Source organism: Streptomyces sp. NPDC043870, from assembly GCF_056435785.1.
Genome location: NZ_JBWKDT010000019.1, coordinates 101,863 through 144,726, shown reverse-complemented (window position 1 = coordinate 144,726; position 42,864 = coordinate 101,863). Strand labels below are relative to the sequence as shown.

General features: G+C 71.9%; 25 protein-coding genes and 2 pseudogenes (1 of these 27 only partly in view). 23 read left to right on the top strand and 4 right to left on the bottom strand.

Annotated features, from left to right (window positions below):
• The 18 genes from AC0699_RS23300 to AC0699_RS23215 all read left to right on the top strand — a co-directional run.
• Window positions 1-159 (top strand): acyl-CoA carboxylase biotin carboxyl carrier protein subunit (locus tag AC0699_RS23300; protein ID WP_478663354.1); only part of this gene is annotated, 159 nt, incomplete at its 5' end.
• A 99-nt stretch (window positions 160-258) separates the two neighbouring features.
• The gene (locus AC0699_RS23295; RefSeq protein ID WP_469772291.1) at window positions 259-588 is read left to right on the top strand and encodes a TcmI family type II polyketide cyclase; all 330 of its coding nucleotides are present in this window, start codon (window positions 259-261) and stop codon (window positions 586-588) included.
• Window positions 585-1,856, top strand: a complete 1,272-nt coding sequence (locus AC0699_RS23290; RefSeq protein WP_478663345.1) for a beta-ketoacyl-[acyl-carrier-protein] synthase family protein — start codon at window positions 585-587, stop codon at window positions 1,854-1,856. The genes AC0699_RS23295 and AC0699_RS23290 overlap by 4 nt, the downstream gene beginning before the upstream one ends.
• On the top strand, window positions 1,853-3,085 hold the full coding sequence (locus AC0699_RS23285; RefSeq protein ID WP_478663343.1) for a ketosynthase chain-length factor: 1,233 nt from the start codon (window positions 1,853-1,855) through the stop codon (window positions 3,083-3,085). The genes AC0699_RS23290 and AC0699_RS23285 overlap by 4 nt, the downstream gene beginning before the upstream one ends.
• A gap of 69 nt (window positions 3,086-3,154) precedes the next feature.
• Window positions 3,155-3,430 (top strand): acyl carrier protein, encoded by a 276-nt coding sequence (locus tag AC0699_RS23280; RefSeq protein WP_453662738.1) that lies wholly within the window; start codon window positions 3,155-3,157, stop codon window positions 3,428-3,430.
• A gap of 79 nt (window positions 3,431-3,509) precedes the next feature.
• Window positions 3,510-4,295 carry a 3-oxoacyl-ACP reductase FabG gene (fabG, locus tag AC0699_RS23275; protein WP_478663339.1) on the top strand — a complete coding sequence of 262 codons (786 nt, stop codon included), beginning with the start codon at window positions 3,510-3,512 and terminating at the stop codon, window positions 4,293-4,295.
• Window positions 4,296-4,346: 51 nt separating this feature from the next.
• Window positions 4,347-5,291, top strand: coding sequence for an aromatase/cyclase (locus tag AC0699_RS23270; RefSeq protein ID WP_478663337.1), 945 nt, complete (start codon window positions 4,347-4,349; stop codon window positions 5,289-5,291).
• 2 nt (window positions 5,292-5,293) lie between these two features.
• Window positions 5,294-6,901, top strand: coding sequence for an FAD-dependent monooxygenase (locus tag AC0699_RS23265; RefSeq protein WP_478663335.1), 1,608 nt, complete (start codon window positions 5,294-5,296; stop codon window positions 6,899-6,901).
• A 70-nt stretch (window positions 6,902-6,971) separates the two neighbouring features.
• Window positions 6,972-8,471, top strand: coding sequence for an FAD-dependent monooxygenase (locus tag AC0699_RS23260; RefSeq protein WP_478663333.1), 1,500 nt, complete (start codon window positions 6,972-6,974; stop codon window positions 8,469-8,471).
• Window positions 8,472-8,476: 5 nt separating this feature from the next.
• Complete coding sequence (locus tag AC0699_RS23255) at window positions 8,477-9,355, top strand: alpha/beta fold hydrolase (protein WP_478663331.1); 879 nt, start codon at window positions 8,477-8,479, stop codon at window positions 9,353-9,355.
• The gene (locus tag AC0699_RS23250) at window positions 9,352-10,671 is read left to right on the top strand and encodes an MFS transporter (RefSeq protein WP_478663329.1); all 1,320 of its coding nucleotides are present in this window, start codon (window positions 9,352-9,354) and stop codon (window positions 10,669-10,671) included. The genes AC0699_RS23255 and AC0699_RS23250 overlap by 4 nt, the downstream gene beginning before the upstream one ends.
• Entirely contained in the window at window positions 10,668-11,471 is an 804-nt protein-coding gene (locus tag AC0699_RS23245; RefSeq protein ID WP_478663327.1) for a 4'-phosphopantetheinyl transferase family protein, read from the top strand. Before AC0699_RS23250 ends, AC0699_RS23245 begins: the two co-directional genes overlap by 4 nt.
• A 41-nt stretch (window positions 11,472-11,512) precedes the next feature.
• Entirely contained in the window at window positions 11,513-13,084 is a 1,572-nt protein-coding gene (locus tag AC0699_RS23240) for an acyl-CoA carboxylase subunit beta (RefSeq protein ID WP_478663324.1), read from the top strand.
• A gap of 466 nt (window positions 13,085-13,550) precedes the next feature.
• A complete protein-coding gene (locus tag AC0699_RS23235; RefSeq protein ID WP_478663321.1) occupies window positions 13,551-15,284 on the top strand; it encodes a fatty acyl-AMP ligase in 1,734 nt (577 codons plus the stop codon).
• A gap of 205 nt (window positions 15,285-15,489) precedes the next feature.
• Window positions 15,490-30,054, top strand: a complete 14,565-nt coding sequence (locus tag AC0699_RS23230) for an SDR family NAD(P)-dependent oxidoreductase (RefSeq protein ID WP_478663318.1) — start codon at window positions 15,490-15,492, stop codon at window positions 30,052-30,054.
• A 63-nt stretch (window positions 30,055-30,117) separates the two neighbouring features.
• Window positions 30,118-32,580, top strand: coding sequence for a thioester reductase domain-containing protein (locus AC0699_RS23225; RefSeq protein WP_478663316.1), 2,463 nt, complete (start codon window positions 30,118-30,120; stop codon window positions 32,578-32,580).
• Window positions 32,577-33,713 (top strand): alpha/beta hydrolase, encoded by a 1,137-nt coding sequence (locus AC0699_RS23220; RefSeq protein ID WP_478663313.1) that lies wholly within the window; start codon window positions 32,577-32,579, stop codon window positions 33,711-33,713. Before AC0699_RS23225 ends, AC0699_RS23220 begins: the two co-directional genes overlap by 4 nt.
• Before the next feature lie 67 nt (window positions 33,714-33,780).
• A complete protein-coding gene (locus tag AC0699_RS23215; RefSeq protein WP_478663310.1) occupies window positions 33,781-34,560 on the top strand; it encodes an alpha/beta fold hydrolase in 780 nt (259 codons plus the stop codon).
• Window positions 34,561-34,585: 25 nt separating this feature from the next.
• Here the strand turns inward: AC0699_RS23215 and AC0699_RS23210 are convergent, their stop codons facing one another.
• On the bottom strand, window positions 34,586-35,788 hold the full coding sequence (locus tag AC0699_RS23210) for a DUF418 domain-containing protein (protein ID WP_478663307.1): 1,203 nt from the start codon (window positions 35,786-35,788) through the stop codon (window positions 34,586-34,588).
• Between the two features lie 297 nt (window positions 35,789-36,085).
• On the opposite strand from AC0699_RS23210, the gene AC0699_RS23205 reads away from it, so the two are divergent.
• The 4 genes from AC0699_RS23205 (at window position 36,086) to AC0699_RS23190 (ending at window position 39,789) form a co-directional block, all read left to right on the top strand.
• Entirely contained in the window at window positions 36,086-37,255 is a 1,170-nt protein-coding gene (locus AC0699_RS23205) for a sugar ABC transporter substrate-binding protein (protein WP_478663304.1), read from the top strand.
• 79 nt (window positions 37,256-37,334) lie between these two features.
• On the top strand, window positions 37,335-38,120 hold the full coding sequence (locus tag AC0699_RS23200) for an ATP-binding cassette domain-containing protein (protein WP_478663301.1): 786 nt from the start codon (window positions 37,335-37,337) through the stop codon (window positions 38,118-38,120).
• On the top strand, window positions 38,117-39,406 hold the full coding sequence (locus AC0699_RS23195; protein ID WP_478663298.1) for a sugar ABC transporter permease: 1,290 nt from the start codon (window positions 38,117-38,119) through the stop codon (window positions 39,404-39,406). Before AC0699_RS23200 ends, AC0699_RS23195 begins: the two co-directional genes overlap by 4 nt.
• Before the next feature lie 101 nt (window positions 39,407-39,507).
• Complete coding sequence (locus tag AC0699_RS23190; protein ID WP_478663295.1) at window positions 39,508-39,789, top strand: hypothetical protein; 282 nt, start codon at window positions 39,508-39,510, stop codon at window positions 39,787-39,789.
• Between the two features lie 270 nt (window positions 39,790-40,059).
• Here the strand turns inward: AC0699_RS23190 and AC0699_RS23185 are convergent.
• The 3 genes and pseudogenes from AC0699_RS23185 to AC0699_RS23175 all read right to left on the bottom strand — a co-directional run.
• A pseudogene (locus tag AC0699_RS23185) lies at window positions 40,060-40,170 on the bottom strand (SAM-dependent methyltransferase); the annotation flags it as partial.
• A 226-nt stretch (window positions 40,171-40,396) separates the two neighbouring features.
• Complete coding sequence (locus AC0699_RS23180) at window positions 40,397-40,600, bottom strand: cold-shock protein (protein WP_469772313.1); 204 nt, start codon at window positions 40,598-40,600, stop codon at window positions 40,397-40,399.
• 242 nt (window positions 40,601-40,842) lie between these two features.
• Window positions 40,843-41,003 (bottom strand): annotated as a pseudogene (locus tag AC0699_RS23175) (amino acid permease); the annotation flags it as partial.
• Between the two features lie 554 nt (window positions 41,004-41,557).
• Here AC0699_RS23175 and AC0699_RS23170 point away from each other — a divergent pair.
• A protein-coding gene (locus tag AC0699_RS23170) for an APC family permease (protein WP_478663292.1) crosses the window boundary here: on the top strand, window positions 41,558-42,864 show its 5' portion. It continues 643 nt past the right edge of the window; 1,307 of the gene's 1,950 nt are visible here — the first part of the coding sequence; its start codon is at window positions 41,558-41,560; the stop codon falls past the right edge of the window.

Below are 42,864 nucleotides of genomic sequence, written 5' to 3'. Positions count from 1 at the left end.
GGCCAGCAGGTCAACGAGGGCGACCTCGTCGTCGTCCTCGAAGCGATGAAGATGGAGCAACCGCTCAACGCGCACCGCTCCGGCACCGTCAAGGGCCTGTCAGCCGAAGCCGGCGCCTCCCTCACCTCCGGCGCCGTGATCTGCGAAATCAAGAACTGACACAACGTCATGCACAGGCGTCGTGCGATGCGTCGCGTGCCGAACAGAACGAACTGTCCGAGCCCCGGTGGCCATTCCACTCCGAAGGAGAGAAACCTCATGCACAGCACCTTGATCGTGGCGCGGATGAACCCCGGATCGCATGCCGATGTCGCCAAACTCTTCGCCGACTTCGACGACACCCGGATGCCTCACCTCATGGGCACGCGACGCCGCCAGCTCTTCCACTACCAGGGGCTCTACTTCCATCTGCAGGACTTCGACGTGGACAACGGCGGCGAGCTCATCGAACGGGCCAAGACGGACGAACGCTTCATCAGGATCAGCGAAGACCTGAAGCCGTTCATCCAGGCGTACGACCCCGCGACATGGCGCTCGCCGGCCGACGCGATGGCGACCCGCTTCTACACCTGGGAGGCCTCCATATGAGCGGCCGTCGAGTCGTCATCACGGGCATCGAGGTTCTCGCACCCGGTGGCGCCGACAGGGAGGAGTTCTGGAACCTGATCAGCGAAGGCCGTACCGCTACGCGCAGGATCACCTTCTTCGACCCCAGCCCCTTCCGCTCCCAGGTGGCCGCCGAGATCGACTTCGACCCCGAGGCATACGGCCTGACACCGCAGGAAGTCAGGCGGATGGACCGGGCCGCCCAGTTCGCCGTGGTCGCCGCGCGCGGCGCCGTCGCCGACAGCGGCATCGACCTGAGCACGTTCGACCCGCACCGCGTGGGCGTCACCGTCGGCAGCGCGGTCGGCGCGACGATGGGGCTCGACCAGGAGTACCGGATCGTCAGCGACGGGGGCCGCCTCCACCTGGTGGACCACGAGTACGCCGTGCCGCACCTGTACAACTACCTGGTTCCCAGTTCCTTCGCGGCCGAGGTGGCCTGGGCGGTCGGCGCGGAAGGCCCGAGCACCGTGGTGTCGACCGGCTGCACCTCCGGCATCGACTCCGTCGGCTACGCGGTCGATCTGATCCGGGAGGGCTCGGCCGACATCATGATCGCCGGTTCCTCCGACGCCCCGATCTCCCCCATCACCATGGCGTGCTTCGACGCGATCAAGGCGACCACACCCCGGCACGACGACCCGGAGCACGCCTCACGGCCGTTCGACGGAACCCGCAACGGGTTCGTCCTCGGCGAGGGCGCCGCGGTGTTCGTCCTGGAAGAGCTGGAGAGCGCCCAGCAGCGAGGCGCCCACATCTACGCCGAGATCGCCGGCTACGCCACGCGCAGCAACGCGTACCACATGACCGGGCTGCGGCCCGACGGTGCGGAGATGGCCGAGGCGATCCGGGTGGCGCTCGACGAAGCACGGATGAACGTCGAGGTCATCGACTACATCAACGCCCACGGCTCCGGCACCAAGCAGAACGACCGGCACGAGACCGCGGCCTTCAAGAAGAGCCTGGGCGACCACGCCTACCGGACACCGGTGAGCTCCATCAAGTCGATGGTCGGTCACTCGCTGGGGGCCATCGGTTCCATCGAGATCGCCGCATCCGCCCTGGCCATGGAGAACAACGTGGTACCGCCCACGGCGAACCTGCACACACCGGACCCGGACTGCGACCTCGACTACGTACCCCTCACCGCCCGCGACCAGCTCACCGACGCGGTCCTGTCGGTGGGCAGCGGTTTCGGCGGATTCCAGAGCGCGATGGTGCTGGCCCGGCCGGAGAGGAGCATGGCATGACCACCTCGGTGGTGGTGACGGGACTGGGCGTGACCGCGCCCAACGGCCTGGGAACCCAGGACTACTGGACGGCGACGCTCGGCGGCAAGAGCGGCATCGGCCGCATCACCCGCTTCGCACCCGAGCAGTACCCGGCCAGGCTCGCGGGCGAGATCCCCGGATTCACGGCCGAGGAGCACCTGCCGAGCCGGCTGCTCCCCCAGACCGACCGGATGACCCGCCTCGCGCTGGTGGCCGCGGACTGGGCTCTGCGGGATGCGGGCGTACGCCCCGCGGAGCTCCCGGAGTTCGAGATGGGCGTGGTCACCGCGAGCTCCTCGGGCGGCTTCGAGTTCGGCCAGGGAGAACTGGAGAACCTGTGGAGCCGGGGCAGCCAGTACGTCAGCGCGTACCAGTCCTTCGCCTGGTTCTACGCGGTCAACAGCGGCCAGATCTCCATCCGGAACGGCATGAAGGGTCCCAGCAGCGTGGTCGTCACCGACCAGGCGGGCGGGCTCGACGCCGTGGCCCAGGCCCGCCGGCAGATCCGCAAGGGGACCGGCCTGATCGTCTCCGGTGCCGTCGACGCCTCGATCTGCCCCTGGGGCTGGGTCGCCCAGCTGGCAGGCGACCGGCTCAGCACCAGCGACGAGCCGACCCGCGCCTATCTGCCCTTCGACAGCGCGGCACGGGGACATGTGCCGGGCGAGGGCGGCGCGCTGCTCGTACTGGAGTCCGCCGAGTCGGCACTGACCCGTGGGGCGCGGATCTACGGAGAAATCGCAGGGTACGGCGCGACCTTCGACCCGAAGCCGGGCAGCGCACGCGGACCGGGCCTGCGCAGAGCGATTCAACTGGCCCTGGACGATGCGCGCGTGCGACCGGACGGGATCGACGTGGTGTTCGCGGACGCGGCGGCCGTCCCCGAACTCGACCGTGTCGAGGCTCAGGCGATCACCGATGTGTTCGGCGCCGGGGGCGTTCCCGTCACCGCCCCCAAGACCATGACCGGCCGTCTCTATTCGGGCGCCGCCCCCCTCGATCTGGCCGCCGCCTTCCTGGCCATGGGCGAGGGCGTGATACCGCCGACCGTGAACGTCGAACCGGCTCCCGAGTACGGCCTGGACCTGGTCGTCGACCGGCCCCGCGAGGCCGACGTACGAACGGCCCTCGTCCTGGCCCGGGGCCAGGGCGGGTTCAACTCGGCCGTCGTGGTCCGGGCCGACGACCGGTCCCAGCGCCGCGCCTGAGGGGCGGCGTGCTCACCGAGCACCCGGTGAACCAGTGCACACAAGGCACGACGAAGGAAAGGACCCCACGTGGAACCCCAGCAGTTCACCCTCGACGATCTCAAGCGCATCCTGCTCGAGGGCGCCGGCGCGGAAGAGGGCGTGGACCTCGACGGCGACATTCTCGACACGGGCTTCGAGGAACTCGGTTACGAGTCGCTCGCCCTGCTCGAGACGGGTGGCCGCATCGAGCGCGAGTACGGCATCACGCTCGACGACGACGCGCTCGCCGACACCCCCACGCCCCGGTCCCTGATCGAGGCCGTCAACGCCCAGCTGGCAGCGACCGCCGACGCCGTTGCCTGACCTCATGCTGCCGGCTGCCGGGATCCCCCACCCGGCAGTCGGCATCCGCCCGGCACCGTCCACCTGACAGGAGAGAGAAATGCCGCAGCAGGAGCAGCGGGTCGCCCTGGTCACCGGGGCCACCAGCGGGATCGGCCTGGCGACAGCACGGCGCCTGGCCGCACAGGGCCACCAGGTCTTCATCGGCGCCCGCGACGCCGACAACGTCGCCTCGACCGTCAAGCAGTTGCAGGAGGAAGGGCTGGGGGTCGACGGAACCGCCGTCGACGTCCGCTCCATCGAGGCGGTTCACGCGTTCGTCGTGGCCGCCGTGGACCGGTTCGGAACCATCGATGTCCTGGTCAACAATGCCGGCCGCAGTGGTGGCGGCGTCACCGCCGACATCGCCGACGAGCTGTGGCACGACGTCATCGACACCAACCTCAACAGTGTCTTCCGCACGACCCGTGAGGTACTCAACACCGGCGGCATGCGGGACAAGAGCTGGGGCCGGATCATCAGCATCGCCTCCACGGCCGGCAAGCAGGGCGTCGTCCTCGGTGCTCCGTACTCCGCGTCGAAGCACGGCGTCGTCGGTTTCACCAAGGCGCTCGGCAACGAGCTCGCCCCGACCGGGATCACCGTCAACGCCGTGTGCCCCGGGTACGTCGAGACCCCGATGGCGCAGCGGGTCCGCCAGGGGTACGCGGCCGCCTACGACACGAGCGAGGACGCGATCCTCGAGAAGTTCCGGGCGAAGATCCCGCTCGGACGTTACTCCACCCCCGACGAGGTCGCCGGAATGGTCGGTTATCTGGCCTCCGACACCGCCGCCTCCGTCACCGCCCAGGCGATCAACGTCTGCGGTGGCCTCGGCAATTTCTGAGCCTCGGCACGTTCTGATCCCGAACCCCCATCCCGGACGAGGAGTCCGATCATGTCGCAACCGGGCCTGCGCCAGGTCGAGCACGAGATCACCGTCTCGGCCCCCGCCGATTCCGTCTACCTGCTGATCGCCGACGTACAGAACTGGCCGCAGATCTTCCCGCCGACCATCTACGCCGACCACATCGAGAAGGGGGAGCGCGAGGAGCGCATACGCATCTGGGCCACCGCCAACGGCGAGGCCAAGAGCTGGTCCTCCCGTCGTCTGCTGGAGCCTTCGAAGCTCCGGATCAACTTCCAGCAGGAGGTCTCCGCCCCGCCGGTCGCCTCGATGGGCGGCGCGTGGGTCGTCGAGGCGCTGTCGGACAGCGAGTCCCGGGTGCGCCTGCTGCACGAGTTCCGGGCCGTCGACGACAGCGCGGAGGGGCTGGACTGGATCGACAAGGCAGTGGACCGCAACTCGCGCTCCGAGCTGGGCGCTCTGAAGCACAACGTCGAACTGGCCCATGCTTCACGCGAGTTGACCTTCTCGTTCGAGGACACGGTGCACATCGACGGCTCGGCCAAGGATGTTTACGACTTCATCAACGAGGCGCATCTGTGGTCCGAACGGCTGCCGCACGTGGTCAGGGTCCGTCTCGACGAGGACACCCCGGGCCTGCAGACCCTGGAGATGGACACCCGCGCCAAGGACGGCTCCACCCACACCACCAAGTCGTACCGGGTGACCTTCCCGCACCGGGGGATCGCCTACAAGCAGGTGACTCTCCCGGCCCTGATGACCCTGCACACCGGTTACTGGACCTTCGAGGAGAGCGACAGCGGCGTGGCTGCCCGCTCGCAGCACACGGTGGTACTGAACCCCGGGCACATCTCCCGGATCCTCGGTGCCGATGCCACCGTCGCTGATGCCCGGCAGTACGTCCACGGTGCGCTCAGCACCAACAGCAAAGCCACCTTGGCGCACGCCAAGGCCTACGCCGAGAAGTCCCGCTGACCATGTCCGTGGACAGCGAGGGCAGCGAGGGCAGCGAGGGCAGCGAGGGCAGCAAGGCCGGCGGGTACGGGCCGGGCAGCCCTGACCTGCCGCTCTCCCGCACGGCCCCGACGGCCCCGACGGCCCCGACGGCCCCGACAACCCTGGACACGCAGGTCGTCGTCGTCGGAGCAGGCCCGGTCGGTCTTTTCCTCGCCGGCGAACTGCGCCTCGGCGGGGCCGAGGTGACCGTACTCGAACGCCGGGAGACGCCCACCACGGAGTCGAGGGCCTCCACCCTGCACGCGCGCACCATGGAACTCTTCGACAGCCGCGGTCTGCTGCCGGCTCTCGGCACCCCGCCCGACGAGCCGCGAGGCCACTTCGGCGGCATCCCCATGGATCTGACGATGCCCAGCCGCTACCCGGGCCAGTGGAAGGTCCCGCAGACCCGGACCGAGGCGCTGCTGCAGGAGCGGGCGGTGGCGTCGGGGGCGCGGCTCATGCGCGGCTGGGAGCTGGTCGGACTGTCCGACCACGGCGCGTACGTGGAGGTGACGGCCAGGACCTCGACGGGCGTCCGGCGACTGCGGGCAGCGTATGTGGTCGGCTGCGACGGGGAGGAGAGCACCGTGCGCCGGCTGACGGGGGTCGCGTTCCCCGGTCAGCCGGCCCGCCGTGAGCTGCTGCGGGCGGACGTGGCGGGCGTCGACATTCCGGGCCGGCGCTTCGAGAGGCTGGACCGCGGGCTCGCCATCGCCGCCCGCCGCGCGGACGGTGTGACGCGGGTGATGGTGCACGAGTTCGGCAGGCCTGCGGAGCAGCGCACCGCCGCACCGGAGTTCGCCGAGGTCATCGACTGCTGGAAGCGGGTGACCGGCGAGGACCTCAGTGGCGGAACCCCGTTGTGGGTCAATGCCTTCGGCGATGCCAACCGGCAGCTGTCCCGCTACCGCCAGGGGCGCGTCCTGTTCGCCGGGGACGCCGCGCACCAGCAGATGCCGAGTGGTGGCCAGGCCCTCAATCTGGGCCTCCAGGACGCGGCCAATCTCGGCTGGAAGCTCGCGCTCCAGGTCGGTCCCAGACCTCCCAAAGGCCTGCTCGACAGCTACCACAGCGAACGGCACGAGGTCGGAAGCCGGGTACTGGCCAACATCCGGACGCAGACCGAGCTGCTGCTCGGTGGCGAAGAGGTCGAACCGGTACGTGCACTGCTCGGCGAGCTCATCACGTCGGACGCCACCCGCGAACACCTGGCCGGCCTGATCACCGGACTGGCCGTCCGCTACCCGGTCGGATACGGCACCCATCCGCTGCTCGGCTCCCGGCTCCCGCATCTGGAGCTGGACACACCGGAGGGAGCGGTCACCACGGCGGCTCTGCTGCGCTCCGGGCGGGGCGTCCTGCTCGACCTCGCCCCGGTGTCGAACGCGCATCTGCGGTGGCTGGCCAGGCTCTGGGCCGACCGTGTCACCACCGTCGTCGCCCGCGCCGACCCCGACGGTCCGCTGCGGGACATCGACGCCGTTCTGGTCCGGCCGGACGGCTACATCGCTTGGATCGGCTCCCAGCAGTACGGCGTACGCCGCGCTCTGGTGCGCTGGTTCGGCCCGCCCGAGCCGGGCCTCTAGGGCCGGTCCGGCGGATCAGTTCCCAGACGCGGAGGCCCGGCCTCCGGAGGCAGAAGAGAGAGGGAGAGTTGTGGATACGGATGTGATCGTTGCCGGCGCGGGCCCGACCGGTCTGATGCTCGCCGGGGAACTGCGCCTCGGCGGAGCCCGCGTCGTGGTGGTGGAGCGCCTGAGCGAACCCACCGGACAGTCCCGCGGGCTGGGTTTCACGGCGCGCGCCATGGAAGTGTTCGACCAGCGTGGTCTGCTGCCGAAGTTCGGCGGCCTGGAGACGAGTCCGTTGGGTCACTTCGGTGGTGTTCAGTTCGACTACACCGTCCTGGAGGACGCCCACTTCGGTGCCCGCGGTGTCCCGCAGTCCCTGACGGAAGCGGTTCTGGAGCAGTGGGCGACCGGCCTGGGGGTGGACATACGGCGCGGCTGGGAGCTCGTGGAGCTGACCGACGACGGCGACGGCGTCGAGATCACCGCGGTCACCGAGGCGGGCGGCCGGCGGCTGCGAGCCGCCTACCTCGTGGGCTGCGACGGCGGGCAGAGCACGGTCCGCAAGGCGGCGGGGTTCGGCTTCCCCGGGACCCCGGCCACCCGCACGATGTACCTCGCCGACGTCGTGGGCTGCGGCCTCCGCCCTCGCTTCCTGGGCGAGCGGCTGCCCGGCGGCATGGTGATGGCCGCTCCGCTGGGTGAGGGCGTGGACCGCATCATCGTCTGCCCGCACGGCACTCCGGCGGCCGAGCGCGCCGAGTCCGTGAGCTTCGGCGAGGTCGCCGACGCCTGGGAGCGCATCACCGGCGAGTCCATCCACGGTGGGGGCGCCGAGTGGGTCAGCTCGTTCACCGACGCGACCCGCCAGGTCGGCGCGTACCGCCGGGGGCGCGTGCTGCTCGCGGGGGACGCGGCCCACATCCATCTCCCGGCCGGAGGCCAGGGGTTGAGTACCGGCGTACAGGACGCGGTCAATCTCGGCTGGAAGCTCGCAGCCGTGATCCAGGGCTGGGCACCGGACGGTCTGCTGGACACGTACCACAGCGAGCGGCACCCGGTCGGCGCGCGGCTGCTGATGAACACCCGCGCCCAGGGCCAGGTGTTCCTCGGCGGCGTCGAGGCAGATCCGCTGCGCGAGCTGTTCACCGAGCTGATCGCCCTCGACGACGTCAAACGACATCTCGCCGGTGTCGTCAGCGGCCTCGACATCCGCTACGACGTCGGCCCCGGCGGCAACCCGCTGCTCGGGCGCCGCGTTCCGCCCCGCCGACTGCGCGGTGTGACGGGTGCGACCGGCACGATGCAGCTGCTGCACCGGGCTCAGGGCGTGCTGCTCGACCTCACCGACGACGCCGGGGTGCGGGCCACCGCGGCGGGCTGGAAGGACCGTGTCGTCGTCGCGACCGCGGCGCCGGAGGCGGACGGTGCCTTCGCGGGGACGCGGGCGCTGCTGGTCCGGCCCGACGGATACGTGGTCTGGGCGGCTGCCGGTCCGGCCGACGACTCGCCGAGCGGCCCGTCCGGCGATCCCGACGGGCTGGAGGCGGCGCTGCGACGCTGGTTCGGCGCGCCGGTGGCGGTCTAGCGCCGATGGCCACGGCGACACAGGCTCTGTCCCACCGGGTACGCCCCATCGCCCTGGACGCGGCCGGTACCACGCTGTCCGCCCTCCTCCACGAGCCGGAGCACATGCCCGCGCGTGCGACCGTGGTGGCCCTGCACGGGGCGGGCATGAGCGCCGGGTACTTCGACGGCCGGGCTCATCCCGATCTTTCGCTGCTCACGCTCGGCGCCCGGCTCGGCTTCACGGTCCTCGCGGTGGACCGTCCGGGCTACGGGCACTCCGCCGCCCTGCTCCGCGAGGGCCAGACCCTCGCGGAGCAGGCCCGCACGCTACGCGCGGCGCTGGAGGACTTCAGCTCCCGGTACGCCACGGGCCAGGGCCTGTATCTGCTCGCCCACTCCTTCGGCGGCAAACTCGCCCTGACCGGCGCGGCGGACGAGTCCTGGCCCCGTCTGCTCGGCCTCGACATCTCGGGTTGCGGCCATCGGTACGCCGTACGGCCGGAAGAGCTGCCCGACGCACTCGTACGCACGCACTGGAAGCGGCACTGGGGCCGGCTGGATCTCTATCCGCCCGACACGTTCCGGTCCAGCAGCGCGCTGGTCGCCCCCGTGCCGCCACGTGAGCGGTGGGCCGCCGAGCGCTGGCCGGAGGCGTTCGACGAACTCGCGCCGCGGATCCAGGCGCCCGTCCGGTTCACCTTCGCCGAGCACGAGCACTGGTGGTGCCACGACCGTCCCGCCCTCGCCGACCTCACGGCGAGGCTGACGTCCGCACCGCGCACGATCGTCGACCGGCAGCCGGACGCCGGCCACAACATCAGCCTGGGCTGGGCAGCGCGCTCGTACCATCTGCGGGCTCTCGGCTTCCTGGAGGAATGCCTGCTGCGGCGGGACGGAACGTGACCCCCGGGTTCCTGCGCAGGACCGGGTTCGTGCGCAAGACGTTCGCCCTCACCCTCCGCTCCCTGTCCGTGCGCAACTTCCGGCTCTTCGCGACCGGGCAGATCGCGTCCGTGACGGGTACCTGGATGATGGTCGTGGCCCAGGACTGGCTCGTCCTGGAGCTGACCGGGGATTCGAGCGCGGCCCTGGCCACGGTGACCGCCATGCAGTTCACTCCCCTGCTCCTGCTCACCCTGTACGGCGGAGGGCTTGCGGACCGCCATGACAAGCGCGCCCTGCTCACCGCCGCCAACCTCGTCTCCGGGCTGCTCGCCCTCGCGCTCGCGCTGCTGGTCCTCACCGGCACGGCCGGGCTGTGGCATCTGTACGGGTTCGCGCTGGCTCTCGGCATCGTCAACGCGGTGGAGGTCCCGACCCGGATGGCCTTCATCAGCGAGCTCGTCGGCGCCGAGCTGCTGCCCAACGCCTCGGCCCTGAGCGCCGCGTACTTCAATGTCGCCCGGGTCCTCGGCCCGGCCCTGGCCGGGCTGCTCATCAGCGTGGCCGGCACCGGACCGGTCATGCTGCTCAACGCGGCGAGCTATCTGGCGACGGTCGCGGGGCTGCGCGGAATGCGGGTGGCTGAACTACGGCGAAGCACACGCCCTGCCACACACCTCCGCGTCGTCGACGGGCTGACGCATCTGAGGACCCGGCCGGACCTTGTGCTGACGCTCGCCCTCGTGGCGGTGGTCGGTCTGTTCGGCCTCAACCTGCAACTCACCCTGCCGCTCATGGCAAAGACGGTGTTCCGCACCGACGCGGCCTCCTTCGGCCTGCTCACCACCGCGCTCGCCGCGGGTTCGCTGCTCGCGGCCTTCGCGGGCACCGCCCGGCGGGGCCGCCCGTCCGCCCGCGCGGTGACGGCTTCCGCCTGCGCGTTCGGCCTTCTCGAGACGGCGGCCGGATGGGCGCCCGGCTTCGCGTCGGCGCTGGTGCTCCTGGCCCTCACCGGCTTCGCCTCGATGTACTTCGCGCAGGCCGCCAACCACCGGATCCAGCTCGGCAGCGATCCCCGGTACCGGGGCCGGGTCATGGCCCTCTACACGCTGATCCTGCAGGGCTCGGTGCCGCTCGGCGCGCTCTTCGTCGGCCTGCTGGCCGAGCACCTGGGCGCGCGCTCCGGGCTCTACGTGGGCGGCCTGATCTCGCTGACGGCGGCCCTCGCCGCCGCAGCGGCCGACCGCCCCCGGACAGGCCCCAGGCACAAGCGCACCGCCTCGGCGCCGGCGGACGTGCACGTCCCGCCCCGGTCGACCGCGGGAAGCCCGCCATGACGACCCTCACCGCTCTCGCGGTCGGGGCCGCGGAGCTGCATCTGTGGCTGCTGCGTCCTCCGGGCTCGGTACGCGAGCTGCCCACCGGTGAACTCGACGCGAACGAGACACGACGGGCCGCCGCGCTCCGCAGGACGTCCGACCGGCTGCTGTACGTGGCGGCACACATCGGGCTGCGCCGGATCATGGCCGCGTACACGGGAATCGCTCCGGCCCGGCTGTCCCTGGGCCGGGAGCCCTGCCCCGGCTGCGGTGCCCCGCACGGCCGCCCCGTCCTTCGCGACGCGCCGGGCGCGCCGCAGTTCTCGCTCTCGCACAGCCACGGCCTGGCCCTGATCGCGGTGGCGGCCGTCCGGGTCGGGGCCGACGTCCAGAAGGTCCCGTCGACGCAGACCACCGAACTGTGCCTGCCTGCGTTGCATCCGGCGGAACGGCTCGAACTGCGCCGGCTTCCGGCGCAGGACCGGAACGTGGCCTTCGCGCGGCTGTGGGTGCGCAAGGAGGCGTATCTGAAGGGGCTCGGCACCGGACTCACTCGCGGGGCCGGCACCGACTACCTGGGCGAGTACTCGGCCGGCGAACGGCCACCGGGCTGGCTGGTGCGCAATCTGCCCGCGGGCCCGGGTCATGTCGCCGCGGCCGCGCTGCCCCTCGACGAGGACTGCCTCGCGGTCATCCGCTCACTGCCCGCCGACTGGCTGCACGCCAAGGACCCGGCCGGCCGTATCGCCGGCGCGGGGGCTTGGGCGCGGACGGTGTTGCGGGTGCACGAGCCGCGGCCGGCACACGGCCGGACATGAGAACCGAGAGAGCGAGAGTGACGAGAGGGAGAGGGAACACCATGACCGGCACGCATGCTCCGGCCCAGTCCCTGGACCGGCTCGACGAGTTGAGGAAGATCAAGGATCTGGTCCTTGCGGGACCCGATCCGAGGGCCACCGAGCGCCAGCACACGAAGGGCAAGCTGACCGCGCGTGAGCGTATCGAACTGCTGCTGGACGAAGGGAGCTTCACCGAGGTCGAGGCGCTGCGGCGGCACCGGGCGACCGGCTTCGGCCTCGAATCGAAGAGGCCCTACACGGACGGTGTGATCACGGGCTGGGGCACCGTCGAAGGACGCACGGTCTTCGTGTACGCGCACGACTTCCGGATCTTCGGTGGTGCGCTGGGCGAAGCGCATGCCCAGAAGATCCACAAACTGATGGACATGGCCATCGCAGCGGGCGCACCGCTCGTCTCGCTCAACGACGGCGCCGGCGCGCGCATTCAGGAGGGAGTGAGCGCCCTCGCCGGATACGGCGGCATCTTCCAGCGCAACACCAAGGCGTCCGGCGTCATCCCGCAGATCTCGGTGATGCTCGGGCCGTGCGCGGGCGGTGCGGCCTACAGCCCGGCCCTGACGGACTTCGTCTTCGCCGTACGGGACATCTCACAGATGTTCATCACCGGCCCGGACGTGGTCAGGGCGGTCACGGGCGAGGAGATCACCCAGAACGGCCTGGGCGGCGCCGATGTGCACGCGGGTGTCTCCGGAGTGGCCCACTTCGTCTACGACGACGAGGAGACGTGCCTCGCCGAGGTGCGTTATCTGCTCTCCCTTCTGCCTTCCAACAACCGTGAACTGCCGCCGGCCGTACCGAGCGGCGATCCGGCCGACCGGTCCGGTGACGCCCTGCTCGACCTCGTCCCGGTCGACGGCAACCGCCCGTACGACATGCTGGAGGTGATCGAGGAGATCGTCGACAACGGTGACGTCATGGAGGTCCACGCCACGTGGGCCACCAACATCATTTGTGCGCTGGCCCGCCTCGACGGCCATGTGGTCGGCATCGTCGCCAACCAGCCGCAGTCGCTGGCCGGGGTCCTGGACATCAAGGCGAGCGAGAAGGGCGCGCGGTTCGTGCAGTTCTGCGACTCGTTCAACATCCCGCTGGTCACTCTGGTCGACGTACCGGGCTTCCTGCCGGGCATCGACCAGGAGCACGAGGGCATCATCCGGCGCGGCGCGAAGCTGCTGTACGCGTACTGCAACGCCACGGTGCCCCGTGTCTCGGTGGTCCTCCGCAAGGCGTACGGAGGCGCGTACATCGTCATGGACTCCCGGTCCATCGGCGCGGACATCGCGCTTGCCTGGCCCACCAACGAGATCGCCGTGATGGGCGCCGAGGGCGCGGCCAACGTGGTCTTCCGCCGTGAGATCGCGGCGGCCGACGACCCCGGGGCCATGCGCCGGGACAGGGTCGAGGAGTACAGAAGCGAGCTGGTCCACCCCTACTACGCGGCCGAACGAGGGCTCGTCGACGACGTCATCGACCCGCGCGACACACGGCGGGTGCTCAGCCGCGCCGTGGCCATGCTCGGCGCCAAGTCCGCCGCCCTGCCGAGCCGCAAGCACGGCAATCCGCCCCAGTAGGCCCCGCGGAGAGCCGCTACCGCCGCCTCGGCCGGTGCCGGCGAGGTGAACGGCGGGGTGTCCACGACGCCCCGTCGCCCACCCTGCGGTCCCCCGCGCGACGGTGCGACCGCGGCCGATGCCTCCGACCAGGTGCGAAGGGCCGGTCCCCGCCGTCCCGGGAGTGGCCGGCCGGTGGTGCTTTTCTGCTACGGGGCATCAGATCGCCCAATTCCGTTTGATACCCAGGGTTTACATCGGTTTGGCCTGCCGGGCAGGTGGTACTTGCTATTCTGTTACTCACCGGTAGCAAGCTGCACGGGGGCGCGAGGGTCGGTGGGGGCCTCGCCACGCCCCTCGGGTGGGTGGTCGAGACGGCGGGTCTGGCAAGGAAGCCAGGCCGCCACGGCTTTCTGCGCGTACGCACCACGCGGCCCTCGAACTCCCGTTTCCTCGCCCACCTATCCAGACAGGTGAGACTCGTCACATGGCTCGTTCCCTGGTCGACTTACTGACCACGCACGCCGCGCAACAGCCCGACCGGACCGCGTACCGCTACCTCGTCACCGGCGACTGCGACGGAGAGGTCCAGGACATCTCGTACGGGCGGCTGGCCCGCCGGTCCCAGGCCATCGCCGCCTGGCTGCAGGAGCACGGCCTGGCCGGTTCCCGCGCCATGCTGTTGTACCCGCCCGGCCTCGAGTTCATCTGTGGCTACCTGGGCTGTCTCTCGGCCGGGGTCGTCGCCGTGCCGGGCGTGCCCCCGCAAGGGCGATCGCAGATCCACCGCGCCCTGACCCGGATGAAGCGCCTCATCGCCGACGCGGACGCCAAGGTGATCCTGGGCGGCCGTGAGGTGATCTCCACCCTGGGCACCATGGCGGAGCACCTGCCCGAACTGGACGGGATCACCTGCGTCGCCACCGAGGACATCCCCGACGAGGCGGCCGGTTCCTGGCGCGAACCCGGCCTCATCGCCGACTCGGTCGCCTTCCTCCAGTACACCTCCGGCTCCACCGCCGCCCCCCGCGGCGTGATGGTGACCCACGGGAACCTGCTGGACAACGAGCGGGTCATCACGGAGCGGATGGGCCACACCCCGGACGCGATCGCGGAGTACGACCACGAACTGTTCGTCAGCTGGCTGCCCGTGTACCACGACATGGGCCTCATCGGCCCGGTCCTGAACACGCTCTACCTCGGCGCGACCGCCACTCTCTTCTCGCCGCTGCACTTCCTGCAGCAGCCCCAGCGCTGGCTGACCGCCCTCAGTCGCTACCGCCCGCACACCAGCGGCGGCCCCAACTTCGCCTACGAGCTGTGTCTGAAGCACGCCACGCCCGACTTGCTCGACGGCCTCGATCTGAGCCGGTGGGAGGTCGCGTTCAACGGCGCCGAACCGGTGCGGGCCGCCACCCTTCGGCGGTTCACCGCGACCTTCGGCGCGGCCGGCTTCCGCCCCGAGGCCCTCTACCCGTGCTACGGCCTGGCCGAGGCCACCCTGATGGTCACCGGCAGCTCGGTGGAGGCCCCGGCCACCCTGATCGAGGCCGCCGGGACCGGGCCGCACGCCGGCGCGGCGGACGCTGCGGCGGTCGGCTCCGGCCGGCCCGGCCCCGGCGTGACCGTGGTGATCGCCGACCCCGAGCGGCAGGAGGAGCTGCCCGAGGGCGAGGTCGGCGAGATCTGGGTCGGCGGCGCGAGCGTCGCCAAGGGCTACTGGCGCAACGCTGTCGCCACCCGCGAGACCTTCCGGGCCACCCTCAAGGGCCCCGAGGCCGACAACGTCCGCTTTCTGCGGACCGGCGACCTCGGATTCCTGCGTGACGGCGAACTGTTCGTCACCGGACGCCTCAAGGACCTGATGGTCATCGACGGGCGCAACCACTACCCGCAGGACCTGGAGCTGTCCGCCGAGATGTCCCACCCGGCGCTGCGGCCGGGCTGCACCGCCGCGTTCTCCGTGGACAGCGGAGTCGAGGGCGAGCAGACCGTCATCGTCGCCGAGACGGACCCGGACGCGCCGGGCGGGTCCGAGGAGATCACCGACCTGATCCGCAGCGCGATCGGCGAGGCCCACGGACTGTCGGTGCACGACGTCGTGCTGGTCCACCCCGGCACCATCCCCAAGACGTCCAGCGGGAAGATCCAGCGCGGGGCCTCCCGGGCGGCGTACCTCGACGGCGCCCTCTCCGTGGTCGGAGCGGCCGCCACGGGATGACATCGCCCGCCGTCGACGCGATCGTCCGCGTCGGCGGCGGCACGACGGCCGTACGGGGCACAGCCCGGGTGCCCCCGGCCGTACGTCTTGCGCATGCGCCGCACGCCGCCGTGCGCCGGCCGCATCAGCCGTACACCGGGCGTACCAGCCGTATCGGCCGTACCTGCCATCGCCTGAGCCCGAGTTCACGAGGACACCTGTCTTGATGCCTGCGAACGAGCCCCCGAAGCAGTTCCCCGAGACGTCCGTCACGACCTTGGAGGGTGTGCGGGCCTGGCTGACGACGGCCGTCGCCGAGGCTGCCGGGCTCGACCCGCTGGCCGTCGGCCCCGAGCGGCCGATCGCCGAATTCGGGCTGGGCTCACGCCAGTTGGTGACCCTGGCCGCCGAACTCTCCACGCGGATCGGCCGGCCCCTGGAGCCGTCCCTCGTCTTCGACCACCCCACGATCGCCGCGCTCGCCGAGGCGGTCTTCGAACGGCCCGCCGCCGCGATGGCGGTGGACCCGGCGCCGGCGCACACGCCCGTACGAGCGGACGACGACATCGCGATCATCTCCATCGCCTGCCGCTTCCCCGGCGGCGCCGACGACCCCGAGGCGCTGTGGCGGCTGCTGGCCGCGGGCGAGGACGCCATCTCCGAGGTGCCCGAGGGTCGTTGGGACACCCAAGGGCTCTACGATCCCGATCCGGAGGCCGCCGGCAAGGCGTACACGCTGCGCGGCGGCTTCCTGGCCGGCACAGACCGTTTCGACGCGGCCTTCTTCGGCATCTCCCCGCGCGAGGCCGCCGCCATGGACCCCCAGCAGCGGCTGCTGCTGCAGACCGCCTGGGAGGCGACCGAGCGCGCCGGGATCGTCCCGCGGACGCTGAACGGCAGCTCCACAGGCGTCTACATCGGCCTGTACGACAGCGGGTACCAGGCCGCGGCCGGACTCGGCCGGCTCGACGGGCACGTCGGCACGGGCTCGGCGTCCAGCGTGGCCTCCGGGCGCATCGCCTACACCCTGGGCCTCCAGGGCCCGGCGGTGACCGTCGACACGGCCTGCTCCTCCTCTCTCGTCGCCCTGCACCTGGCGGCGCGGGCGCTGGCGAGCGGCGAATGCGACCTGGCGCTCGCGGGCGGCGCGACGCTGCTGGTGACACCGCGCGGACACGTCGAGTTCAGCAGGCTGCGCGCGCTGTCGCCGTCCGGGCGGTGCAGCCCGTTCTCGACCGACGCGGACGGCGTGGTGTGGGCCGAGGGCTGCGGTCTGGTGCTGCTCAAGCGGCTCGCGGACGCACGGCGGGACGGCGACCGGGTCCTCGCGGTCGTCAAGGGGTCGGCGATCAACCAGGACGGCCGCAGCCAGGGCCTGAGCGCCCCGAGCGGCCCGGCGCAGGAGCGGGTGCTGCGCGCCGCGCTGGACGCCGCCGGGCTCCGGCCGGACGACCTGGACTACGTGGAGGCGCACGGCACAGGCACGCGGCTCGGCGACCCCATCGAGGGCCGGGCGCTGGCGGCGGTTTTCGGACCGGGCCGCCCGGCCGGCCGGCCGCTCGGCGTCGGCTCTCTCAAATCCAACATCGGCCATACGCAGGCCGCGGCCGGCATCGGCGGCGTCATCAAGACGGTACTGGCCCTCGGTCATGAGGTGCTCCCTGCATCGCTGCACGCCGAAACCCCGACCGAGCACGTCGACTGGGCGGGCGGCGGCCTGCGCGTGCACAGCGGCGCCCGGGCGTGGCCGCGGGGCGGCGACCGGGTCCGGCGCGCCGGAGTGAGCGCGTTCGGGATCAGTGGCACGAACGCGCATGTGGTGCTGGAGGAGGCACCCGAGGACCTCGCGCGGCCGGCCGGCGCGCCGGCGCCCGCCCCGCAGCCGACCGACCCGCAGCCGACCGCCCCGCAGCCGACCGACCGGCAGCCGACCGGCGAGCCGAACCCCGACCGGCAGCCGACCGCCGAAGAGCCCACCGCAGAACTGCCCGGAATGTCCCTCTTCCCGCTGTCCGCCCGCACCCTCCCTGCCCTCCAGGGACAGGCAGCCCGCCTGCTTGAAGCGCTCTCGGCGCAGCCTCGGTTGCCGCTGCCCGACGTGGCCGGAACGCTCACCCACCACCGCACGCACTTCGAGCACCGAGCCGTCGTCCAGGCGGGCAACCGCGATGAACTGCTGACCGCGCTGCGCCTGCTCGCCGAGGGACAGCCGGACGCCGGCCCGGTCGTCGGCCCGGTCGTCGGCCCGGTCGTCGGCCCCCAACAGACCCTCGCCCCGGGCAAGGTGGCCTTCGTCTTTCCCGGCCAGGGCGCCCAGTGGGCGGGCATGGCCCGCGATCTGCTGGACCGCTCCCCGGTGTTCGCGGACGAACTCGACCGCTGCGACGCCGCCCTGCGCCCGTTCACCGCCTGGTCGGTGGCGGCCGTCCTGCGCGGCGACTCGGGCGCCCCGTCCCTGGAGCGCGTGGACGTCGTCCAGCCGGTCCTCTTCGCCGTGATGGTGTCCCTGGCCGCCGTATGGCGGGCCCGGGGCGTGCGGCCGGACGCCGTGATCGGGCACAGCCAGGGCGAGGTCGCCGCGGCCTGCGTCGCCGGGGCGCTCGGCCTCAACGACGCGGCGGCGGTGGTCGCCCTGCGCAGCCAGGCCCTGACCGAGCTGTCCGGCACCGGCACCATGGCCGTCGTCGCCCTGCCGCACACCGAGGTCGAGGCCCGCCTCGCCGGACTCGGCGGCCGGGTGTCCGTCGCCGCCGTGAACAGCGGCCGGTCGACGGTGATCGCCGGTGACGTGGAGCCACTGGAGGCCCTGCTCGCCGAGCTCGACCGGCAGCAGGTGTTCGTCCGCCGCCTCGACGTCGACTACGCCTCCCACAGCGCCCAGGTCGAGCCGCTGCGCGCGACCATCCTCGACGAACTCGACGGCGTCGCCACCTACCCGACGTCCGTCACCTGGTACTCCTCGGTCACCGGCGAGCCGGTCACCGAGGAGCTGCAAGCCGACTACTGGTACACCAACCTGCGCGAACCCGTCCGCTTCGCGCCGACCGTGGAGCGCATGGCGGCCGACGGCTACCGTTACTTCGTCGAGCTCAGCCCCCACCCGTCCCTGCTCACCGCCGTACGCACGGTCGCGGAAGACACCGATGACACCGCCCGCGACGTGGTCGCCGTCGGATCGCTGCGCCGCGACGAGGACGGGCCCGCCTGCCTGGACCGGGCCGCCGCCGAACTCCACGTGCACGGACGGCAGATCGACTGGCGCCGCCTGGTCCCCGAGGCAGAATTGACGGACCTGCCGACGTACGCCTGGGACCCGCAGCGCTACTGGATCGAGCCCGAGTCCGCCGCCGGCGCCCCCGGTCTCTTCGACCGCGCCGCGCACCCGCTGCTCGGCATCCAGCTGCAGTCGGCGGACGAGGCCCGCTGGACCTTCCGCAACGAGTGGTCCCCGACCACCGCCGACTGGCTGCCCGACCACGCCGTGTTCGGGCGGACCGTGGTATCGGGCACGACCCTGATGGAGCTGTGCCGCGCCGCGCTGGCCGTGGCCCGTCCGGACGAACCGGGTGACGTCGCCGACCTGCTCCTGCTTGCGCCCCTCACGCTTCCCGCCTCCGGAACCGTGGAGGTGTCCGTCGAGGTGGTCACCACCGGCCCGGTACCGGAGATCACCGTGCACAGCCGTCCGCGCGGTGAGGAGGCCACGGGCTGGACCTTGCACGCCACCGCGTCCGCGGAGGATTCCGCCCCGGTGGCAGCGGGGCAGCCGCCGGTGTGGCCGGAGGCGGCCGAGCCGGCCTGGAGCGAGGAGACGTACGAGCGGCTGACCGGACTGGGCCTCGGCTACGGCCCGGCCTTCCAGGGCGTACGGGAGGCGGTGACCATCGGCGACGACAAGCTGCTGGCCCGCCTCTCGCTGCCGTCCGTGGCCCGCGACGCGGCCGACCCGTACCCGGTTCACCCGGCGCTGCTGGACGCCGCGCTGCACGTGGCCGCTGTGTTCGATACGTGCGACGCGTCCGGCGGCCGGGTGCTGCTGCCGGTCGCGGTGGGCCGCTGTGTCCTGCCGCCCGGCGGCGCGACGGACCTCACCGCGTCCGTACGCCGGACGGGCGGCACGGGAACGGACCTCACGCTGGACGTGAAGCTGTGGGACGCCGACGGTCTCCCGGCAGGCCGTCTTGAGGGCGTACGGCTGCGCGCCGCGGACCCGGCGGACCTGCAGGGCCGCTCGGAGAACGGAAGGCACCTGTACGAGGTGGTGTGGACGGCCCCCTCCCAAGAGCCCGCGGGGGTGCCGGGCACCACCTGGACGGTACTCGGCGACCGGTCGGACCCGGATGTCGCGGCTGCCCTGCGCGGCCTCGAGGCGGCGGGTATCCAGGTCCGCGAGACGGGTGCCGACGTCCTCGTACGGTTCTGGCCGCGCCCGGCAACCGACAGCGAACCGGCCGCTGTGGCACAGGAGTTGGCGGCCACGGCACTGGCCGAGCTGCACGCGCTCATCGGCCTTCCCCAGGACGAGGCGCCCGCCCGCACCGTGTGGGTGACCCGTGGCGCCGTCGCGGCCGGCGACGGGGACACGGTGCCCGGCCTGGCCCAGTCGGTGCTGTGGGGCCTGGCCCGCAGCGCCCGCACGGAACACCCGGATCTCGGGCTGACCCTGCTCGACATCGAGGGATCCGAGGGTGCGGCTGATCTTCCGGCCGTCGTCGCGTACGACGGGGAGCCGGAACTCGCCGTCCGCACCGGCACGTTGCTCGTCCCCCGGCTGGTGCGTGCCCGTGCCGCAGACGAGGTGCGGGTCCCGCCCGGGGACCACTACCAGCCGGCCGGCCTCCCGGCGGATGTGACCCTGCGCCCGGTGGCGCCCCAGGCCCTGGCCTCCGGCCAGGTGAGGATCGAGGTGCACGCGGTCGGTCTGCTCCCCGCTGCGGCCCTCGTCCCCGGTGACGAGGCGCCGCTCGCCGCATGCGCCGGTGTGCTCACCGAGGTCGGCGCCGGAGTCGAGGGACTCTCCCCCGGCCTGCGAGTCGTCGCCCTCGCCGACAGTGCGCCCGGCTCCGAGGCGGTCGCCGACGCGCGGCTGGTCGCGCCGCTCCCGGACGGCCTGCCCTTCACCACCCCGGCCTCCCTGCCCCTCGCGGACGCCGTCGTCGACCCGGCCGGGCCCGGCCGCGAACAGCTCGGTGCGGCCCTGCGCGCGGCCGTCGCATCGGTCGCCGCCGGACAGGCGCGTCCCGCGCCTCCCCAGGTCCTGCCCGTCACCGCCGCCCGCGAGGCGATACGGCGACGGATCGCGTCCGGCGGCCCCGTCGTACTGGACCTGGCCGGCCGCCCCACCCTGGTCCCCACCGACGGCACGGTGCTGATCACCGGCGGTCTGGGCGCGATCGGCCGGCACATCGCCGGGCTCCTCGCCGAGCACGGCGTCCCGCGCCTGCTGCTGACCTCGCGGCGGGGCGCCGACGACCCGCGCACCGCCGAGGTGACCGCGGAACTGACCGCGCTCGGAGCCGAGGTCGGGGTTGCCGCGTGCGACGTCGCGGACGCGGCGGCCGTGGCCGGCGTACTGGACGGGATCGGCGACACGTTGCCGCCGCGCGGCGTCGTGCACTGCGCGGGCATCCTGGCCGACGGGGTGGTCGCCGAGCTGACGCCCGAACGCCTCACGCAGGTGCTGCGTCCGAAGGTCGACGGCGCCGCCCATCTGCACCGGCTCACCGCCGACGCGCCGCTCGACCTCTTCCTGCTGGTCTCCTCGGCCGCCGGCGTCGTCGGCAGCGCGGGCCAGGGCAACTACGCGGCGGCCAACGTCTTTCTCGACCAACTCGCCTACCACCGGCGCGCCTTGGGCCTGCCCGGCGTCTCGGTCTCCTTCGGCGCGTGGGAGGGCGAGGGCCTCGCCGCCGAACACGCCGACCTGGAGCGGATGGCCCGTCTCGGCCACCGGGCCCTCAGCCCCGGCCAGGGCCGCGAACTCGTCGAACTCTCCCTGCGGCGCGGCGCGCCGCACCTGGTTGCCTGGGCTCTGGACCTGCCCCGCCTGCGCGATACCGCGGCGGCCGGAGGCGGCACTGCCGCGGCGCTGTGGCGCTCGCTGCTGCCCGCGCCCCGCACCGGCCATGACGGCGGCGGCCTGGCCGGCCGCCTGGCCCGGCTGACCGAGGCGGAACGCGCCGAACGCGTACTGGCCCTGGTCCGCGAGGAGGTCTCCCGCGCCCTCGGGCTCCGCTCGGCGGAGTCCGTCCGCCCCGACCAGCCGCTGCGCGATCTCGGCATGGACTCGGTGACGGCGGTCGAACTGCGCAACCGCATCGCCGCCCGCATCGGCGCCAAACTCCCCGCCACCCTGCTCTTCGACCACCCCACCGCGGCCCGGCTCGCCGAGTACCTGCTGACCACCGCACTCGCGACGGGCGACCGTACGACCCCTCGGACCGCGCCCGCCACGCAGCGGACCCGCGCGGCCACGTCGGCGGAGCCGGCGCCCCACGAGCCGGTGGCCGTGGTGGCCATGGCCTGCCGCCTGCCGGGCGGAGTGAGCGATCCGGAGGGCCTGTGGCGCCTGGTCGCGGAGGGCCGTGACGCGGTGGGCCCGTTCCCGGCGGGACGCTGGGACGTGGAGTCGCTGTACGACCCCGACCCGGAGGCCCGGGGCAAGTCGTACGCCCGGGAGGGCGGTTTCCTGGATGACATCGAGTCCTTCGACGCGGGCTTCTTCGGGATCACTCCGACGGAGGCGGCAGCCATGGACCCGCAGCAGCGGTTGCTGCTGGAGACGGCGTGGGAGGCGCTGGAGCGCGCCGGGATCGTGCCCGCCGGGCTGGCGGGGAGCACCACCGGCGTGTATGTCGGCATGTTCGGCAGCGACTACCTGGCGGGCTCCCGGCTCGACCAGTTGGACGGGTACGTCGGTACGGGGTCGGCGCTGAGCGTGGCCTCGGGCCGGCTCGCGTACGCGCTGGGGCTGCACGGCCCGGCGCTGACGGTGGACACGGCGTGCTCGTCGTCGCTGGTGGCGACGCACCTGGCGGCGCAGGCGCTGAGGTCGGGCGAGTGCGACCTCGCGCTCGCCGGGGGCGTGACGCTGATGGTGACGCCGCAGACCTTCGTGGAGTTCAGCCGTCTGCGGGGGCTGTCCCCGACGGGCCGCTGCCGTTCCTTCTCCGACGACGCCGACGGAGCCATCTGGGCCGAGGGCGCGGGCATGGTCGTACTGAAGCGGCTGAGCGATGCGCGGCGCGACGGGGACGAGGTGCTGGCGGTGCTGCGCGGCACGGCCGTCAACCAGGACGGCCGCAGTCAGGGGTTGTCCGCGCCGAACGGTCCGGCTCAGGAGCAGGTGATCCGGCGGGCGCTGGAGCTGTCCGGGGTCGAGCCCGCCGACATCGACTACGTGGAGGCGCACGGGACGGGGACGACGCTGGGCGACCCGATCGAGGCGAACGCCCTGTCGGAGGTCTTCGGCGCCTCGCGTCCGCAGGACCGTCCGCTGTACCTGGGCTCGCTGAAGTCCAACATCGGGCACGCACAAGCGGCTTCGGGCGTGGCCGGGCTGATCAAGGTGGTGCAGTCATTGCATCACCGGACCCTGCCGGCCACGCTGCATGCCGGCGCGCCCAGCCGGCACGTCGACTGGGACGACAGCGGGCTGCAGCTGCTGCAGGAGGCGGCGGCCTGGCCGTCATCGCCGGAGCGCGTACGCCGTGCCGGAGTGAGCGCCTTCGGGATCAGCGGGACCAACGCGCATGTGATCGTGGAGGAGGCCCCGGCGGTCGAGGCGGAGCCTGTCGAGGCCCCACCGGTCGAGGCGGCGCCGATGGGCGACGTCACCCGGGACAAGCGGCTGTTCGCCCTGTCCGGGCGCAGTGAGGCCGCCGTGCGGGGGCAGGCCGCGCGGCTGGCCCGGTGCGTGACCGAGGACACCCCCCTGCTGGACGTCGCCCACACCCTGGCACGGCACCGCAGCCACTTCGAGCGGCGCGTGGGGATCGTGGCGGGCGACCGGGACGAACTGCTGTCCCAGCTCGACGCGTTGGCGACCGGACGGGCACCGCTGGCGCCGCCCCGCGAGGAGCAGACGGGCAAGGTCGCCTTCGTCTTCGCCGGGCACGGCGGTCAATGGCCGGGCATGGGCATGGGGTTGATGGCCGACTCCGAGGCGTTCCGCGAGGAGCTGGCCCGCATCGACGAGGCGGTTGGTCGGCACGTCGGCTGGTCGGTGCTCAACGTGCTGCGGGCGCCGGAAGAATTCTCCCCTCTCGGCCGGACCGAGTTCCTGCAGCCGGTGCTGTTCGCCGTCAACGCGGCGCTGGCCGCCGCCTGGCGTGCGCTCGGCATCGCCCCGGACGCCGTGGTCGGGCACAGCCTGGGCGAGATCGCCGCCGCCTACAGTGCGGGCGCTCTCACCCTGGACGACGCCGTGGCCGTGGTGACCGGGCGCGCCCAGGCGGTCGTACCGCTGGTCGGACAGGGCGGCATGCTGGCCGTGGAGCTGCCGCGCGCTCAGGTCGAGGAGCTGCTCGCGCCGTACGCGGAGCGGCTGTTCGTGGCGGCGGTCAACAGCGCGCACTCCACGGCCGTCTCCGGCGACGCCGACGCGCTGGCCGAGCTGCGCCGCAACCTCGACGAGCAGCAGATCACCGCACGACGGCTGTCGACGCCGTTCGCCTCGCACACCCCTTTGATGGCCCCGCTCCGCGAGGAACTGCTCGAGCGGTTCTCCGGTATCCGGGGAACACGGACGCCGATCGCGCTGTACTCGGCGGTCCCGGCCGAACCCGTGCCCGGTGACCGGCTGGATGCCGAGCACTGGTACGCCAACCTCCGGCAACCGGTCCGTTTCGCGGAGACGATCCGACGGATGCTGGACGACGGCTACCGCTACTTCGTGGAGCTGAGCCCGCACCCGTCGCTCACCGCATCGATCGAGGCGGTGGCGGCCGAGGCCGGGATCGACGCGGTCGGCGTCGGCTCGCTGCGTCGGCAGCAGGACGGGCGCGGCGTTCTGCTGGGCAGGCTGGCAGAGTTGTACGCGGCCGGGCACACGCCCGACTGGCGTGTGCTGTTCCCGGAGGGCCGCCGAGTCGCCCTGCCCACGTACGCCTTCGCACGCAAACGCCACTGGCTCGCCCCCGCACCCGCCACCGCCACGGGCGCCTCGCCGCTCCTCGGTACGCACGTCGAGGCCAGCGACGAACCCGACCGGCACATCTTCCAGAGCGAAATCGACCTGCGCGACAGCCGCTTCGCCTACCTGACCGACCATCGGGTCACCGGCGAGGTCTGGCTGCCCGGCGCCGCCTTCCTCGACATGGCGTTGGCGGGCGCGTCCGCACTGCAGGACGACGGCGACGTGCGGCTGGCCGACGTCAGGTTCGTCCAGCCGCTGCGCCTGGACGAGGAGAGGCCCGTACGGCTGCAACTCGTCCTGCGGCCCGTCGAGGACGGCTTCCGGGACTTCACCATCGCCTCGGCGGCCACCGGTGGGCGTGGCACGCGGTGGGAACGGCACGTCAGCGGACGGGTCGCCGTCACCCCGGCCGAACCAGCGGTCGATGCGGCCGACGCGGCCGATGCGGGCGATGCGGGCGAGGAGGTCAGTGCGCTGCGCGAGCGGTGCGTGGAGGAGGTGGACCTGCCCGCCGTCCACGCCCAGCTCGCCGCGCTCGGCATCGAATACGGTCCCGCCTTCCGGGGCCTGGAGGCGGGCCACCGCACGGGCACCGCGGCGCTCGGCCGGCTGGCCGACCGGCACGCCGCCGGTCATCTGCTGCACCCCGCGGTCCTCGACGCCGCCTTCCACACGGCCGCCCTGCCGGGCGACGCACCCGAAGGCCGGGCGTTCGTACCCGCCGGGTTCGGACGGCTGCGGTTCACCGGGCGGCGCACCACGCCCGTGTGGGTGACCTGTCATCTGCGTTCCGTGAACGGCGACACCGCGATCCTGGACCTGCGGCTCTTCGACGAGAGCGAACAACTGGTCCTGGAAGCCCAGGAGTTCGAGCTGGCCGCGCTCTCCCCGCTGGACGGAGCGCTCTTCGAGACGCGCTGGCAGCCGCGCCCGGTCGCGCAGGAGCCGCCCGCCGGCGACGGCAGCTGGCTGATCCTGTCCGACGGGTCGGGGGTGGCCGCCGAACTCGGTGAGCGGCTCGGCTCCTCGGTGCCGTGTGTGATCGCCCGCCGGGGTGAGTCGTTCGGCGCCGAGGGCCCGGGCCGCTACGTCCTCGATCCGGCCGATCCGCAGCATCTGGCCCGGCTGCTCGATGCGGCGTTCGCGGACGGGTTGCCCGAGCGGGTGGTCCAGCTGTCCGCGCTCGATGCTCCGGCGATCGCGGATGCCGGTACGGCTGAGGAGGCGGCGCGGCTGTGCTGCCTGAGCACCCTGCACCTGGTGCGGACGCTCGCCGAGCGTCTGCGGGGTGGCCGGGCTCCCCGCCTGTTCGTGGTGGTCCGGGGCAGCCAGGCGGCCGGTGACAGCACGCAGGTGACGCACCCTCAGCAGGCGCTCGCCTGGGGCTTCTCGCTCGCCGTGGCGCAGGAGTACCCGGAGCTGTCGACCACGCTGATCGACCTGCCGTCCACGGACGGCGTCGACGCCTTGTGGACGCAGCTCCGGCACGCGGACGACGAACGGCTGGTCGCGCTGAGGGAGTCGGGCCGTCTGGTGCCGCGCCTGGCCCGCACCCGCCCGGACGACGGCGGTCAGGGCAAGATCACCCCGGACGGTGTGTACCTGATCACCGGTGGTCTGGGCGGCCTCGGCCGCGTCGTCGCCGAGCGACTGGTCCGACGCGGTGTCCGCCGGCTGGCCCTGATGAGCCGGGGCACGCCCGGCAGGGAGGCCGCGCGCTGGATCCAGGATCTCGAAGAGCGCGGTGTCACCGTGCACCTCGCCCGCGCCGACGTCGCCGACCGGGACGCCCTGACGGCCGCCCTGGACGCCGTACGACGAGAAGCCGGCCCGATCGCCGGAATCGTCCATGCCGCCGGTGTGCTCGACGACGCCACCGTGGCTAACCTGACGGACGACCGAGTCCTGCGTGTGCTCGCCCCCAAGGTCCTGGGCACCGCCCTGCTCACCGAGCTGATCCCGGAAGCCGACAACCTGGTCCTGTTCGCCTCGGCGGCCGGTCTCCTCGGCTCGGCCGGACAGAGCCCGTACTCGGCGGCGAACGCCTTCCTCGATGCCTGGGCGCACCACCTCTCCCGTAGCGACCGCCGGGCGCTGAGCCTCGACTGGGGCGCCTGGGCCGGCGTGGGCATGGTTTCCGAGTCCGGCACCCGGGCCGCCGGGACCAGCCGGTCGGGTCTGGTCGCCTTCTCCCCGCACGAGGGCGGTGGGCTGTTCGAGCGGGTACTGGCCACGACCCGTCGTCAGCTCGCGCCGATGGCCCTGGACTGGGAGATGCTGGCGCTCGACCCGGAGGCGACGCGGACCCGCCCGATCCTGGGCGACCTGGTCACCGCCCCGACGGGTACGGCGGCCTCGGACGACCTCGTCAAGAAGGTGTTCGCGGCGACGACCGACCACGACCGCGCCGCATGGCTCGAAGCGTACGTACGGGCCAGGGTCGGCGAGGTGTCCGGGGGTGTCGTGGACGTGTCCGCGACCACCGTCCTGAAGGAAATGGGCCTCGACTCCCTCATGCTCGTGCGGCTGCGCAACGCGTTCGCCCGCGATCTGGGTGTCGAACTCCCGGCCGCCGAGGTGTTCTCGGCATCCGACATCCGGGGCCTCGCACAGGCACTCGGCACGGCCCTGCCCGAGCGGGACACCGTGGTACAGGCACAGGAGCAGCAGCACGCCGACATCACCGTGGAGGCGCCCGGGACCGAGCTGCGGCCGGCGACCCGCGACGTCGTACGGCTGCTGCGCAGCGCCCAGCCGGGAATGCCGGAGGCGGCGCACACCATCGGCCTGGCCGTGCGGCTCACCTCGCCGACCACCCGCGAGGCCCTCACCGACATCCTCGTCCGGCTCGCCGGAAGGCACGCGGCCCTGCGCACCGCGATCGTCACCGTCGGGGGCGAGCGGCAGCTGCGCGTGGACCGGGAGTTGGCGCAGCCGGTGCTGCGCTGGACCGCCATGGCCGCCGACTCCGGCTCCGGCTCCGGCTCCGCATCCGGCGCCGCGATCGACGCCGCGGACCGGCTGCGTCAGCTGCTGGAGCCGCCGTTCGAGCCGGCGAACCCGCCGCTGTGGCGGTTCGAACTGCTCGACGGCGGCACGCAGGGCCAGATCCTGGTGTTCGGCGCCCATCACGCCGTGAGCGATCTGCAGTCCCTGCTGCTCGTGGCAGGAGAGATCGACGCCGAGCTGTCCGGCACCTCGCTCGGCGACGCCGTCACCAACCGCGACATCGATCTGCTGATGGAGGCCCAGCAGGTCGGCGACGGGCCCGGCGCCGGCGCGGACGAGTGGCGCGAGGCATTCCACGGCAGTGCCCGTCTCGACCTGGAGCTGGCCCGTCCGCGCCCCGCGGCGCGGTCGTACCGGGCGGGCAGTGTGACCGTGACGATCCCCGACGGGCTCATGGAGCGGGTGTCGGCAGCCGCGAGCAGGCTCGCCATCACGCCGGCCGCCTTCTGTCTCGGCGCGCTGACCGTGCTGCTGGCACGCAAGCGGGAGCGCGAGCGGTTCGTACTCGCCGTACCTGTGGACACGCGCATCCACACCGACGCGTACGACGCGGTGGGCTTCTTCGGGGTGCCGGTGCCGTTCCCGGCCGAGGCCGGGGCGGGCGAGCGGATCGAGGAGGTGCTGCGCCGCACCGACGGCCGCCTCGACCGGGTCCTCGCGAAGGGCGCCATGTTCTCGGACGTGCTGTCGACGCTGGCCCAGGAGGGGCTGTACCGGGCGAACGCGCCACTCGTCGAGGTGTACTTCAACTACGTGCGCTCCTCGGCCGGCCCGCTCGCCAACCTGGAGGTGCTGCCGGCCGGGACTGGCTGGTCCGACCTCGACCTGATGATCACCATGACCCCGGACGCGGGGCGGATCCGGCTCGACCACAACGTCGACATCATGGACGCGGCGACCGTCACCGAACTGGGTGAGGAGTTCCTGCGGCTGCTCGCGGAGACGGCCGAGGCTCCGACGGCACCGGTCCGTCCGGCGCCCACGACGGTCGGGGCCGAACCGGCCACGCAAGAAGGCCCGGCCGCGCCGCACCGGGCCCAGGAAGCCGCGGCCGCCCCGTGCCGGTCCCTCGCCCTCGCCGCCACCTTCGCCCTCGGCAACATGCCGCTCATGTGCGAGACGGCGGTCAACGAGGGCGCCGGGGACGGCAGCGTGACCGTCGCGGAAGCCCCGTACCACCAGGTGCTCGCCGGCCTGCGCGACCCCTCCGGCGTCTTCGCCCACCCGGGCGCGGCGGTGGGGGTCGTGCTGCTGCGGGCGGTGGACCTGGAACGTTTCGGCCCGGTGGACGACACGCTGCTCGCCGAGCTGCGCACCGAGTACCCGGCCGCGCTGCGAGCCCTGTCCGAGCGGACCCGCAAGCCGCTGATCGTCGGCTTCCTGCCCACCTCGCGCGTCGACGACCGCTTCGGGCGGTGGGAGCGAGAGGTTGCGGCCGAACTGGCCGAGCTGCCCGGCATCGCGGTGCTCGGCCCCGACGACTGGACCCGGCACCACGCTGTCGAGGAACGCTTCGACGAGCGGACCGAGCAGCTGGCCCACCTCCCGTTCACCCCGCACTTCCAGGCCGCCGTGGCGCTACGACTGGCCGAGGTCGTACGGGCGGTGCGGCGCCCCGCACCGAAGGTGATCGCGGTGGACGGCGACGAGACCCTGTGGGGCGGGGTGGCCGGGGAGATCGGCCCGGAGGCGGTGGACCTGACCGGTCCGCGTGCCCTGCTCGCGCGGAGGATGTTGCAGTGGCGTGCCGCGGGCGCGCTGCTGGCGCTGGTCAGCAACAACGACGAGAACACGGTCCGGGCCGTCCTGGATCGTCCGGACAGCCTGCTGAAGGCGGAGCACTTCAGCGTGCTCTCCGCCGCCTGGGGCCCGAAGCCGGGCCGTCTGGCAGACGCGGCGCGCACGCTCAATCTCGGTGTGGACAGCTTCCTGTTCCTGGACGACAACCCGGCCGAGATCGCCAGGATGCGGTCGGCATTGCCGCAGGTGCTGTCGGTGACCTGCCCGCCGACGGCTGAACTGGAGGAATTCCTGGGCCGGTTGTGGCCGCTGGTGCCGGCGGCGGCGACGGCCGAGGACACGCTGCGGGCACGGTTCTACGAGCAGGAGCGGGAACGCGACGCCATCCGCGAACAGGCAGGATTCGAGGACTTCCTCGCCCGGCTGGAACTGGAGGTCGACATTCAGGCCCTCTCCGAGGCCGACGTCGAGCGGGCCGGACAACTCGTCCGCCGTACGAACCAGTTCACCCTCCGCTCCCGGTCGGCCGACGGCGGCGACCTCGCCCGGTGGCGGGAGTGCGGCGAGGTGTGGACGGCCGCGGCCCGGGACCGATTCGGTGACTACGGCCAGATCGGCCTGCTCGCCCTCCGCCCGGAGGGCGACCAACTCGATGTGATCGCCTGGATGCTGAGCTGCCGGGCGCTCGGCCGGGGTGTCGAGGAACGCCTGTTGCAATGGCTCGCCGACCGCGCCGAGGAGCTGGGCTGCACGAAGGTCCGGCTGACGGCGGAGCGCACCCCGCGCAACGTACCGGCCCGTCGTCTCCTCGCCGCGCTCGGCGGCGGCGACCAGGACGACGAGCGCCTGGAGAGCGTGGTCACGCCGGAACACCTGCGGGCGTTCCGCTCCTGGAAGCAGCAGTGACCGGGCGGGCTGCGGCCTCCGGGGCAGTGGGGGAAAGGACATGGCACATCGTGGAGGGGTCTCATGCGTGACGTGAACGAGGACGTGCCGGCGTACGCCGCACAGCGGGCGACCGCCGAGTCGATCGAGCGGGGCGGCGGCGGGCTCGGCGTGACCGACCTGCTGGCCAAGGTCATGACGGCCGGCGCCACCGCTCAGGCTTCCGCTCAGGCCGACGCCACCGCTCAGGCCGACGCCGGTACCGCCCCGGCCCTGGACGTGGACGGCCTGGCCGCCGCCATCGCCGCCGCGGCGGGCCGCCATCTGCCCGGGGGTCATCTGTCGGCCGACGCCGACTTCTTCGACGCCGGGGGCTCCTCCATCCAGGCCGTGGAACTCGTCGCGGAGCTGGAGGGCGAGCTGGGCATGGAGATCGGCCTGGACGACGTGTTCGCCGACGCCCGCCCGATCAGCCTCGCGCGGCGCTGGTTGTCGAGCGCCGGGACCTCGCTCGATCCCGCGGCCACCGGGGCCAGGGGGCGTCCGGTGGATCAGCCGAGCAAGATCCGCCGGACCGACCGTGAGACCGCTCCCTCGGCCCCGACCCCTTCGGCCACCCCGCCGACCGACGCCGCACCGACACCGGCCGCCCTCCCCGTCCCGTCCCCCCGCACCCCAACGCCGTTGACGGCCACCCCCGTCACTCCGTACTCCACAGCCCGCCGCGAGGACCTCGAGCAGATCCTGGCCGATCTCTCCCTTGCCGACCGCCTGCCCTGGACCGGCCCGCCCGAGCCGCTGCCGCCCCGCCGGATCCTGCTGACCGGCGCCACCGGCTTCCTCGGCAGCCACCTGCTCCTCGACCTGCTGCGGCACAGCGACGCCCACGTCCACTGCCTGGTCCGCGCAGCCGACGAGGAAGCGGCAGTCGCCAGGCTCGGTGAGGCGCTGCGGAGCTACGAGCTGCCCTGGTCGTCGGAGATCCGCCGCCGGGTGACCGTGCTTGCGGGCGACATCAGGCGCCCGCGCCTCGGCCTGTCCGAGGACCTGTGGAACACGCTCGCGCACGAGTTGGACAGCGTCGTCGGCGTGGCGGCGGCCGTGGACTTCCTGCGCGGCTACCAGTCGCTGCGGCAGAGCAATGTCCTCGGTGCGCTGACACTGGCCGAACTGGCGGCGACGGGCCGGCCCAAGCCGCTGCACCACATCTCCTCGATCGCGGTCTTCAACGAGGTCGGCATCACCTCCATGGGCGAGGACGATCCGCTCGCCCACGCCGACCGCCTCATCGCGGGCTACGACCAGACCAAATGGGCCGCTGAAGTCGCGCTGCGGCGGGCCCGAGACCACGGCCTGGTGGTCACGGCGATGCGTCCGGGAGGCATCGGCGGCCACTCCAGGACCGGCGCCTACAACCCCCAGGACCTCAGCAGCGGCCTCATCTCGGCCTTCGGCCGCTTCCGCACCGTGCCCGCCTTCCGCTACCTGAACGCGGCCCCGGTGGACTGGGTGAGCCGGGTCGCGGTCGGCGTCATCTGCGAACCCGACGCCTGGGGCTACGACTACAACCTGACCGGCGTGCCCAACACCCTCGACGACGTCGTACGGGACATGGCGCTCGGCGGCATGCACGTGCGCGTACAGGACTGGGACGAGTGGCGCACCGACGTCCTGGCCCGCCTGGAGGCCGACCCGGTGCCCGAACTGGCCTTCCTGATCAGGGTGTTGCAGAGCCCCACCGCCCTCAAACTGTGCGAGGCGACGCTGAAGGGCCCGGCGGCCACCATGGAGCGCACCAACGTGCTCGTCGGGGCACTCGGGCTTCCGCGCGCGGCCCGCTACGACGCCCAGGCGCAGCTCAGGACGTTCGAGCGCCTCACCCGTGACGGCCTCGCCCGGCTGCCGCACAAGGACGACCAGCCGTACCTGTGGTTCTCCGAGACGACCGAGGGCAGCGTGGGCCCGGTCGGCGCAGGCGCCGGCACTCCCTGCTCGATGGCGCTCACCCTCTCCATCGCGAGCATGTACCAGCTGGTGAAGGAACGCCGGGTGGACGTCAGGGGCGAGCTGGTGTGCGTGGCGGTGCACCCCGAGCCGCTGGTCGTGGAACGCGGCGACGTCTGGATCCGCCCCGAGGAGGGGATCCCCGAGCAGCACGGTCTGCGGCACCAACTCCTCCGCTATCGGCTGTGGTTGCGCGACACCGACGGCGGGCGCTGGTGGCTGGAGGGCCGCAAGTACGCCCGGGCCCGGCGCGACGTGTGGCGGCAGACCCGCGCGCTGACGGTGGAGATCGGCCGCGAGGGCGAACCGGCCGCCCTGGCGGGTGAGGTCGTCGTGCCCGCGGACAGCTACGTACGCGACCAGATCGACGGCATCAAGGTCGACCCGCGCCTGACCGGCCAGGAGAAGCGCGCCGCCAAACTGACCTGGCTCGCCTGGTTCGGCCTGGAGATGGGCCGCGGTCTGCTGGGCCCCTTCGCCCGGGCCGCCGCCGACCTGCTCGACCTTCGCCGCACCCAGACCCCCACGGAGCACAACCGATGATGTTCAAGGCGACCAACTCCCGGACCAGGCCGGCGATCCGCAAGGTCAGGACCACCACGGCCCTGCGTCCCCTCCGCCACCGCCTCGACGCGGCGGCCGTCGAGGAGATCCCCTTCCGGGCGGGGGACGGCGTACGGCTCGGCCTGACCCGCATCGACACCGGCGAGGCGGACCGCCCCGCCGTGCTGCTCCTGCACGGGCACACCGCGTCCGCCGACATGTTCCTGCTGCCGGAGACCCGCAACCTGGTCGACGTCCTGCTCGACGACGGCTACGAGCCGTGGCTGCTCGACTGGCGGGGCAGCTGCCGGCTGCCGTACAACGAGACCGGCCAGAAGTACACGTACGACGACGTCGCCCTGTACGACATCCCCGAGGCCGTCTCCCGCATCCGGCAGCGCATCGGCGACCGGCCGCTGTTCGTGGTGGCCCACTGCATCGGCTCGCTCACGTTGTCGATGAGCATGGCGGCCGGACTGGTGCCGGGCCTCGCGGGCGTGGTGTCGCAGGGTGTGTTCCTGACACCGAAGCTCGCGGGCCGCACCTCGCTGCGGATGACGGTGGCCGGGGAGCTGCTGAGGTCCCGGATCGACCACATACCGGTCGATTTCCGCACGGTGGGTCTCTGGTCGAAGTACACCCCGCTGTTCGCGCTGGCCTCCCGGAAAGCGAGCTGCCCGGACCCGACCTGCCAGATCCTGCACAACTCGGCGTGGGGCACGGGCGCCTCGCTGTTCGTGCACGAGCACCTGTCCGAGGCCACCCACAACCGGCTCGCGGAGCTGCTCGGCCCCGCACCGCTGTGGATCCTGCCGCACCTGCGCCGCATCGAGCTGGCCCGCAGTGTGGTGCGATGGCACGACACCGACCACCGCTACCGGGCCCTGCCGCCCAACGCGCTGGACGCGGCCGGCCGCATCGACACCCCCGTCCTGCTGCTCGCCGGCAGTGAGAACGGGCTCTGGCTGGACTCGCAGAAGCTCTGCCACGAGGTTCTCGCCCACCGCCGGCCCCAGTTGGACGTCGCCTACACCGAGATTCCCGGCTACGGTCACCTGGACACGTTCCTCGGCAGGGGCGCCGCCCTCGACGTGTTCGGTCACATTCTCGACTTCCTTGGCAGGCGACGGTGACGGATTCCCTGGCGGCCGACTACCGTACCCGTCAGTAACCAGATCGCATTCCAGGAGGCGACGACCCATGCCGCAGCTCGAAGTCGACGGCGCAGCACTGACGTACGACGACGAGGGCCCCCGCGACGGTGACGGTGTGCCCCTGGTGTTCGTCCACGGCTGGACGGCGAACCGGCACCGCTGGGACCACCAGATGGCGCACTTCGCCGAGAAGCGGCGGGTGATACGGCTCGACCTGCGCGGTCACGGCGAGAGCAGCGGGGCGGGGGCGCGGACGATCAGGGACCTGGCGACGGACGTCCTCGCTCTCCTCGACCATCTGAAGGTCGAGCGCTTCGTCCTCGTCGGCCACTCCATGGGCGGGATGATCTCGCAGACCATCACCCTCTCCCATCCCGAGCGGGTGGAGCGCATGGTGCTGGTGAACTCGATCAGCCGGATGACCTACAGCCGGGGGCGGGGCCTGCTGATGGCGGCGTCCACGCGGGTGCCGTTCAAGCTGTTCGTCGCCGCCAACATCCAGCGGGCCTTCGCCCCGGCTTACCCGCGCGAGGAGGTCCGGGAGCACATACGGGCGTCCGCGGCCACGCCGCAGGAGGTGGTCATGACGTGCTACGCCGCCATGCGGGCCTTCGACGTCCTCGACCGGGTCGGCGAGATCCGCACGCCCACCCTGCTGGTGCACGGCTACCACGACATCCAACTGCCCGTCTCGCAGATGCTGCGGATGGCGAAGGCCTACCCGGACGCGGTGGTCCGGATCGTGGACGCCGGCCACGAACTCCCGGTGGAGAAGCCGGCAGAACTGACCGCGGCTCTCGACTGGTTCGTGACCGGCCGGCCATGAGGCACTACGCGGCCGAGTGGATCCGTCAGCGCCGCAGCGCCCACTTCTGCACGGACTCCAGCGGGCCGTTCGAGAACCGACGCAGCCACAGCGTGGAACCCGCCATGAGGACGACGCACACCGCCGCCCACAGGCCCATCACCCACCACGGGCGGGCCGGCTCTCCGAGCCGGGCCGCGAGGCCGAGTCCGATGCCGTACGAGACGAGCACGCACAGGGCGTTCTGGAGCACATAGCCGGACAGGGCCGTCCGGCCGACGGAGGTGAGGCCGGTGGTCAGAGGGCCGGGACGCCGCACCCGGTCCACCACGGCACCGATCAGACCGATGTAACCGACGGCCGTCAACGGGGCGGCGCAGTACCGGCTCAGCAGGAAGAAGTCCTGGCCGGCCAGGGCGATCGCCCCGGTGAGCGGCACTCCGAGGCCCAGGCCCCAGCCGAGCATCCGGGCACGGATCCGGCGGCCTTTCTCGTCCGCGCCGAACGCACCCGCCCGGAACAACCGCACACCGAGCAGGAAGAGGAACACCAGGAGCCCGAAGGAGAGGACCGGCTCCATGCGCAGCGCGACCACGTGCTCCAGCCGGAAGGAGACCTGGTCCAGGTAGCTGCCGTGCGCGTACAGATCGACGACCTCCCGGGAGAGACCGCCGCCGCCCTCGTCGCCCTCCCCCTGGCTCCGGTTGGCAACGACCAGCACCGCCGTGAGCACGCCCATCAGTGCCAGATGCAGCCCGGCCGCCCACCACATGACCCGCCGCCGCGCCTGATCCGATCGTGTCAGCAGCCAGGCGACGAGCAGTGCGGTGACCGCGTACCCCATCAGCACGTCCCATGCGAAGACGAGGATGAAGTGCAAAGTCCCTTCGGCGAACAGGAACAGCGCCCGCCATCGGTAGCGGCCGGGCCAGGGTTGACCGCGCCGGGCGGCGGAGTCGAACTGGATCGCCAGGCCGACGCCGAAGAGGATCGTCAGCATCGACAGGAACTTCCCGTCCGCCGCCAGCCGGAACAGGCGCTCGGCGGCCCCGGGCCAGGACCCGAAGCCGGCATCGCCGGTCCCGCTCTGCAGGATCCCCCACTCGGCGCCCGGACCGGTGAAGATCCACACGTTGGTCATCAGCGTGCCGAGGATCGCGGCCCCACGCAGTACGTCGAGAAGGGGTAACCGGCCTCCGCCGGCGCCGGCGGAGGGAGTCATGGTCGGTGTGCGCAGGGTCTCGGTCATGCCTCCATCGTCGACGCGACCCGGACGGTATTCCTCGTAGGAACAGGCGAACTCCCCCTACATCGAAGGATGCACCCGCGGCTGACGGGTCCTCCTCGGGTGCAACGGACGCAGGCACCCGGCGACCCGCCTGCTCCCCCTGGGGCACGGGCCGGCCGCATTCACTCGCGGCATGCTCAATGGCAGTGACCAGACCCGGTTGCCGGACGCGGTGTGAAGCCGGGCGAGCGTCGGAGATCAGACCGGTCGGACGGCCACCACCGTCACCGTTTCCCATTTTCCCCTACATTGGGGTTTATGTCGGATCAACTCCAGACGGTGCACAGCCGCCGGAGACATGGCAGGAGGATCCCTCGGGCGAAGAGCCGTCCGGGGCGTGCTGTCGTCGCCGTGACGGCGGTGTCCGCGCTCGCCGGCCTCGCCGCCTGCGGGTCGGTCGGCGAGGGAGGGGACGACGCGGGCGGCAAGGCCTCCGGCAAGGACGGTTTCACGGTCGGACTGCTGCTCCCGGACACGCACACCGCTCGCTGGGCGACCGCCGACAAGCCCCTGATCGTGAAGAAGGTCAAGGAGCTGTGCCCCGACTGCAGGGTGACCCACGCCTACGCCTCAGCGGACGTGGCCACTCAGCAGCAGCAGGTCGAATCCATGATCGCGGACGGTGCCAAGGTGCTGATCCTTGATCCCGTCGACGACAAGGCGCTCCGCTCCTCGATCGCCAGGGCCCGCCAGGCGAACGTCCCGGTGGTCTCCTACGACCGTCTCGCCGAGGGCCCCATCTCGGCCTACTCCAGCTACGACTCGGAGGAGATCGGCAGGATCCAGGCCCAGGAGCTCCTCAAGGCGATGGGTCCCAAGGCGCGCGACGGCCAGATCGTGATGATGAACGGTGACCCCACGGACCCGAACACGAGAGACCTGATGAAGGGCGCGCTCTCCGTACTCGAGGGCAAGGTGAAGATCGCCAGGTCCTACTACACCGCCGAGTGGATTCCGGAGAACGCGTTCAAGAACATGTCGGCCGCCATCGCCGAGCTGGGCGCGGACAATATCGACGGCGTCCTGTCGGCCAACGACGGGCTCGCGGGTGGCGTGGTCACCGCGCTCAAGGCCGCCGGTATCAAGCCGCTGCCGCCCGTCACCGGTCAGGACGCCGACCTCTCGGCCGTGCGGCGGATCGTCAAGGGCGAGCAGCACGTCACCGTCTACAAGTCCTTCGAGGCAGAGGCCAACGCCGCCGCCGAGATGGCCGTCGCCCTGGGCCGCGGCGAGAAGCTCGACACCATCGCAACGGACCGTGTCAGCAATGACACCGGCAAGGACATCCCGGCCGTCCTCGGACCCCTTGTCCCCGTAACCGCCGGCACGGTCAAGGACACGGTCGTCAAGAGCGGCCTTTACACGGTCAGCCAGATCTGCACACCCACGGTCGAAGCCGCCTGCCGGAAAGCCGGACTCATCGAGTAGACCGCCCGGCGCCGCACCTCCCGCACGTCGTGCGGCATCACCGGCAGGGCGAGACGGGCGGGCAAAGGAGGCGGTTCACGTGCGGAGCACTCCCCTGCTGGGGCTGCGCGGCATCTGCAAACGGTTCGGCGTCGTCTGGGCACTCACGGACGTCGAGCTGGAGATCCACGCCGGCGAGGTCGTCGCCCTGGTGGGCGACAACGGCGCGGGCAAGTCCACTCTCGTCAAGGTGATCACCGGCGTCGGCCCCGCCGACGCGGGCGTCATCGAGTGGGACGGCCGTCCCGTCCGGATCTCCCGCCCCCGTGATGCCCAGGGGCTGGGCATCGCCAGCGTCTACCAGGACCTCGCACTGTGCGAAACCCTCGATGTCGTCGGCAACCTCTTCCTCGGCCATGAGATCGGCAGGACCGGAGTCCTCGACGAGGTGTCCATGGAGCGCCGGGCCCGGGAACTGGACCTGCTGGACACCCTCCCCATACGCATCCCCAGCGTCCGCGTCCCCGTCGCCTCCCTGTCCGCGACCCAGCGCCAGACCGTCGCGATCGCGCGCGCCCTTCTCAGCGAACCGAGGATGCTCATCCTCGATGAGCCCACCGCCGCGCTGGGCGTCCAGCAGACCGCCCACTTCCTCGACCTGATCGATCGGCTGCGGGAGCGCGGGATCGGCGTCCTCCTGGTCAGCCACAACCTCGGTGACGTCAAAGCCGTCGCGGACCAGGTCGCGGTGCTGCACCTCGGTCGCAACAATGGTTTCTTCAGCGTGCCGACCACGTCGCAGGAGCAGATCGTCTCCTCCATCACCGGCGCCACCGACAACGCCGGCACCCATCGCGAGGCCCGGTCGTGGGAGGGAGCGATGTGAAAAGGACACGAGCATCAGAGAGCCTCGGCCCCGCCGGGACGGGTGGCGACTCGGCCGGCGCCAAGCTCGCAGCCGCCGATCAGCGCCGGTCAGCGGGCGAAGGGGGCTTCAGGAGTTACGTCGACGAGTTCACCCGCAAGCTGCGCAGCGGCGAACTCGGATCGCTTCCCGGCATCGTGTGTGTCGTCGTGCTCTGGACCATCTTCCAAAGCCTTCACCAGCAGTTCCTCTCGCCCCGCAACCTTTCCAACCTCAGCGTGGACATCGTCGGCACGGGCATGATCGCCCTGGGCATCGTCTTCGTGCTGCTGCTCGGCGAGGTGGACCTCTCCGTCGGCTCGGTCAGCGGGCTCACGGCGGCCGTGTTCGCCGTCCTGAACGTGAGCAACGGCCTGCCGGAATGGCTGGCGATCGCCGCCGCCCTGTTCGTCGGAGCAGCGATCGGAGCCGTTCAGGGGTTCTTCTCGGCCAGGGTCGGCGTACCGTCGTTCGTCGTCACTCTGGCGGGCCTGCTGGCCTGGAACGGCCTCATGCTCTACGTCCTGGGCGCGAGCGGCACCATCAACCTCCCTGAGCAGGGTCTGATCCACGCGCTGACCAGTTACTACTTCCACGACGCGGGAGTCGCGTACGGGCTGGCGGCGCTCAGCGTGGCCGCGTTCTTCCTCGCCTCCTACCGGGACGCACGCCGCCGAAGGGCCGCCGGCGTGTTGTCCCGGCCACTCAGCGTCATCGCTGTGCGCACGGGTGCGGTGGCACTGGTCGCGTTCGCCGCCGCCTATGTCCTGAACCGGTTCGAGGGGCTGCCGCTCGCCCTCCTGATCTTCCTCGCCTTCGTCGTCGGCCTCGACTTCATCCTTCGCCGCACGTTCTACGGGCGGAAGATCTTCTCCATCGGCGGCGGCGCCGAGGCGGCCCGCCGCGCCGGGATCAACGTGGTGTGGCTGCGGATCTCGGCGTTCATGGTGTCCGGGGCGCTGGCCGCTGTCGGCGGACTCTTCCTGGCTTCACGCGTCGCCGCGGTGGGCCAGACCTCGGGCTCCACCATTCTGCTGATCAATGCCATCGCCGCGGCGGTCATCGGTGGCGTCAGCCTGTTCGGCGGCCGCGGTACAACCTGGTCCGTCCTGCTGGGCATGCTCGTCATCCAGTCGATCGCGTCGGGCATGGTTCTCCTGGGCATCCCGACGCCGATGCAGTCCGTGATCACCGGTGGTGTGCTGCTCGCCGCCGTGGTCCTCGACTCGCTGTCGCGCCTCTCGCAGAAGGCTCACGGCAGGGCGTGACCCGCGCAGGGGCCGGGTGCCGGGCACCGGGCGCCGGGAACCGGGCGCCGGGCGCCGGCAGTGGGAAGGCGTGCTCCCTCGCAACGGCATACCGTCGGATCATGAGCGAGATCGTCGTTGTGCACGAACTGGACGAGGCGGTGTCGGCGCCCGGCCCCACCGGCACCCCGGCAGCCGAGAGCCGGCACGTCCGCCGCGTCCACGCTGCGCCCGCCGCTCCCGGGAACCCCGCCGCCCCCGGTCCACGGACCATCTGCGGCAAAGACACCTTCGCCATGGAAGCGACGCCCTGGAGGCCCTCCGAGCATCCGGGCGCGAAGTGGTACGACCCGGCGTACACAGACCGCATCTGCGCCGACTGTGATCTCGCGATGGAAACCTGACCGGTGCCGCACACCGAGCCGGTCCACCGCCTCGGCCGCCGGCAGTGCGTTGTCGGCATGTCACCGTTCACCACACGTCGGACTCCGGGTACGGAGCGTCCGCAGGATCCCTGGACCACGACCCGAACCCACCGACGCGAGCTGTGCGCGGTCCTGGACTGCGGCGGGAACCGACGCCCCGGGAGGGGAACGGGATCGACAGGGGTCATGGAGCGTTGAACCCGCCCTGCCGTGGCTGGACGCCGCAGAGTTGGCCGACCCACCGATCTCTCGCTCCTGCGGCAAGTTCTTGTGCCGTCCCTCGCCCTGCCGCTGGATCAGGACGCAGCCGTCGTCCGCGACATGTCGCCGACAGGCCCGCAGCAGTCCTTCGCGAACGCCCGGGCCGACTTCCGGTGTACGCCCACAATGGGGCCTCGGCCGACGAAGGCGCCGCCCATGGCGTACGACCGTGCGACCCGGCCGTGGAAATCGTCAACGTCGCCTGCGCGAGAAGAAGGCCGCCCGCGGCAGCGAAGCCGGTCGGCGCTGCCCCCCTCTGCCCGATGCCCGATGCCCGATGCCCGGTCCCAGCGTCAGCCGGTGGGACCGGGCACCGAGGCGCGCCCTACCGGCGGTGGACCTGCTCCGCCTGCGGGCCCTTGGGGCCCTGGGTCACGTCGTATTCGACCTTGTCTCCCTCCGCCAGCTCCTTGAAGCCGGTGGCCTGGATGGCGGAGAAGTGGACGAACACGTCCGGGCCACCGTCGTCCTGCTGGATGAAGCCGAAGCCCTTGTCGGCGTTGAACCACTTCACAGTGCCTGTTGCCATCAGTTCCGTTCCCTTTGCCATGCCACGGCGCGCGCCGTCGCCGCGCCGGCCACAGCCCCATCGCGACTGCGGCTCCTGCACCTTGCCACCCTGAGCCGGTTTCACGAACGGTCCTGTTTCCGTGTCGGCAAAATGCACCGTCCGGCTCGTCGGACGGAGCTTCGGCGAGGCCATCCCGACCGGAGCCACCTTCCACACCCGGAATCAGGTGGACGACCTGGCACCGCCCCAGCCGTGGATCATCAGGGCAGATCGGACAGCCGGAAGCGCAGCCGGCAGATCGCGGCGTTCGTATCGCGGCGGACGGCGTGTGCGACGACCGCGCCCCGCTGGTTCTGCACGTCCGCTGCCACAGACGGGCGGGCTCGACCTCGGGAATGAGCACGGTGATCCTGGTGCCGGGGGCGAGAGGGCGGCGATCCCTTCACGCGCTCTTGACGGTGCCGTCAGGAGGGCGTCAAAGCTGACGGACACAGTTGTGGCGTCGTCCGGACGCGGGAGCGCGTACACCCCTGGGCCGGGGGACGCTGCTCTGCGGGGCGACCGCCGGGACGCAGCTGTCGCAGAGGATCGACGGCGAGACCGCCCGGGCCGTCTTCAAGATCTCCGGACTGGACGAGCGACAGCGGACGTCGTGGGCGCCGTGGGCGTAATTGCGCCGTATGTACGAACGCTTAGGGAATCCTAACGAGTTCTTGATGCCCCTCAAGGCATCGGAGTGGTGCTGTTGACCAGGTGGGGCGACATACGCTCGCGCCGTGTTCATCGTGACCGGGACGTCTCTGCGTTCCCCGAACTGGCCGGCTGCCGGACGCTTACGGCGCTCGACTTCTTCGGGCCCCCACATCCGTGTCCCGGCAGGCGGGGCGACACCTGAGCCTGCGGGTTCTCATTGCATACGCTGATCATGCCGTCTCCGTGATGGCCGAATTCGTTCGTTGTAGACCAGGAGCACAGATGACCACCCCCGTCCATGCCCGTACGAGCCGCATGCGTGCGTGGATGCTCGAGGGCCTGTCCGACATGGCCAGGCACCAGAAAGGTACGCACGCCGAGCCGGTGCCCGAGCACAAGGGGCAGCGGTGGTGGCGGGTGATGTGCCTGACCGGCGTCGACTACTTCTCCACGCTGGGCTATCAGCCGGGCATCGCCGCGCTCGCGGCGGGGCTGCTGTCGCCAGTGGCCACCATCGTGCTGGTGATCGTCACCCTGGCGGGCGCACTGCCGGTGTACCGGCGGGTCTCCGAGGAGAGCCCGCACGGTCAGGGCTCGATCGCCATGCTGGAGCGACTGCTGTCGTTCTGGAAGGGCAAGCTGTTCGTCCTGACCCTGCTCGGCTTCGCCGCCACCGACTTCCTCATCACCATCACCCTGTCGGCGGCGGACTCCTCCATCCACCTGGTGGAGAACCCGCACGTGCCCGGCTTCCTGCACGGACAGCAGATGCTCGTCACACTGCTGCTGATCGCGCTGCTCGGGGCGGTCTTCCTCAAGGGCTTCCTGGAGGCGATCGGCGTCGCCGTCGCCCTCGTCGGGATCTACCTGGCCCTGAACGCGGTCGTCGTGGTCGTCGGCCTGTGGCACATCGTGACCGAGGCGCATGTGGTCACCGACTGGTCCAGCGCCCTGACCGCCGAGCACGGGAACGTCGTGGCCATGGTCGGGGTGGCGCTGCTGGTCTTCCCCAAGCTGGCTCTGGGCCTGTCCGGCTTCGAGACCGGCGTGGCGGTCATGCCGCACGTGGAGGGCGACCCCGGCGACACCGGGGAGAAGCCCGCAGGACGTATCCGGGGTACGAAGAAGCTGCTGACCACCGCAGCACTGATCATGAGCGTCTTCCTGATCACGACCAGCTTCATCACCACCCTGCTCATCCCGGCGAAGGAGTTCCAGCCGGGCGGCGAGGCCAACGGGCGCGCACTCGCCTACCTCGCCCACGAATACCTCGGAAACGTCTTCGGCACCGTCTACGACGTCGCCACCATCGCCATCCTCTGGTTCGCCGGCGCCTCCGCCATGGCCGGACTGCTCAACCTGATGCCCCAGTACCTTCCCCGGTACGGCATGGCCCCGCACTGGGCGCGCGCAGTCCGCCCCATGGTGATCGTCTTCACCCTGGTGGCGTTCCTGGTCACCTGGATCTTCAACGCCGACGTCGACGCCCAGGGCGGCGCCTACGCCACCGGCGTACTGGTCCTGATCTGCTCCGCGGCGATCGCGGTGACCATCGCCGCCCACCGCGCCCGGCAGCGCAACTGGACGAT

Bases quoted from the DNA above. Each gene is read 5' to 3' on its own strand.
- AC0699_RS23210 (WP_478663307.1), bottom strand. From the start codon at position 35,788: ATGACCGAGACCCTGCGCACACCGACCATGACTCCCTCCGCCGGCGCC.
- AC0699_RS23230 (WP_478663318.1), top strand. From the start codon at position 15,490: ATGCCTGCGAACGAGCCCCCGAAGCAGTTCCCCGAGACGTCCGTCACG.
- AC0699_RS23190 (WP_478663295.1), top strand. From the start codon at position 39,508: ATGAGCGAGATCGTCGTTGTGCACGAACTGGACGAGGCGGTGTCGGCG.
- AC0699_RS23255 (WP_478663331.1), top strand. From the start codon at position 8,477: ATGGCCACGGCGACACAGGCTCTGTCCCACCGGGTACGCCCCATCGCC.
- AC0699_RS23265 (WP_478663335.1), top strand. From the start codon at position 5,294: ATGTCCGTGGACAGCGAGGGCAGCGAGGGCAGCGAGGGCAGCGAGGGC.
- AC0699_RS23205 (WP_478663304.1), top strand. From the start codon at position 36,086: ATGTCGGATCAACTCCAGACGGTGCACAGCCGCCGGAGACATGGCAGG.
- AC0699_RS23290 (WP_478663345.1), top strand. From the start codon at position 585: ATGAGCGGCCGTCGAGTCGTCATCACGGGCATCGAGGTTCTCGCACCC.
- AC0699_RS23245 (WP_478663327.1), top strand. From the start codon at position 10,668: ATGACGACCCTCACCGCTCTCGCGGTCGGGGCCGCGGAGCTGCATCTG.
- AC0699_RS23270 (WP_478663337.1), top strand. From the start codon at position 4,347: ATGTCGCAACCGGGCCTGCGCCAGGTCGAGCACGAGATCACCGTCTCG.
- AC0699_RS23225 (WP_478663316.1), top strand. From the start codon at position 30,118: ATGCGTGACGTGAACGAGGACGTGCCGGCGTACGCCGCACAGCGGGCG.
- AC0699_RS23240 (WP_478663324.1), top strand. From the start codon at position 11,513: ATGACCGGCACGCATGCTCCGGCCCAGTCCCTGGACCGGCTCGACGAG.
- fabG (WP_478663339.1), top strand. From the start codon at position 3,510: ATGCCGCAGCAGGAGCAGCGGGTCGCCCTGGTCACCGGGGCCACCAGC.
- AC0699_RS23180 (WP_469772313.1), bottom strand. From the start codon at position 40,600: ATGGCAACAGGCACTGTGAAGTGGTTCAACGCCGACAAGGGCTTCGGC.
- AC0699_RS23295 (WP_469772291.1), top strand. From the start codon at position 259: ATGCACAGCACCTTGATCGTGGCGCGGATGAACCCCGGATCGCATGCC.
- AC0699_RS23235 (WP_478663321.1), top strand. From the start codon at position 13,551: ATGGCTCGTTCCCTGGTCGACTTACTGACCACGCACGCCGCGCAACAG.
- AC0699_RS23220 (WP_478663313.1), top strand. From the start codon at position 32,577: ATGATGTTCAAGGCGACCAACTCCCGGACCAGGCCGGCGATCCGCAAG.
- AC0699_RS23215 (WP_478663310.1), top strand. From the start codon at position 33,781: ATGCCGCAGCTCGAAGTCGACGGCGCAGCACTGACGTACGACGACGAG.
- AC0699_RS23285 (WP_478663343.1), top strand. From the start codon at position 1,853: ATGACCACCTCGGTGGTGGTGACGGGACTGGGCGTGACCGCGCCCAAC.